This window comes from Antarcticibacterium flavum, from assembly GCF_006159205.1.
GTDB classification, from domain to species: Bacteria; Bacteroidota; Bacteroidia; order Flavobacteriales; family Flavobacteriaceae; genus Gillisia; species Gillisia flava.
In genome coordinates this window covers 4,093,629-4,151,299 of sequence record NZ_CP040812.1, presented here as the reverse complement: position 1 = coordinate 4,151,299, position 57,671 = coordinate 4,093,629, and the positions used below count along the sequence as shown (strand labels likewise).

Below are 57,671 nucleotides of genomic sequence, written 5' to 3'. Positions count from 1 at the left end.
TCAAACGATGGAGGCTTCTCAATGAACTCATTGGGGATTCTACGGGTAAAAAATTCAACGATTTTGCGCAGGACCTAAGTTTGAGTCAGTTACTCCACCTTGCGAACATCCGCCTGCGGGACCTTAGTGACAGGTACCGCCTGGACAAGCCGGAAGAAGATGAAGATGACGGGCTGGTAGCTATAGATGAACATATGGGAGGGCAACGAAGGTCTGTGAAAACTTTATCTGGCGGGGAAACCTTTCTCCTAAGCCTCTCCATGGCCCTGGCCTTAAGCGACCTTGCTTCACGAAATGTGGAGATCAACAGTCTTTTTATTGACGAAGGCTTTGGAACCCTGGATCCTGAAACCCTGGATCAAACCCTCGATACCCTGGAAAAATTGCAGGCAGAATCCTCGAAGACCATAGGAATTATAAGCCACGTGGATTCCCTTAAAGAGAGAATAGCAACCCAAATCCAGCTCACCAGGAATGGGCAGGGGTATAGTAGTTTGGAGATTAGGTAGTATTGAGTAGTTAGTATTGAGAATTGAGAAAAAAAGAGTCTGGAGTCTAGAGGCTAGAGGCTGGACTCGGTGCAATCGTGGTTAATATCATACTATCAAATGGCCCGGGTTTAACCACAGAGTTATACCGTTAAAAAGCAAGTTTCACGGAGTTTTTTTAATTGTAACATACTGTAAGAAAGAAAGCTGTTCATCAAACTTTCTTTAGTGAATTAACTCCGCGTCCTCCGTGAAAAACTCCGTGAAACTCTGTGGTTAAATAACCCATATCCTCGAAAAAATGATAAATATTCTCGCAACACAATAACCCCACCAACAACAAACACCAAACACCGAACAACAAACACGAAAAGCTTGTCTAACAGCGAAGCGGTCTATAATCTAGTATCTAGCAGCGCAGCGGTCTCCCTTCAAGTTGTTAACTGTTTATTAAGCCCTTTGGCAGGTTTTTTAAGTAGTGGTAACTTAGATACTTAGCTTATTAACCATCAAAAATATATTATGAAAAAGACTATGACTAAGAATTTAAAGACATTTCTTCTATGCTTCTTCTGTACGGGACTATTCTTTGCGCAGAAGCCTACAGTGGAAAGAGACCAGGGAGCCATCACCATTGAAACCATTGCAGAGGATTTGGAGCATCCCTGGGCACTGGCCTTTTTACCGGATGACCGACTGCTAATTACAGAACGTGCCGGTACCCTTCGTGTAATGGACACTGCAAATAATGTATCAGCTCCAATCCAGGGAGCACCTGAGGTTTTTGCCAAAGGACAGGGAGGGATGCTGGATGTGGCACTGGATCCGGATTTTGAGCAGAATAATTACATCTATCTAACTTTTGCCGAAATGGGTGCCGACAGTACTGCCACCACCGCATTAGGCAGGGGTGTATTTCAAAATGACCGTCTAGAGAATTTTGAAGTGATCTTTCGCATGGAACCTGCCATTCAAGGAGATAAACATTTTGGAGGACGAATTGTTTTCACAGATGACGGACATATACTTTTAACCCTGGCTGAAAGGTTTCAATTCGATCCTGCACAGGACAACACCAACCATATGGGAACAATAGTGAGGATCAACAAGGATGGTACGGTCCCAAATGATAATCCCTTTGTGAATGATTCCAATGCCAGGGATGAGATCTGGTCCTTTGGTCACCGAAACATTGAAAGTGCTGCTATTGATCCAAATACCGGAAACTTGTGGGTTGCTGAAATGGGGCCTATGGGCGGTGATGAATTTAACCTGGTGCAGGAAGGAAAAAATTATGGCTGGCCGGTAGTAAGCTGGGGCAGGAACTATGACGGCTCCCAAATACCAGATCACGATACAAGGCCGGAGTTTGAAGATGCCGTGATTGTTTGGACTCCAACAATCTCACCTTCCGGAATGATATTCTATGATGGAGAAATGTATCCTGAGTGGCAGGATCACGCCATAATTGGCGGACTTACCAGCAGCGGGATCGTGGTAGTAAAAATTACAGGGGAACAGGCAGAGGAAATTGAAAGAGTACCGGTGGCAGAGCGCGTTAGAGATGTTGCCCAGGCACGGGATGGCTCAATTTTCCTGGTAACAGATCATGAAAAAGGCAAAGTGCTTCGATTAAATAAAATGGAATAAGTTATTTCAAAAATAAAAACTGAAGGGGTATGTGTAAGAACATATCCCTTTTTATTTTAACAGGCTTAATCTCCTCACCTGTAGAAATATTACCCAAAATAATGGGGAGCAGCTAAAGGATTGTTGAGCTGTACTAATTTATTACACAAATAAATCCAGAACGAATAAATCAATTTTCAGCTATATAAAAAATAAAATTTCGTAAATTATATTTGACAACTCATTTAAAACGAACTGGTTAAAGCTTAACAGAACATCAGTTAATTAAAAAATATAGGAATAAAGGAAATTAAAAAAGAATTTCCTTCTTGTTTATTCCCGTAATTGGCACGTATCATCACTATTTTCCCATGCCTTGGAACGATGATTGCTTTTTAGCAGACGATTTAAAGGGCGTAATTAATTCTACCACATGCTCGCAAATTAATTTATATGGTAAAACATTTACACCAAATATTTTTTATTGGTATTTTTTTCACAGGAATATTTGAAGGCAATAGTCAGCAAATCAGGCAATATGACAGCACCTACACCCCTGCCCCGGTCTTACGGGAACGGCCCGTTTTGAGTATTATGAAGATAAGGAAGGACGTAAAATAAAGCACGGTGATTTCTCCTTTATTCGAGAAGAACGATCTCCAGATTCACAGAATTCGGCCACTTATTCCTCCTGGAAAGGCAGTTATGATGAAAATAAAAAAGTGGGTGAATGGATCTATGAAAACAGAAAGCATCTTGTTTCCATTAACAATATTTCTGATGTTTCCCTGGATTATTCTATTTACACCATAGATGAGTATCTGGAAATGAATTATCTCGAGGGTTTCCCTGAAGGTGAGATCCTTTTAGAAAGTACACTTTACGCCAATAAAAAACCCGAAAAACGGCTGAAATATTTTCATACAGAAATGAGGAATGGCCTTATGCATGGAGAGTTTGAATACTTCCATGCAAATGAAACAGAAGATATTTTAAGTGTTTTTGGAAGGCTGGAAGATGGTTTAATGATAGGAGAATGGGGCTTCAATTACCACCAGAAAGATCTTAGGGAAACCCGACAATATGACCAGGGAGTGCTTTTAAGCCTAACCAGGAGCAATGGTGAAGGGCCCAAAAAGCTGGATTTTCCTTTAAGCCAGGGATTACAGGCTGCACTTGCTAAAAAAGAATCAAAGGTAGAACTTGCAGGTAAACCCCTTAGTTTACATTTTAGTGATGGTTATCCCCGAACTTCCAAATATATTAAAGAACAACAAATGGGGGAAGATGCTCTCATGGGAATTCTAGAGGAGATCTTTCGGTTCGATCAGGATATTGATCTCTCACAACGGCTGCCCCTGGGCACTAACCGGGGATTTTATCCATTGTCTTCAGAGGAGCGCAGGTTACTGGCAGACTGGAGTAAAATTGAGGCAAAATACCGCACTAACCTTCAGGAATTGAATAATCTTAGGATTGAAAGTCTTAATCTCGCCCAGGACGGGGAAACAAAAATTATATTAGGTTGGATCGAGGAACAGGAAGAGATCAATGAATATATACGTCCCTGGAACAATATTTTGGGCAAGGAACAGGTAGAATACTACAATAGGGAAGGTTTACTTAAGGATTATGCCTGGAATTTGCTTGCCCGTGATACGGTTAAAACAGAACAGGAAACAAAGATATTTACATACAAACCGGAAGAAAAACCGGAAAATTTCCTTCATTATATAGTAGAGAATTTCAGGGACAGGAACCTGGTGGGAGATTCCCTGGTAGAAAGACTTGCTGGAAAACTGGAGACCCTGGAAACATCCAGGGAGATCTCCGGACTTAATGAAAATATCTCCCGGCAAAAGATAAAAATGGACAGTATTTATCAATTCCCATCCAATTACGGCCTGGTAGATTATCTCTTACGAAAAACAAGGAGGGACTTTGGAGAGAGTATCTATAAGCAGGAGCTGGAAAGATTTGTGAGGGAAGAGGATTTGAATGAGAAGATCTCCATTGGCCAGGATCTTATTGTGAACCTGGAAATCATGAAAGAAATACATACCACGGCCATTAATATTGCTACCCGCAGGGAAGAGATTGATGAGCTTTACACAGAATATACCTTTGATCCTTTCACCTTTAGTGACCAGGTGCCGGTAAGAAAAAAGAAAAGGCTTTACAATTATGTGACAGAGGAGATAATTGAAAAGATCCTTGCCCGGGCGGGCGAAAAATCTTCTCAACCAACAGAGATCCTGAAAGAGCTTCAACTGGTGCAGCAAATGCAGGAAAGACTGGTGTTTTTAGAAGATAAAAATACCCGGCGACTTGAACGTCGCCTTCAAAGGAGTGATTCTTTAGAGGAAAGTGTGGAATTACTCAATAGCCTGTAGCATGAAAAAAACTCTATTTGTATTTATCTTACTTCTTTTAGTTTCAGAAGATATAAAAGCACAATTTTCTCAGGTTACAGAAGAACCTACAACCTCTGTTGAAAAAGATTATACCCATACAAGGGGATTATGGCTGGGAACCTATACCAAATACCGTCTTAATGAAAAGATGTTCTATTACGGGGAATATCATTACAGGCGTACGAACAATTTTATTGAGGATATGGCCCAGGTTTATTTAAGATTTGGACTTACTTACCTGGTGAACAACAGGCTGGAACTTACTGCGGGAGTTGTTACACCCTTTTACTGGGCGCCGCAGCAGGATCTTCCAGACCAGGACAATGTGGTGCCGCAATATCGCCTTTGGCAGCAGGTTTTATTGGTACAACCTTTTGACCGCCTAAAGCTCTATCACACATTTAGGTTCGAGCAGCGTTGGAGAAGGGATTATGTTGTAGATTCTCCATTTGAGCTTACCTATAGGTTTCGTTATAAAATCTCGGGATATTATCCCCTGAATAATTATAAGCTGGTAAACAAAACTCTATTCGCCTCCTTCTATGAGGAAATCTTTATACAGGCAGGAGAAACCATAACTTATAATTACATGGAGGATAACCGGGTGTTCCTAGGACTGGGATATATTTTAAATGAAAATATCCAGATACAGGCAGGATATATGTGGACCTTTAGGTATAATAAAGGGCCAACCAGCTTTGAACACCGGCATATCCCCAGATTAAGTATTTATCACAATTTGGATTTTCATAGAAAAAGGATAGAAAGGCGTAAGGAAAGAGTGTTGATCCTCGATGAGGAATTCTAATTTGTGCCCTCCTGGAATTTATCTTTCCGGTTTCAGGACAGCTTTTGCAGATTATAGAAAATAACATTATTTTAGCCAATTAGCATCTAAAACCAACAAAACGATCAAATCACCATCAAACAATGCAAATCTTTCAAAAGATGTTGCTGCCGTAAATCAAATTCCAATTATTTCAAAATTACTTGATGTTGTGTGCCACACCACAGGATTGGGGTTTGCGGCCATTGCCCGGGTGACCGAGGATCGATGGATCACCTGCTCTGTTAAGGATTCCCTGGATTTTGGACTGGCACCCGGGGATGAACTGCCCATCAAAACCACAATTTGCGATGAGGTTAGAGCGGCAAACCTTCCGGTATATATAGACCATGTTGAGAAGGACGATAAGTATTGCAACCATCCCGTGCCAGTATTATACAAGTTTCAGAGTTATGTCTCTGTACCCATTTACCGTAAGGACAAAAGTTTTTTCGGAACTCTTTGTGCCCTGGATCCTAAGCCTGCCAGTGTTTCCACTAAGGAGGTGAAGGATATGTTTAGTTTGTTTGCAGATCTTATTTCATTTCACCTGGATGCAATAGATGAAAAAGCAAAGGTTACTGAAGAATTAAAAGAAGAACTCGAGAACACCCAGCTACGGGAGCAGTTTATCGCCATTCTTGGCCACGATCTTAAGAATCCTATCGCCACCACCCGGATGAGTGCAGATATTATGCTGAAGTTTTCCAAGGAAGAAATGGTAAAACGTAATGCTGCAATGATAAAATCCACCTCTTTTAGGATGGAGGCATTGATCGATAATATTCTTGATTTTGCAAGAGGTAAGTTAGGGGAAGGAATTATCCTTCAAAAGAAAGAAGATAACGCACTGCTGGAAAAATCCTTAAAGCAGGTAGTCAATGAAGTAAAGGCCGTTTCTCCTGAAAGGGAAATCCAGGTAGAATATAAGTTGGAGAAGTCTGTAAATTGTGATCACAACAGGATCTCTCAATTGTTCTCGAACCTGCTTTCAAATGCCGATCTTCATGGAGATGAAAAGACTCCAGTTACGGTAAACGTCGAATCCTTAAATGGGGAATTTAAATTAGAGGTGCGAAATAATGGCTCCCAGATTCCTACTGAAGCTATAGAGGATCTCTTTAAACCATTTTACAGAGATGTGGCTAAAACAGGAAAAAAAGGCCTTGGGCTGGGACTATATATCTCCCTGGAGATCGCTCACGCACATAAGGGGAACATTGAAGTCCACTCCGCAGAAGATGAAACTATTTTCACCTTTGCAATGCCGCTGGTTTAAAATAAAGCCCGGAGGCAAGAGTCAAGAAACAAGAGTCAAGAAATAAGAAACAAGAAACAAGAAACAAGAGTCAAGAAACAAGAGACAGGAATAGAGAGAAGAGACGGCAGAGCAAAAATTTCCAGGCACCAAATTTCCAAATTCCAAACACCAAATTCCAAATTCCAAGAAAAATCACCCCTAAACGGTAAACCGACAACCCACAACCGACAACCCACAACCGACAACCCAAACCGACAACCCACAACCTACAACCTTTTTAACCGATACCTTCCGGGTAGGGGCAAGCCCAACCCCTACAGCATAACACCTCCTGACTATCCACTCTCCACTTTCCTCTCTCCACTTTTTTCAACCGACAACCCACAACCGACAACCCACAACCGACAACCCACAACCGACAACCCACAACCGACAACCCACAACCGACAACCCACAACCGACAACCCACAACCTACAACCTACAACTTTTTTAACCGATACCTTCCGGGTAGGGGCAAGCCCAACCCCTACAGCATAACACCTCCTGACTATCCACTTCTATGTTGTAAACCAAGTTCCAGAAGCTAAAAATTTCATAAATTTAAGTCATAAATCCGAAGAGGAATTGAGCTCTGCTGGAGAGCAACTCAACAGCAATAGGGTTTATGACGATGAAAAAAGTAGAGCCCCTTCTTGTTAAGGGGTTTTACAATTATTCAATGTCGGGTATGGCTAAGAAAACTCACGGTCTTCATAGCTTACCTGGGGTGCCCGGATGTTGTAATTCTATAAAACAGCCTTCTATGAGCAGTCGATTTATCGCTGCAGTGTCTTGTTCAGCATTAAAGAATAATGAGCCGTAGTCTCTCCGATAACAGTCGCAAAATCGCTGCAGTGGAAAGTGAACGGTCTCATTGGATTGAAATTTTATAGAGATTATACAACTTCTAATTTATATAGTTCTTTGTTCTTTAGAACAAATCGTATTCTTCTTAATAGCTTTTTTGCAATTCTAATGATTGCTTTATTTGGCATTAGACCTTTGTGACATAATTCGGCATATCTGCAAGCTAATGCAGGATCCTTTTGAACCGCTATCCAGGAAGCCTCTATTAAAAGTGGTCTTAAAATAACCTGAGCTCGTGAGGTAATTTCGCCAACACTTTCTTTTTCTCCAGAGGATTTTGTGGAAGGAACAAAGCCTATAAAACTGCAAAGTTGATCAAAAGTTTTAAACCGATTCATATTCTCTAATTCAGTTAAAAAGGCCATAGCTATTACCAGTCCGATTCCTGGTACACTCCGAAGCAGTTTCACATCTTGTTCATATCTGCTGGTTCTGGAGAGTTCAGTTATTTGTTTTGTAATGCATTTTTTTTTCTCAGCTAGTCGCTCATAATCCTCCAGCAATCCATTTAAAGTTAGCCGTAGAGACAAACTCAAGTCAATTTCTTTTAACCAATTTATCAATCTTTTCGGCCACCTCCCTTCTGGGATATCTTCTGGTACTTTGAGGCCATTTAAATTGATAAACGATCTTATTCTGTTTTTTGTTCTGGATAATTCCTTTACAACAGTATTTCTATACCTGCAGAGACTTCTGTCATCTAAACACTCCTAGGAGGGAACATAGATGGGAGTAAGATCTCTATTCTGCAAGGATTTTGCAATTTTTCTACTGTCCCTTACATCTGTCTTCTGAACCTTCTCTTTAATGGTCGTAGGGATATCAGCTGCATTGACCACAATAGAATTAATCCCTAATTTAAGAAGTTGATAATGAGGCCAAAATCCAGCAAATCCAGCTTCATAGGCACTAAAATAGTTTCCTCCGGGAAATTTCTTGTCCAAATAATGCCGGAGAGTCTCTGGACTTGCAGGTGCATTAAAGGTTTTGGAAAATAGCCCCATCATTGTCGTAATATTCCAGCTCTTTTTATGAGTGTCAATGCCCACAAAAATATCTTTGCCCGTATAGTCTAATTTTGTAACTTGCTTTTGCATAAGTTTCAGTTTTAGAGTTAGTTATCACTTTTAAATTACTCTACTTTTCTGAAACTTGTGCTTTTTTATACAAACATAGGACCTCTCCACTTTCCTCTCTCCACCTTTTTCAACCGACAACCGACAACCGCAACTGCCAACTTCCGGGTAGGGGCAAGCCCAACCCCTACAACATAACAACTCCTGACTATCCACCCTCCACTTTCCTCTCTCCACCTTTTTCAACCGACAACCGACAACCGACAACCCACAACCGACAACCCACAACCGACAACCGACAACCGACAACCGACAACCCACAACCTACAACCTACAACCTACAACCTTTTTAACCGATACCTTCCGGGTAGGGGCAAGCCCAACCCCTACAACATAACAACTCCTGACTATCCATTCTCCACTTTCCTCTCTCCACCTTTTACAACCGACAACTGACAACCGACAACTGAATTAACTCCTAACTCCTAACATAGCCCCTTTTCCTTAACGCTTCCTCCTAACTTATTTCTAAAGTCACGTTAAATACTTTTTACAGGCAGCTTCATTTTGTAATTTGAAGGGGCAAATTTCAGAACCCCTCTTAAATGCCTGAAATTAAGATGTTTGAAGAAGATGATTTAGAATAATAACCAAAAAAGGAATATTATGTTAGCAATGAATTTTAGAGGGCCCTTTCGGGTCCGGGCAGATTATGACCAACCGTATCCAGAGATCGAACATCCTGAAGACGCCATAGTACGGGTCCTGCGCACATGTATATGCGGCAGTGATCTTCATCTTTATCATGGAATTGTACCAGATACCCGGGTAGGTTCAGTATTTGGTCATGAATTTATAGGTGAGATCGTAGAGGTAGGCTCTTCAGTAGAAAAAGTAAAGGTTGGTGATAAAGTGATGGTCCCTTTTAATATAGCCTGTGGAAAATGTGCTTTCTGCAAACAGGAGCTTTATGGTAACTGTCATGAGGCAAATCCGCAGTCTACAGCAGCAGGGGGAATATTTGGTTATTCACATACTGCCGGTGGCTATAACGGGGGCCAGGCTGAATATGTGAGGGTACCGTATGCCGATGTTGGCCCAACAGTAATCCCAGAGTGGATGGATCCAGATGATGCGGTATTGCTCACAGATGTCGTACCTACAGGATACCAGGCAGCAGAAATGGGTGGTATACAGGAAGGAGATACCGTAGTGGTATTTGGTGCGGGACCAATAGGGATCATGGCAGCAAAGTGTTCCTGGCTTTTTGGTGCCGGGAGAGTGATCGTAATAGATCAATATGATTACCGCCTGGAGTTCGTAAGGGATTATGCACAATGTGAAGTCTATAATTTCACAGAACTTGAAGACCCTGTAGTTTTCATTAAAAAGACCACAGATTCCCTGGGAGCCGATGTTTGTATAGATGCCGTGGGAGGCGAGGCTGCAGGTGACACAATGAATACCCTTCTTGGAAGAAAATTACTGCTGCAGGGAGGTTCTACCACTGCCCTCCACTGGGCAATCAATTCGGTAAAGAAAGGCGGTATTGTTTCAATCGTGGGTGTATACGGTCCTATAGATGCTCTTGTACCCATTGGGAATGTAGTCAATAAAGGAATTACTATACGAGCCAACCAGGCATCGGTAAAGAAACACTTGCCTAAATTGATAGAGCATGTCAAAAACGGGATCATAGATCCAAAGCAAATTATTAGCCACAGGATCCCCCTGGAGGAAGTGGCAGAAGGTTATCATTTAATGTCTACAAAACTGGATAATTGTATAAAACCGGTTTTAATACCACCTTCAGCATAAAAATGAGCAGTGAAAAAAGATTATTAATTAAAAATAGAAATCATGACAGATGAAACCAACCCGGCAGAATTTCAGAATAAGAGGGGCGGCGAACATAGCCATATAAAGGGATGGGGAATCGACAGGGATCCTAAGAATGACCCCACCTACCCCATGAAATCCAGGACAGATGAGGAAATAAGAGGATATACCTGGGAAAGACCAGAGCAACAACCGGTTAATATCGAGGTATTAAAATCTGTAGAAAGGCCAAATATTACTGCAGTCTTTGGAACTTCTGTTCCTCCCTCGGGACTAAGCGGTGCCATAAGAAGATATGCTTTTAAATACAGTGAGTCCAGCTATGGCCGTTGGTTACCACTGGTACTTGCTGATAGGATCAATGTATTTGAAGGATATTTCGATGATATTTCCAAAGGAACCTTTCCAAACATATTTGCTGAAAGGGGCTGGAAGGCAGAATTGAGGTATAACCGAAAAAGTTTTGTGTTAAAGAGTGTTCTTGCAGCCACGCTTACAACGGCAGGAATAATTTTGATGATCAATAGAAGCAGGAGATAAAGCTAACATTTTAAAATATGTTATTATAATTGGGCGGTTGTATAAGCTGCCCATTTTTTTTGCATGAAGTCAATAGTATCCAGGGAAGGACTTGTGGAGAAATATTTGGTAACTGCCTATATTATCAGAGTTGGGCTGTCAGGAAATAATAGAATATTACAGCCATAATACCAAAGATAAGCACAGCCATGAGTACAGTGCGATTTATTTTAAAAGGTGGCATTTCAGTAATTTTAATCTGGCTCTAAAGTATTACAGGTAAGTAAAATTCGCAAAGATCTTAACATAATTTTTAATGTAAATTTGACATTTAATCTACCACATACTCACTTAACCTGTTCTATGGCATCTTTACTTTTTCAGTTCTGTTTTTGTCCTGGAAACTTCCTGCTTTAAAAATTCAAGGGCTTCTGTCATTTCATCAATTTTACGTGATGAGATCATTTGATGTGACGGCACGAGTTTATTAGTTATTTTTCCCAGGATCAAACATGTCAATATAAGTTTAGAATTTGGAATAGTCAGCTCTTCATCCTCAAATGGGTTGTCATTTGTGAACACGATATTATCCCTGGTTTGTGTCATGAATCTTTTCACAAGTACCTTCTCCTTAGTAATTACAACCAAAGTATCCCTGGCTTTAAGTTTTTTGAGAGCTATATCCTGGCAAATAACAATATCACCAGATTCCAGAGTTGGAGCCATACTGTCCCCTTCGATCTCAAACAGCTTATATCCAATACCGCTGTAGTACCCCGGTATTCTATAGAAATCATATTCATCTTCAATCAGGTCATTGGAATATGACTTTATAAATCCCGCATGTGCCTTAACAGGTATAAAAGGTATTCTGCCATCCATCTGCTCAAGGGGTTCTTTCAGAAAAAAGTAAGAAAGAGGTTTCTGGTAAAGGCTTGCCAATTTTAACAAATGTTCGACCTGTAATCCAGCCCCAGAATTTTCAATTTCCTTGTATTCCGCACGGGAAATGTTTAGATCTTCAATTACTTCATTTATGGTATAGGCATATCTTTTCCTTAAACCTCCTATTCTATTACTTATTTGATTTAAAAGTTCCATTCATTTATCATTTTCAATATCATCATTTCTTAAAGGTGACCTTTTAAAATGGATTTCCAAGAATTATTACATATAATTATATTTTAAATAGAGAGAATGGTAACATCTGTTAAATTCTAGTTAATTATCTATTCATGTTATAATTTCCTCCTTTCTCTTCTTAATTTCATCATTAATAGAGGAATTCTGTAGGGGTACGGTTCCTCTACCTAATTTTTTCTGCCACTGTGCAGATAAAAACAACCTAACCAATAGGCAAATTGGATTGAGGGGTCAGTTTGTCTTTAACGCCCGGGGAGCTTTTCCCGGGCTTTTTTATTGATAAGGTCTTAAATCTTTGATAATAACCATCCCGGTCTGCTGTAAAAATTATAATTTGAATGAAATCAAAAATACTGGACGATGAAGAAGATCTTAATGGTACTTACCTCACATAAAGAAATTCCAAAAATCGATTCGACCACCGGGGTATGGCTGGGGGAATTTACAGAACCATATTATGAATTCCTGGATATGGATTACCTGGTAACCCTGGCAAGCCCTAAGGGAGGAGAGCCACCGGTAGACCCTCGCAGCAGGCTGGTAGAGGAGCTTTCCGCTTCCAACCGTCGTTTTGAAAAGGATGAACTGGCGCAGGCAGCATTTAGTCATACGGTTAAATTAAGCGAAGTAAAAGCTGAGGATTTTGATGGCATTTTTTATCCCGGAGGTCACGGCCCCATGTGGGATCTTGCCCAGGATGAAATTAACGCGAATCTTCTCCTGGAATTTCATAAGCAGGATAAAGCTATAGGAGCAGTATGTCATGGCCCGGCTGCTTTCCTGCTGGCTGCTGAAAAAGACCCGCACTTCCTTCCCGGTTATGAACTCACCGCCTTTTCCAATACTGAAGAAAAGCTGGTGGGCTTATATACCGATATCCCTTTCAAACTCGAAGACCGCTTAAAGGAACTGGGAGCAAAATATAAGAAAGCTAAGATCCCCTTTATGTCGAAGATCATAGTTTCAGGAAAAATAGTGACAGGCCAAAATCCGGCCTCGGCAGGAAAGGCAGCCAAGGATTTCATTAAAGTGCTGCGGGGAGTAGATACCTTTGGGATCTATTAGCACCTTATTTGCAGTATTTTAGCATGAAACCTCTATCCCTATTAAAAATTTCAATCCATAGGCGTTAAAGTCCCATTGTATTATTCCTGAGATTGAAAGAAAATTACCTCTCAATCTCTTTGAAAATTCTAAATAAGCTGCTTAATTTGCACTTCCTTTAAAAGGATAGGATTTTCAAGAGATATTCTCTTCAATTATCTGAAATCGGGATGTGGCGCAGTCTGGTAGCGTATACGTCTGGGGGGCGTAGGGTCGCAGGTTCAAATCCTGTCATCCCGACAATTAGGGTGTCAATAAACACCAAAATATAGCTAATTTTATGATTTTCAAGAGTTTACATTTTTCTTGAAATCATAAAATTGGCTTTAATTTCAAACCAAAGGTTACCTATACGGTTACCTGTTTTGATACCAATTTTTTTCATAAATTGGATCTTATTAACAACGTGATCTAGCATTGATTTGACTTTCGCAACAAATCAAATTAAAATTCTAAAGCTAGGCACAATGAAGACTTCCAGAACTTTTAGTATCCATTTTTGGATCAATTCAGCAAAAATTAAAAAGAACAAAGCACCTATTTATGCCAGAATTACGGTTAATAAGGAGCGCATAGAAATCAGTTTAAAAAGAGATATAGAAGTTACCTATTGGGATACCCGAGCTAAACGCTCCAATTCCCGTACTCCGCAGGCAAAAGCATTAAACAAATATCTGGACCAGGTGTACTCAGATCTCCTGGATTGCCATACTCAATTACACATAGAGAATAAGATTATCACCCCAAAAGCTATCAAAGCCCGCTTTTTAGGAGAGGACCAACAACAGAAATCACTGCTTGATATTATTGATTATCACAAAACTACAATGCCCGATACCTTAAAGTGGGGCACTTTAAAAAATTATGATACTACTGAGAAATATTTAAAACGTTTTTTGGGAGACAGGTATAAAACCACTGATATCTATCTTCAAGAGATTACATATGGGTTTCTAATTGATTTTGATCAATACTTACGAAAGACTTCTTCTATAAACCGGTCACAGCCCCTTAAAAATAATGGGATTATGAAACATCTAGAGAGGCTGAAAAAATTGCTTAAACTTGCTGTGAACCTTGAATGGCTGGAGAAAGATCCATCTACTCGTTTTTCCTTGAAGTTTCAAAAATATGATAGAGAATTTTTATCCTCTTCAGAACTTCACGAGCTTGAAGTTGCTGATTTCTCAAATGACCGCCACAGAAAAACCCGGGATTTGTTTATTTTTTCCTGTTATACTGGATTGTCGTATTCTGATGTCAAAGCCCTGAAAGAAAAGAATATTGTTCGAGGTATCGACGGGAAATATTGGATACATACTCATAGAATTAAAAATGACCAGCCAGTAAAAATTCCTTTATTAGAGAAAGCTATGGTTATTTTGGAAAGATACCAGACAGAGGAATTTAACTACGAAAATAATTTACTTCCGGTATTTTCCAATCAGAAGATCAATATCTATCTAAAAGAAGTAGCGTCTCTTTTGGGTATTAATAAAAAACTTTCATTCCATTCTGCCAGGCACACTTTCGCAACTACGGTTACCCTATCTAATGGTGTTCCTATTGAAACAGTCTCTAAACTTCTTGGACACTCCAAATTATCTACAACGCAAACATATGCCCGTGTGATGGAACAGAAAATAAGTGCAGATATGGATAAGTTGCAAAATTCACTGAATTTGGATTCAATTAAAATCAAAAGAAAACAATTATAAACTTCGCTTAGGTTCAAATCCAGGAACAATTTGGAATTTCCATAGGCTAACAAGAGCTTGAAGTACAAAAGCATTACGAGAGGCATTGCGGACAGCCCAATCATGCGCAGCAAACCAGCCTGAAGTTTCAAAATGACACTGCTATAGCGTTGTTTTATTTATCGTGATAAACTCTTTTGTTTTATTTCCTTTTTCCTCAGCCAGTCGCTTTAATCTGGTTATATCTTTCTCCCAAATCCACCAGTCAAAGCTACTCCAATACCTAGACCGATCAGCACTGCTCCGCTAATATCCGAAACTTTATTAGCAAAAATTAGACTAATTGCTATTCCACATAATAAAACAGCAATTCCAATTATCCTTATTTTATTCATTCTTTTTCGTTTTGTTGTTACCAATTGGCTTTCTTGAGAACTAATACGAAAGTTCAATATCGGAATCACTTGCTTTGCTAACAATTTCTATTATCCGTTCATTACACTTTTCCTCCATCCCCAATGCAGTTATTCCGCTTAATGCAGAATAAAACATTTTCTCCATTGCTTTATAATAGTTTTCCTCCCAATAGTCAAAGTCTTCAATGACTTCCAGGCAACAGGAGACATAGTGTAATTCCAATTCCACAATAAGCTCCGTAATCTTCATTTTTTGGACAGATCGAATTACTTTTCGAGCTTCAGTTTCCCGTAATTCCAAATTTCGTCCACTTGGATAAATATACTTTTCAATTTCCTTTTTATACTTCGCTGCAAGTTTTTCTATTTCTCCAGTAGCAAAAAAGTCTAAGTAAGTTTTAACAGCTGGAATTTTATTGTACATCTCCGAAATTATTTTAACGAGTTCGGGCTTGTCCATTCCATTTAATTCTTTTTGTACCTCTTTTAATGGCATTATCAGCTATTTGATTTTTTTTAGCTTGTTGGTAACGTCCCGTATAAAAACTGTGCGAGCGGCCGGGCGTGATTGTCCGCAGGACAATCCGCTGAGCAAGGGAGCACGGTCTTTCGATTCGAGAACAAATTAAGCATTGTTTTTATATGCTGTTGCAGCAAGTTTTATTCCGAGTCCTCCTTGGAAATTTTCAGAACAGTATATGCTTGACTTACTGCCGTGGCCTCTCCAGGTCCACTTTCTTTATATTTTACCACGACACTGTTATTTTCTTTATACACGCCATTTATATTGATCTTACTACAGCAATATGCGTAGTATTTCCCAATTATGAGGATCAGATCATTATGACTGAAATCAAAATCCAGGTTTTTTAGGTTGTCAACACGATAAGGATTAACCTGCTCAATTACAGGTAAGAAATTATTGAGATCAGATTCATTTTTAAAGACAAGAGTTTGTTCTGGAATAGTTTCTTCACTATCATAGCTTAGATGATTTTCTAAAATCAACTCGTAATTAATAGGATCGCCCAAATCCGCTTTTGAACAGCTTATTGAAAGGGATAGAAAGATGCTTAAAAGAAAAACCATTTTTGGTTTCATTTTATTCGTATTAAAAGGTTAGAAATATGAATTGGTTTCAATTTGCTACAACGTCTTGTATAAAAACAGTGCGATGATTGCCAGCGATGATTTTCCGCAGGAAAATCAGACGCAGCAAGTAAACACAGGCTTTCGATTCGTCACTAAAATAGCATTGTTTTTATGCATTGTGCCTGGTGCACAAGTTATCGAAAATAGGTAATTTCATGCTATGCAAGGCAAAAAAGACTATCAGGAAAAACTCTTCATTGACCTTTCGTCAGGCAAACAAATGTATGCACCTGGCCGCCATTGCCTATAACCTCAAAAAATATCTGAAATTCACCACAAAACGGGTAAAATCGGGAGCAGGACAGCTTGCTTAGGTTTCTCCTTTTAAAAAGCTCCCCCAGGAGCTTAGAAACTTAACTGCGCGACAACTTTATTTGAGCTATTGAGATTCTAAATTGAAGCCTAAAGTTCCTGAAAAAGGCTTATTTCAAAGTGGATTTTGAAGAATTAGAGGGTTGTTCAACAGTTACTAGTGTTGGCAACAGTTTTAATCTGTCACGGCTATATTTACCGTAATATAATCCGTTTCTCCGGATTTGAATTTCAATTCGTACTCTCCTATTGTCGAGGGAGTAAATTCATAAATAGCCGTTATTATCGGAATATTGTCGGTGCAGATACAACCTTCATACTTTGCCTGAACCTCTATTATTTTTGACTGTTCACTGCCACTTTCAATAAACTTTTCAAATTTTCCGCACCCGTTATAGACCGCGAATTTAACTTCAATTTCTATCGATTCATTTATTCTTACTGAGGATGGTGAGTTTACCTCTGTCACATTTTCCGATCTGTATCCAATACATTCCTCAGAATCATCATCCGAACAAGAAACTAAAATTGCAAGAAGAAAAAATAAATATATTTTAGTTTTCATTTTATTATAGATTTTAATTGTTGCCAATGTTCCGTATAAAAACTGTGCAAGCTGGCGCGCGTAATTGTCCGCAGTACAATCCGCTACGTAAGGGAGCACGGAATTTCGAGTCGAGACAAGTTTGAGCATTGCTTTTCATAGGATATGTTGTTGTAGCCACCTTTTTTATTTATAAACTATCAAATTCTATGAATTCAAATTCTGGGGAGTATTCAATAAGGTGTCTCAGAATTGCAGCGTGATCAATACCGAAAATAACTAATATTCTGTCATTATTGTTTGTATTCATTTCCTGAATTTTTCTAAAAAGCCTTAAATTTCTATTATACCACCAGACGGAAGTGACATCTGCACCTCTTTGGTCACCTAATTTAAAATCTCCAGTTAAGTAAGAACCGAGTACATATTGATGATGTTCCAGGGAATTCAACTTTTTAAAATATTCGAGCAGATTCATTTTCGCCGGTAATTTATTTACAACTTTAAAGTATTCTATTGACATTTGATGAAAAGGATCACTGCTTTGAAAATCATAATCCTCCGTCAGTTTAGCTACATAGGTAGAATCCATATTCGCCAGGTCTGCTATCATTGGTCCTGTATCTATAGAATATAAAGTATCTAAATCGAGTTCTGTTGCCAATCGCATTCCTAATTGATATCGTTCGCTTTTCTCCTTTTTAAAATCACCCTTTTTATACTTTCTCAGTTTTTCGGTTGCTTTAAAACTATCCCACGCTTCTATGGCTATTTTGTTGGGTTGAAATCTTTTTATGTAATCTATAAGCTCTGTAATTTCTCGCTGTTTCTTCTCGCTCAATACATCAAGTTGGTCTTCTTCTCCTGTTTTTATGGCATCTAAGTTGGGATAATCAAAATGAATTGTGCCTAATACCAAAACTCCTGATTTTGGCTCTGAAAAATATTCTGAAGGAGATGGAAATTGTGCCTTTTGGGAGTATGTAAGGATTGGGATTAAAAATATTAAGAACTGAAAGAGTCTAAATTTCATATACATAAGTTTTTAATTTTTTTTCGTGTCAGTCTATATTGGCTACAAAGTCCCGTATAAAACAGTGCGAGCTGGCAAGCTTGATTGTCTGCAGGATAATCAAGCGCTCCAAGCGAGCAAGAGGGCTTCGATGTGTGACTAATTTAAGCATTGCTTTTCAGAGCATATGTTGTTGTCATTAGTAGCGCCCCCCAATGAGAACTCGTTGTAAGTTTCTTTTACTTTACATTTAATCCGGACTGACTTATTTTTTTAATCTCTCAACAATTATGGAAGAGAAATAGTTAACTCCAAATTTAATAGCTTCTTCATCTACAGCAAAATTAGGCGTGTGTGGCATAGCAACAATACCTTTGTCAGGATTTGAACCCCCCAAGAAATAATAGACACCTGGAATAAATTTCTGAAAACGGGCAAAATCATCACTAAATTGTAATGGGGGAACTCCATAAAGCGGAATAATACTTTGTTTCCCGTATATATCATAAATACTTTTCATTGTGGCATCTGTCAGTTCTGGGTCATTCATTGGTGTTTCCATAACAGGCATTCCATTCTCAAAATTAAATTTTACAGAAATTAATTCTTCTGAATATCTGGAAGTTTCAATCTTATTTTTAATTAATGCCGAATACTCATTTAATTTTTCTTTATTACTAGCATCAACTAATACTCTTAGTATTACCCTTCCCTTAGATTCCTCTATAGCAAAGTTACTCATCAATGCGACGTAATCTTTATAAATTGTATTGGGACTGGTTACTCCAAACTCTGGGCTAAATAGATTTTCATTATTCCAAAATTTAGCGTTTGGTCCATATGTTTGAGCACTCCTCATTATTTCCTTTGTATAATCTATTAAAGAATCCTGGTCGTTAGAAGCTTTATATTCTATTTCCATAATTGTAAAATGAGCATATACATTTGCCGATTTAGTTGCTATTGTACCAACTGGATATGGAGACATATGTAGGCCATAAATTTCATCAGGGTTAATTAATTCAAACAATCCATCGGCTACCATCCCTCTCGCTCCCTTATTCATTTCCTCTGCAGGTTGAAAAACAAAATATACAGTTCCTTCTAAATTTTCCTTCAGGCTGGACAGAACATTTGCTATTCCCAGTCCTATTGTTGTATGCACATCGTGTCCACAAATATGTCTTACACCTTCAATTTTTGATTTAAAATCAACAACGTCGGGAAGGTCTGTAGACATGGCATCCATATCGGCTCTCCAAGCAACTCGCTTGCCTTCTTTGGTACCTTTTAAAATACCAACTACTCCATATCCACCAATATTTGATTTGACTTCCAATCCAAGGGACAATAAGTAATCTTCTATTTTTTTGGAAGTCATTTCCTCATTTTCTGATACTTCCGGATATTCGTGAAGATCTCTTCGGATTTCGACAAGAGAATCAAAAATTACATCCGTTCTGGCTTGAATTGATTGATGAATTGAAGATTGAGCTGTAGCAACCTGCCCAAACGCACATAAACCATATATAAGAAATTGAAAAATAAGGGCTGTTCTAAATCTTTTAGTAATTGAAATCATTTTTTCTATTTTCTGATTATAAGGCAATTTAGTTGTAAACCTTACACCAAACCTGTCACATATGTGACATAATCATTTTCTTTTTGCAAGTTTACTTCGTATTCTACTAAGTGATTGTCTTTCAATTCCTAAATAGGATGCTAAATGGCTTAAGCTGATTCTATTGATAATATCTTCGTTTTTGTCTAAAAAGTTCAAGTATCTTTCTTCCGCACTTGCAAATAAGAGGCTTTCAACTCTGTCTGTTTCTCTTGTGAGCACTCTTTCAGCTGCTAATCTTCCGTACATTTCGTTCGCCTTATGCTTATTGTAGGCTTCTTGAAGTTTTTTATAAGGCATTTTAACGACCACAGATGGCTCCAGAAACTGTAGGGAGTATTTAGAAGGTTTTTGTCTTAAAAAAGAAGGGTAGTCGGTTGCATATTCTTTTTCTCTAGAAAAACCTGTAATTATTTCATTTCCTTTTTCATTAACGTAAAACTTCCGTAGTAGTCCCTGGCATATATATGCAATTTCTTCTTGCACTTCGCCATTTAGATATAGGAATTCCTTTTTTTTATAGGATTGTATAGTTAAAAAAGAACGCGTAAATTTTTTGGCTTCAGGACTCAAGGTGGGAAATTGTTCCATAAACAAGTCAAAACAGGTATTTACTTCTATTTCCATTAAGTTCTTTTTTGAGCTAATAATGATAACGTCCCATGAAAAAAAGTGCGATCTGGCGAGTGTAATTATCCTGAGGCCAATCATTCGTGCCAGCTTGCCAGAAGTTTAAATTCAAAACCGGTTTTAGCATTGTTTTTATAGAAAGTGCCTGCTGCACAAGTTACCGAAAAAAGTTAATTTCCTGCTTTGCGAGGTAAAAAAGACTATTTACAGCCCAACCGATCCCGATGCCCGAATAAGTGTCAAACCCGGTAAGGCAAGGAAACTGAATTATCTGTGCAACATCGCCGTTGATACCAGGACAAATGTGATAACAGATGTACAAGCCTACCACGCAGATAAAAAAGACACTAAATATCTTCAGGACACCGCCAGGAGATTAAACAGACGTCTTCGCCGGGAAGGCCTCATCTGGGAAAATATACTGGCAGATGCCGGTTACAGCAGTGGTGAAAATTATGCTTATTTCGAAAACAAAGGTCTCACCACTTACATTCCTCCACATGGAACTTACAAAGGTGGACCGGAGGGTTTCCAATATTTCAAAGAAGGGAATTACTGGCTATGTCCCCAGGGGAAAAAGGTAATTCACCGTAATCAGAAAATGGAAAACGGAAACCTAAAGGATAATTATTTTACTACAAGAGCCGATTGTAAAGGCTGTCCCATAAAAACGGCCTGCATTGGCAAAAGCCACGAAAAACGAATCAATATCACAGCTTATCGCGAGGAATATAACAGAAATATTGAGCGAGTAAATAGCAGGCGTGGCCGTTATATGAAAGGGAAACGCCAAAGCACGGTGGAGCCTGTCTTCGGAACTCTCAAGGAATTTATGGGCCTCCGGAAAATAAACACCATCGGAATTCGACAGGCAAACAAATGTATGCACTTCGCCGCTATTGCCTATAACCTCAAAAAATATTTGAAATTCACCACAAAGCGGGTAAAATCCGGAGCAGGACAGCTTGCTTCGGTTTCTCCTTTTAAAAATCTCCTTCAGGAGCTTATAAACTTACCTGTAAGACAACTTCATTTGAGCTATTGAGATTCTGAATTGGAACCTAAATTTCCTGAAAAAGGCTTATTTCAAATTGGATTTTGAAGAATTAGAGGGTTGTGCAACGGTTACCGTTGTTGGCATTAGTATTTTTTTCAGACTGTTCCAGACAGAGTCAGTACAACAATGACTATAGCCGCAAGGAATAAAAGTCCGATTGTTCCATTAATATAAGCATCATCAATAAGAAAGTCTTTGAAGGTTTTATCCGATTTCCAAAGTCGGGAAACTGCCCAACGTAATCCGGCGCCTGGATAGCGAAAAAGTATAATTATTAAAACTTCAAGAACAACTTCCATTATGAATTTTCAGTTTGGTTTATATTAATGCCAACGTGTTGGTATATGAAAAGTAGCGGGTTAAAAAGCACAAATTTTCGGTTAATTACTGGTGTTTATTAATATGCACATACTTTTGATTTAGCACTGAATCCGCTATTTTTTATATACCGTGTTCTATGCAGTTTTACTTCACTTTAACTCCTTTACTTTTATAGATCCTATTTTCATACATAACAGATGGCTGCTTATTTTTATTTAAATTAAAAGTTAAATTGGAAAAACTATTGAGAAAATAGAACCTATTAGTTTCAATCGAATAAATTTTAATTTTATTTCCATTAGGTCTTTGACTATATAACTCATTATTTTCTTGTGAAATTATTCTTATAGAACCATCATCAAATTCATAAGTCCCAACAATTTTTTGCAGTAATTCAGATTCGATATTCGGAGTGCTATTATGTATTTCTTTGTAAGGCTTATTGATTGCAATGGCTGCCATTTTGGTTGAAACATAATCTGGATTGCTATAGGTGCGATTAGATAAAACAACGACAAAAACATCATCTTTTGGCAAATAAATACTATTGCTCCTGAAGCCAAAAGTACCTCCGTTGTGTTCTAAGGATGAAGTACTATTGATTTCTTCTATAACCCAGCCGTAACCATAATTTGTATTGTTTCCGTTTATTAATTGATGGTTTGTAAAAGCCTTTCTTTTACTTTCTTCACTAATCAGTTTGTTATTTCTTATTGCTCTATTCCAAAGAAAAAGATCATTGACCGTTGATAGAATTCCACCTGCACCATTGAAATGAGAATAGCTTATCATCTCTCCATTAACAGTCTCACTTTCATTAAAATCCCCATCTGTTCTATCTTTTATATTATCATAACCTGATGCTCGGTTTAGGATAATTCTTGATCTGTTTTCATAATAGGTATTTCTCATTTCTAAAGGCTTAAAAATGTATGTTTCAATAAATTCTGCATATGTTTTATTAGAAATTTTTTCAATTACTGCACTAAGCAAAAAATAACCAGTGTTACTGTAGTGATATTTCTCACCGGGAGCATAAAGCATAGGTGATTTTTTGAACAAATCAATAAATTCTTCTTTGGTGTACTCCTTTTTTCTATTATCATACCATTCATCTAAAGCTGTAAAACTGCCAATACCTGATGTATGTGAAAGTAAATGGTGTATGGTTATTTTATGTCCCTCGGTTGGGTAGTCTTTTATATATTTAGTAATCTCATCGTCTAATTTTAATTTTCCTTGATCAACAAGCATCAATATGGAAACGGCAGTAAATTGTTTTGTTATTGACCCAATTTCCAATACACTGTTGACTGTCATATCTACACTTAACTCTAAATTGGCTTTTCCGAAAGCTTTTTGGTATATGACTTTTCCATTAACTCCAACTAAAGCTGTAGCACCAGGACCTGAAGTTGGATATTCCTTACTCAGTAAAAGGTCAAATTCTTTTTCAAAATCCTGAGAATATCCTGAAATTGAGATTATAAATAATATTATTAAAGTTAAATTCTTATTTTTCATTTTGATTGTTTAATAAATTATTGGTAAGACGAACAAAAGTTTAATTTAGTTACGGTCGAAATTGCATAGAACGTTGCGTGTAAATGCTGTGGCCCCTTTTCAGGCTAATGATTTAGGGCCATGGCATTTACATAGTGTGCCTGTTGCACAAGTTACTGAAATTAGGTAATTTCATGGAATGCAAGACAAAAAAGATTATCAGGAAAAACTCTTCACTTCTTTTAGGTTGAGTGATCGAATTCCAAAAGAAAATTTTTATCGTCGATTAAAGGAAGCCCTTAACCTGGATTTTCTCTATCCTCTTACTCAAAAATTCTACGGCGGGAGCGGACAAAAAAGTATCGACCCCGTGGTGTATTTCAAGATCTGCCTGGTGGGATATCTTGAGAATATCACTACAGATCGTGGCGTGATGGACCACTGCGCCATGCGACTGGACATCCTTTATTTTTTGGGTTAAGATGTCGATGAGGAACTTCCCTGGCACAGCACCATAAGCCGTACCCGTAAACTTTTTCCTGATGATATTTTTGAAGAGGTCTTCACCCGGGTATTAAAATTATGTATCGAAGCAGGACTTGTAAGCGGCCACACCCAGGCAATAGATTCAGCTCCCGTAAAAGCCAATGCTTCTATGGATAGCCTGGAGCTTAAAGTCCCGGCAGAAGATCTCGAGGAGCATCTCTCAAAGCTGCGTGTGCAAAGCAGCAGCGACCGAAAGGCCAAAGGGAACAAAGCTCCTAAAGAACAACAAAGTATAACTGCCAGTAAATCTGAACTACAGGAGATCAGGAGCCGAAACAAGAAATGGAGCAAGGACCAGGATATGAAACCCGGCGCAAAAAATAAAGGCAGTAAATACACCAGCAACAAAACCCATTACAGCCCTACAGATCCCGATGCGCGGATTAGTGTCAAACCCGGTAAGGCCAGGAAACTGAATTATCTGTGCAACATCGCCGTTGATACCAGGACAAATGTGATAACAGATGTACAAGCCTACCACACAGATAAAAAAGACACTAAATACCTTCAGGACACCGCCAGGAGATTAAACAGACGTCTTCGCCGGGAAGGCCTCATCTGGGAAAATGTACTGGCAGATGCCGGTTACAGCAGTGGTGAAAATTATGCATATTTCGAAAACAAAGGTCTTACTACTTATATTCCCCCACATGGAACTTACAAAGGTGGACCGGAGGGTTTCCAATATTTCAAAGAAGGGAATTACTGGCTATGTCCCCAGGGGAAAAAGGTAATTCACCGTAATCAGAAAATGGAAAACGGAAACCTAAAGGATAATTATTTTACTACAAGAGCCGATTGTAAAGGCTGTCCCATAAAAACGGCCTGCATTGGTAAAAGCCACGAAAAACGAATCAATATCACAGCTTATCGCGAGGAATATAACAGAAATATTGAGCGAGTAAATAGCAGGCGTGGTCGTTATATGAAAGGGAAACGCCAAAGCACGGTGGAGCCTGTCTTCGGAACTCTCAAGGAATTTATGGGCCTCCGGAAAATAAACACCATCGGAATTCGCCAGGCAAATAAATGTATGCACCTGGCCGCCATTGCATATAACCTCAAAAAATATCTGAAATTCACCACAAAACGGGTAAAATCGGGAGCAGGACAGCTTGCTTCGCCTTCTCCTTTTAAAAACCTCCTCCAGGAGCTTATAAACTTACCTGTAAGACAACTTCATTTGAGTTATTAAGATTCTGAATTGAAGCCTAAAGTTCCTGAAAAAGGCTTATTTCAAATTGATTTTGCAGAATTAGAGGGTTGTGCAACGGTTACCATTGTTACCAAATGTGCCGCCCACCCGAGTGAGTCGTTCTGCTTTTTAGTCCGCTGCGTTTTGTTTCTAAAGAATTTATTGTATTACCTCTCAAAAAGGGAAGTATTGCGCCCGCTTTTTTGTCCGCTTCGAGTTAGAAAATCCGCTGCATTTTATTTCCAAACTCTGATTTTCTTACTTCTCAAAAATGATGTTTTTAGTTGCTTTTATTTATCCGTTTGAGTGAATGATCCGTCGCAATTTTTCTTTTAAAATTCAATTTATCTTTCCTTCCAAAAATGACATTTTAGAGGTCAGTTATTTATCCGAGTTAGTTTTTATTTTTCTCGCGTTCTGTTTGTCAGCGGCATTTTTGGTAACGGTTAGTATATGAAAAGTAGGCGATTTCGAAGCACTAAACTTTCGGTTAAGCACAAAGATTGATACGAGCCAAAAGCCTTGATTTTACTGCTATTTCGCCTATTTTGTATATACATTGTTAGCGGTTCGGGCTTTTTTTCTTCGGTCAGCAACATTTCTCGTCTTGTTGAATTGGTGGACATTTCTCGCTCCCATAACTGCAATAAACACAGCAGTCTCCTTGTTGTGGTTTCAATACAGTTTTGCAGTTTTCGCACTCGTAAAAGTATTGGCAAGCATCTGTCGGCATTGTTTCTTCTTTTTTGTGTCCGCAGTTGGGGCAAGTGATTGTTGATTGCAATTTTATTTCCATTTTATTTTTCCTTTTTGTCTGTTACTGAATATCCTGTTCCGTTAATTGCTGTTTCGATTTCGACTATATTCGTTTTTGAGTTGTCAAACTCTACAATTGCGTTTCCACTCTCGTATGAAGCAGTTGATTTGATTATTCCTGAAAGTTTGTTCACTTCGTGGTTTACGTGTTCTTCGCATCCTGCACAAGTCATTCCGCTGATAGTAAACTCAACGGTCTGTAAATTTGATTTGTCAACTACTATTACTTGTTTTTCTGTCTTAGGGTAGAAAATATGTGCATAGTAAGGAAAGGCAAGCATTACAATTGCGAATGCTGTAACAATTCCTAAAAACTTTTTACTCTGAATGAATTTTGGCTTTTCATCAGTTTCACAATCACAGTCTATTTCCTTTTTCGGTTTTAGTTTTTGATACCAAGCAAAACCAAGAACCAAAATTGTCAAACCAATTAAATACGGTCGGAAAGGTTCAAGCCACGAAAAAGAGGCAGCAAGTCCGCTTGTTCCTGCAATTAGTGCCAAAACTGGTGTAATACAGCATAGAGAAGCAGCGAATGCCGTTAAAATTCCTGCTCCGATTAGTTTATTGTCCTTTTTCATATTGTCTCCAAAATTTTGTTTTCGTCAAGTATTATGAAAAACGGTTCAAGCAAGTTTTTGTATTCGTTTGTCAGCGAATAGAAAATGGTCTGTGCTTGCCTTTCTGTTTCAATGAGTTTTCGGTCTTTGAGTTTTCGCAGGTGTTGAGAAACTGCCGAAATGGTCATTCCAAGAACATCACTCAGGTCGCAAACGCAAAGTTGTTTCTCTTCATAAAGCAGGAACAGGATTTTCAGTCTGACGTTGTTACCCGCCAATTCAAGTCCGTTCGATAAGTAGTCAAACGAGCCGTTGAGTTCTGCAACTCGGTCTTTACAACGGTTGATTTGTTTAATGTCCGCTTGTTGTCTTATGCAAGAATTGTTTTCCATAAACACAAAGATAGTCAACTTGTTTATTTAAGCAAATGCTAAAATACAATATTTTAAAAATAACCCGATTTGTTTCTCGGGTCGTTTTATTGCCTGACCGCTAACGTCTCGTATAAAAACTGTGCGAGCTGACGTGCGTGATTGTCTGCAGGACAATCCGCAAAACAAGCGAGCAAGGAGTTTCGATTCAAGAACAAATTAAGCATTGTTTTTATATGTTGTGCCTGTTGCACAAGTTACTGAAATTAGGTAATTTCATGGTATGCAAGGCAAAAAAGACTATCAGGAAAAACTCTTCACTTCGTTTAGGTTGAGTGACCGAATTCCCAAAGAAAATTTTTATCGCAGATTAAAGGAAGCCCTTAACCTGGATTTCCTCTATCCTCTTACTCAAAAATTCTACGGCGGGAGCGGACAAAAAAGTATCGACCCGGTGGTGTATTTCAAGATCTGCCTGGTGGGATATCTTGAGAATATCACTACAGATCGTGGCGTGATGGACCACTGCGCCATGCGACTGGACATCCTTTATTTTTTGGGATATGATGTCGATGAGGAACTTCCCTGGCACAGCACCATAAGCCGTACCCGTAAACTTTTTCCTGATGATATTTTTGAAGAGGTTTTCACCCGGGTATTAAAATTATGTATTGAAGCAGGACTGGTAAGCGGCCATACCCAGGCAATAGATTCAGCTCCCGTAAAAGCCAATGCTTCTATGGACAGCCTGGAGCTTAAAGTCCCGGCAGAAGATCTCGAGGAGCATCTCTCTAAGCTGCGTGTGCAAAGCAGCAGTGACCGAAAGGCCAAAGGGAACAAAGCTCCTAAAGAACAACAAAGTTTAACGGCCAGTAAATCTGAACTACAGGAGATCAAGAGCCGAAACAAGAAATGGAGCAAGGACCAGGATATGAAACCCGGTGCAAAAAACAAAGGCAGCAGGTATACCAGTAACAAAACCCATTACAGCCCAACCGATCCCGATGCGCGGATTAGTGTCAAACCCGGTAAGGCAAGGAAACTGAATTACCTATGCAACATCGCTGTTGATACCAGGACAAATGTGATAACAGATGTACAAGCCTACCACGCAGATAAAAAAGACACTAAATACCTTCAGGACACCGCCGGGAGATTAAACAGACGTCTTCGCCGGGAAGGCCTCATCTGGGAAAATGTACTGGCAGATGCCGGTTACAGCAGTGGTGAAAATTATGCTTATTTCGAAAACAAAGGTCTCACCACTTACATTCCTCCACATGGAACTTACAAAGGTGGACCGGAGGGTTTCCAATATTTCAAAGAAGGGAATTACTGGCTATGTCCCCAGGGGAAAAAGGTAACTCACCGTAATCAGAAAATGGAAAACGGAAACCTAAAAGACAACTATTTCACTACCCGGGCAGATTGTAAAGGTTGCCCTATAAAAACAGCCTGCATTGGCAAAAGCCACGAAAAACGAATCAATATCACCGCATATCGCGAGGAGTATGACAGGAATATTGAACGGGTAAAAAGCAGGCGCGGCCGTTACATGAAAGGCAAACGCCAAAGCACGGTGGAGCCTGTTTTTGGAACCCTCAAAGAATTTATGGGCCTCCGGAAAATAAACACCATCGGAATTCGACAGGCAAACAAATGTATGCACCTGGCTGCTATTGCATATAACCTCAAAAAATACTTGAAATTCACCACAAAACGGGTAAAATCCGGAGCAGGCCAGCTTCCTTCGGTTCCTCCTTTTAAAAATCTCCTCCAGGAGCTAAGAAACTTACCTACAAGGCAACTTCATTTGAGCTATTGAGATTCTGAATTGAAACCTAAAGTTCCTGAAAATGGCTTATTTCAAATTGGATTTTGAAGAATTAGAGGGTTGTGCAACGGTTACTGTTGTTACATACTTTGCCGACACGACCGAGTAAACACGTTTTTTGAGCCGCTTTCTTTTCCACGAGCGAGTAAAGTCCACTGGGTTTTAATGATCACGTCATAATCAGCAGGAGTAAGCAAGTCCGATTTTCTCCGTTCTGTTTTCAGTCCGCTTCGCATTTTCCGGTTCCCTCGTATGAGTAAGTAAATCTGGAAATTATCTGTACTGGTTATCAGTCCAAAAGTTTACCAGTTAAAAATAAATTTTAAGGCTAACAAACTGATAAGTATGACTGCTAAAGCCAGCCCCGTAATTCTTTTATTTTCTCTATTAAAAAATGTTCCCATATCGCAGTCCTTTTAACTTAATTTTCCGTTTCGGAGGCATTGTATGTAACGTCTCGTATAAAAACTGTGCGAGCTGGCTAGAGTGATTGTCCGCAGGACAATCCGCTTAGCAAGCGAGCACGGAGCTTCGATTCAAGACCAAATTAAGCATTGTTTTTATATGTTGTGCCTGTTGCACAAGTTACTGAAATTAGGTAATTTCATGGAATGCAAGGCAAAAAAGACTATCAGGAAAAACTCTTCACTTCGTTTAGGTTGAGTGACCGAATTCCCAAAGAAAATTTTTATCGCAGATTAAAGGAAGCCCTTAACCTGGATTTCCTCTATCCGCTTACTCAAAAATTCTACGGCGGGAGCGGACAAAAAAGTATCGACCCGGTGGTGTATTTCAAGATCTGCCTGGTGGGATATCTTGAGAATATCACTACAGATCGTGGCGTGATGGACCACTGCGCCATGCGACTGGACATCCTTTATTTTTTGGGATATGATGTCGATGAGGAACTTCCCTGGCACAGCACCATAAGCCGTACCCGTAAACTTTTTCCTGATGATATTTTTGAAGAGGTTTTCACCCGGGTATTAAAATTATGTATTGAAGCAGGACTGGTAAGCGGCCATACCCAGGCAATAGATTCAGCTCCCGTAAAAGCCAATGCTTCTATGGACAGCCTGGAGCTTAAAGTCCCGGCAGAAGATCTCGAGGAGCATCTCTCTAAGCTGCGTGTGCAAAGCAGCAGTGACCGAAAGGCCAAAGGGAACAAAGCTCCTAAAGAACAACAAAGTATAACGGCCAGTAAATCTGAACTACAGGAAATCAAGAGCCGAAACAAAAGATGGAGCGAAGACCAGGATATGAAACCCGGCGCAAAAAACAAAGGCAGTAAATACACCAGTAACAAAACCCATTACAGCCCTACAGATCCCGATGCGCGGATTAGTGTCAAACCCGGTAAGGCCAGGAAACTGAATTATCTGTGCAACATCGCCGTTGATACCAGGACAAATGTGATAACAGATGTACAAGCCTACCACGCAGATAAAAAAGACACTAAATACCTTCAGGACACCGCCGGGAGATTAAACAGACGTCTTCGCCGGGAAGGCCTCATCTGGGAAAATGTACTGGCAGATGCCGGTTACAGCAGCGGTGAAAATTATGCATATTTCGAAAACAAAGGTCTCACCACTTACATTCCTCCACACGGAACCTACAAGGGCGGGCCTGAAGGATTCCAATATTTCAAAGAAGGGAATTACTGGCTATGTCCCCATGGGAAAAAGGTAACTCACCGTAATCAGAAAATGGAAAACGGAAACCTAAAGGATAATTATTTTACTACAAGAGCAGATTGTAAAGGCTGTCCCATAAAAACCGCCTGCATCGGGAAAAGCCACGAAAAAAGGATCAACATTACCGCATATCGCGAGGAGTATGACAGGAATATTGAACGAATAAAAAGCAGGCGCGGCCGTTATATGAAAGGCAAACGCCAAAGCACGGTGGAGCCTGTCTTCGGAACTCTCAAGGAATTTATGGGCCTACGGAAAATAAACACCATCGGAATTCGCCAGGCAAACAAATGTATGCACCTGGCCGCCATTGCATATAACCTCAAAAAATATCTGAAATTCACAACAAAACGGGTAAAATCGGGAGCAGGACAGCTTGCTTCGCTTTCGCCTTTTAAAAACCTCCTCCAGGAGCTTATAAACTTACCTGTAAGACAACTTCATTTGAGTTATTAAGATTCTGAATTGAAGCCTAAAGTTCCTGAAAAAGGCTTATTTCAAATTGATTTTGCAGAATTAGAGGCTTGTGCAACGGTTACTGTTGTTGTGGTTAGTTTTTTATTACAGAATTCTTATAGAACCAACCGTTTACCGGATTTTTATCAGCTCCAATTTCACCTTTAGCTATGATCATATCATTTTTATCCAATTCCACAAATTCCCTTTGAGTTTTTAAGTCCGATAATTCGTTTAGGAATTTTTGAAGTTTTGAAATGTAAAACTTGTATTTCTCTGAAGCTTTTGACACGGGAAATTCACTAAATGAATTTTGAAATAATTGAAAATTCCCAGAACATACTCCAGTATAATTTGAGTTTGAAAAAATAAGCCAATTTTCTCCTTGCTTGAATTCCGAACCACACATTCCTGAACTGGTTTGAATTACAATTACATCTAATGAGTCAACTCCTTTTATTTTTCTTTTTAAAAGAAATTCAATAGTCAAAGTTTTGTCGTCAAGTGTAGTTACCTCATTAACTATTCCTTCAAAAATCTGGTCAGTTTGATTAATTCTTTCCAGGACAGATGTATCAAACCAATCTTTACAAGAACAGGAGTATCCGAAAACCGAAACAAGTGAAAGAATAATAGTTAACATTATTTTCATACCTCCTTTTTTTTAAATTAACCACAACGTCTCGTATAAAAACTGTGCGAGCTGGCGTGCGTGATTGTCCGCAGGACAATCCGCTGAGCAAGCGAGCAAAGAATTTCGAATCAAGACAGGTTTAAGCATTGTTTTTATATGTTGTTGTAACACGTTTTTTTTATTGGATTGTGATAACTAAAGATGTAACTCTTGTGCCAATCTCATTTAACATAGTGTTTATATCCTTAATGATTTCAGTCATCTCTTCATAATGAACCGACTCAGGTAAATCAGAATTCAACTTACGTAATTCAGTCAGTTCTTCTTTCGGTTTAGAACCAATAAAGCTTCTTGTATTAGAAGTTACCGCAGCTTTCGTATAATATTCTAAATCAGAAACCTCTATTGCGTTTTGATTGTTATTTTCATTTACAATTTCCATTTGGAATCCTACAATAAAGGCTATTTCGTTGTCGTCACTTGATAGTGCGCTTGATTCGAAAATTATATACTCAGTGTCTTCATTAATTTTAAGTATATAGGAGTCCGAATTTTCATTTTCTTTTTTTGATTGACAACCAAAAATTAATGATAAAATAAAAATTAGATTTAAGATATTTTTTTTCATAATTCTGCCTAAAGTTTAATTTTGTGGTTAATTCATAAGGAGAATGTGTTACAACGTCTCGTATAAAAACTGTGCGAGCTGGCGTGCGGGATTGTCCGCAGGACAATCCGCTAAGCAAGCAAACACAGACTTTCGATTAAAGAACAAATTAAGCATTGTTTTTATATATTGTTACCCTCTTTTGCGACAGACCTGAGTAAGCACATTTAAATTGAACGTTTTTTATCAAAGTCCGAGTCAGATTATTTTTGGTTAATACCCTTGGCAAACAAAAAAGTCCGATATCCATTGATTTACCGTTTACCATATCAGTAAATCCTCCTTTTACTTACTAAACATTCTTAACATAAAAATATATCCATTCGCGGTGGAATTGATTTTAAAAAAAATCTCACATTTCTCTTGTTCCTTGCGGAAGAAATATTTAAAGTCAGAATTTATGAAATTAAATCCGTTGTGATTTTTTAAAGATTCCACAATATCCAAAAATTCATTTACCTCAACTGGAAATTCAACATCTACATAATGAAGCTGGTTTTCCAACAAAGAAAAAGTCTTTTTAACAATTTTTTCTTCTCCAAAAACCTCAGTTCTTTCCTTAATTTCGAACACTTCGTAATTTAAATCATCGATATAATGATCTTTAGCCTTTTTAAGTTCTTCTATTAAAAATTTCTTATCCTGACCTATATATACTTCTTCAACTATTTGAAAAGGTGATAAATCAAGTTTACAACAATCAATAAAATTGGTCTCAGCTGATAGATTTGAGATAAAAACAGATAAAAAACTGAAAAAGAGACTTATCATTAGCTTGAGTATAAAAATTGGGTTATCATTTTTTTGGAGCAATTGAGGGTAACGGTCTCGTGTATGAGCAGTAGCGGATTTTAAGCCACTAAACTGTCAGATAGCACCGACCTTTGATTTATAGATTTACGTTTCAAAATAGCACTAAACCCGCTATTGCTCATACACAATGTTGTGTGTAGCCTTTTTTAGAATCTTACTAATAATCCTCCCCCCAGCCATATCTATTATTATAATTTCCTTGGATGGAAAAATTTATAGAAAGGATATAAGAAACACCAACCAGCCATTGGGTCTCTCCTTGATACGATTTATTATTTTCTAAATCATTGACCCAACCAAAGTCGGCTCTGTATTCATATTCGCCTTCTATAAAAAGTCTTGGAAAAAGTAAAAGCTCTCTATCCAAACGGATTCTTGGACGCAATTGATGGTCCATACTCACATCTACATTAAATCTATATGGTGTGAAATATTTAACACCAACTAATCCTACTGTATTAAACGTATCATAAGAATCTGGTGTTGAAGTTTCGGTGTTTACTCCTGCATACACCCGTACCCAATCATTGAGGTATCGATTGTAGTTCACTTCTATCTCGGCATTTTGGCTATAATCAAATTCGGCTCGTAAACTAAATTCATTTCTGATATTGCTTGACGTTAAAAAGAGTTCATTAAAGTTTGAACCAGCACGAGCCAATCCCCACGAATAATAGAGGTCAGTTTCATGTATAAGTTTTTCAACCGGAAATTCCGCCATCCGTTCATCTCTTGGTGTATCATAACTAAATACACGATTCATACCACCCATTAAATGGTACAATATGTGACAGTGAAAGAACCAATCGCCGTACTCTTCGTTATAGAATTCGATGACCACTTTTTGCATTGGTGGTACATTGACGGTGTGTTTTAATGGCGAACGCTCCCCGTTTTCATTGATTACCCTAAAGAAATGCCCGTGCAAATGCATTGGGTGATGCATCATTGTTATATTATTTAGTGTGATTCTTGTAACCTCGCCACCTTTAATTTTAATCTTATCTGTTTCAGACAATGGTACGCCATTCATACTCCAAACATAGCGCTGCATATTTCCAGTTAGATTGAGCAGAATGTCATTAACCGGTATGTCTTTCTTATAAGTGGTTTCTTCCTTTGCTTTTAAAAAATCATAGTTGAAATAGGTTTTACGAGTACTGTAATCAAAAGTGGTACTGTCTTTTTGCATCATAGACATATTATGCTTCATTGGCATTGAGTCCTTTTTCATTTCAATCGTATCGTCCGTCTTCATCTTCATTTTATCATTCATCTTGCCGTCTTTCATATCCATCTTATTCATTCCATATTTCTGCATCAAAAACTCTGGTGTTTTTTTCTTTTTGTTGCCCACCATTGCTGGTGCTCCCATCTTCATATCCATTGTTGCCATTTGCTTCATCATCGCCACCTTGTCTGGTCTGTCTATTACCATTGCTGGGAAAAGTTTTCCGCTTCCCAAGCGGATTGAGGTATTGCCAGAACCATCCTGTGCCGTGGCAGTAATTTCTAAAGTCCCTTCCGGAATAGTAACAATAACATCATAGGTTTCCGCAACTGCATAAAGAAATCGGCTTTTATGTACCGGTTCTACATCTATACCGTCACTTGAAACTATCATTGGATTACCACCACCAAAATCCATCCAATAATAAGTGGATGCCGATGCATTTATAAAACGAAGCCTTACTTTCTCACCAGGTTTAAACTCTGGGTATTCTGCGAGTTTTTTTCCGTTAGTTAAAAAAGCAGGGTAGTAAATATCTGTAATATCGGCACCTCCCATTCTATCACGCCAAAACTTAAATTGCGATCCCAATGCACCTTCTTTAATGACTCTGCTTAATGGCACTGATGTGCCCTTTTTAACCTGATACCATTCGTTATTTCGTTTAAGGTTGCGTAATACATTCATTGGTTTTTCATTGGTCCAATCAGAAAGCACCACAACCAAATCTTTGTCATAATCCAATGTCTTTTCTTTAGGTTGAATGATAATGGAACCATAAACTCCCTTTTGCTCCTGCAATAAAGTGTGTGAATGGTACCAATAGGTGCCCGATTGGTTGATAGGAATTCTATACTGAAACGTCTCACCCGGCTCAATTGGTGGTGTTGTTAAATAAGGAACACCATCATAGAAATTTGGAAGTATTAAACCGTGCCAATGTACAGACGTTTCTACATCCATTTTATTGGTTACATTGATTATGGCAAGGTCACCTTCATTAAATTCTAATGTAGGACCAGGAATACTGCCATTTATGGTCATACCTTTGGTTGTTACCCCTCCAAGGGTCATCTCCTTTTGTTCTAGAGTAAGGTTATACTCTTTAACGGGACGCCCTTCTTCTTTTCTATCATCTCCATTTGTACCAACTTGGGCAAAAGAAGCAGAAGAGAAAGATAGAATAGCAAATATTATTACATATTTCATATTTATTTATTTTTTGTGGTTACACACAACGGTTTGCAGCTATACGCAGGCAGGGAATTTACCCACTGAACTGGCTACGAATAACTTAACTTCAAATTTGCTACTTTCCTGTCCTACGAAGCACTAAAACCCCTGCTTGCGTATAGGTGATGTTGGCAGTAGTTTTTTTAATAGTCATCTTCGGTATCATTCTTTTTGATTGGCGCTGGATATTGATAATCCGGTCTTATTTCCGTGTGTTGTATTTCACCACCTGTTGTTCCGGTCTCTTTGCCGAAATAGATAACTACAAGGGCAAAAATCAAAATTCCAATATTTAAGAAGTTTGAAAATGATTTTTGTTTAATGCTTGCCCAAAGTCCGAGTAATGAAAGTCCACCTAAAATGTAAGTTAGAATTGAGAAAAGTTCTGCCGACTTTTCGTGTCTTTCAATGAAGTTTTCTGTCACACCGCTAATGTTCTCAACAATTTCTTCTGCTCCTTCTCCGCTTGTCATAGCTGCAATTGAAGTCAAAGAACCAATTATAAAAATCAGAAATGCCGTTCGCTTTACTGCATCTGATTTGTATATCAAACCTGTAATCATAATGATTACTGCTACAATTGGGAAAATGATGGGTAAATGATTTACCACTAAATGAAAATGTGCTTCGTTCATATTTTTTATTTTTTTAAGATTATACATTAACGCCAAAAATGTATCCAACTAAAGCGGATAAACCCATTGCAATTGTTCCCCAAATTACAATTCTTATCACTGCTTTGCCTATGCTTGAACCACCTGTCTTTGCCGAAACTGCACCAAGTATAATTAGAGATAAAATTGTAAACCCGTAAAGAAAATACTCCATTGTTTCGACAGGGGCAAAGAGTGTAACCAATAGGGGCAGAAGACCACCAATCGTAAAAGCTGCACCCGAAGCAAAAGCGGCTTGAATTGGGTTTGCTTGACTAATTTCGTTAATTCCTAATTCATCCCGAATGTGTGTCCCCAAAGCATCTGATTCTGTTAACTCTTTTGCTACTTGTAAAGCAGTTTCCTTTTTCAGTCCACGTTTTTCATAAATCTCTCCAAGTATTTTCAATTCCGCTTCGGGCATTTTTTTCAGTTCGTCTTTTTCTCTTTCAATATCTGCTTTTTCAATGTCTGTTTGAGAGCTAACAGAAACATATTCGCCTGCTGCCATAGAAAGTGCTCCTGCCACAAGTCCTGCAACAGTCGCTAAAAGAATAGGGTCTCTTGTCGTGCTTGCAGTTGCAACTCCGATTGCAAGACTTGATATTGATATAATTCCGTCATTTGCTCCAAGCACTGCTGCTCTTAACCAATTACTACGGTGTATATAATGACTGTCTAAATAATTGTCAATTGTTATCATTTTGTTGTTGTTAGTCTGTCTTTTGAAATTACTGCCAACGTACGTATAAATGTAATTTTACATTTTACAATGTAAAATAATTAAGTTTATTTTTTAATAAATGTAGTATTACATTTATATACTTTATGTCTTTAAAAGGATTTTTCAAAGGGAAAAACGTTTAGCCACACCTCCAAAGATGTAACTCGTTTTTTGTGTTTCTGTTAACCAGGAAAGTCTGGATTTGACATCTATTTGCTCCAACTTCAATGTTTTAAAAATATTCATGAATCCTTTTTCTCTGGAGTATTAGTGAAATATAAGACTTTCACTTCCCTAAAGATAATAGTTTTAATATCTTTTATTTAGAAATTTTTCTAAAAAAGTTAAATATCTTAATCGGCAACTCTAGTTAAAAAAAAGAAAATCCATAACGGCTCCGCCTCTCTAAGTCCCAAACAGTACTGGAAAAGAGTTGCAATCTACCTCTTCATTTCCATCGGTATCATTTTCAAGCTCATTGGGGAGGATTTTGCTAAAATATTATAAATTATATTAATGAGAGGTCGTTAATTTCATTTTCTGTTAAATTTTCAAATTTTTTTAGATAAAAAAAGGGGAAAAAATTTTAACTTAACTCTTCCAAACCTTAAAAATCAAATAATGGCTAATTTCTCTCTATTTTCTAAGCATTATTTGAAACCCCTTCTTCTATTATTTACTTTTCTCATTCCAGATACTACAATTAGTCAAACTTTCAATCTCAAGGGAAATTTTCAGGGGAAAAACACTGAATATTTAATATTGTCCTACTACAATGAATCGGATAATCCAGTTGTAGACACTCTTAAAATTCAAGATGGAAAATTTGAATCTAATGGTACTATTGGAGGGGTTCAGAGAGTTTTCATAAAAGGTAAGACTATATCCAGGGACATGGAAGATCCTAATTTGGGATATTTCTTTTTGGAACCAGGGGATATAATGATATCACTTGTTGAAGATAATTTTAAAAAAATTGAAGTTAAGGGCTCACCAACCCAGAGTGAATTTGAGGAATTAGATAAGGGCCAGGCAGTCCTCCGAAAAGAAATTGAAGATATTTCCAAAAAAATAACTGCTTTACAAAAGTCGAATACGAGATCCTCAAACCAAGAACAAAGGAAGTTACAGGATCAATGGATTAATATTCTGGATAAGTTAAGGGCTAAAGAAATGAATTACTCGTACAATAATCCAGATTCGTATTTAAGCTCTTATCTAATTAACTTTTATAAGCGGGATATATCAAATGACTCTCTTAGCAACTTGTATTCTGCTTTAACTCCTAAAGTCAAAAACACGGTATATGCCGAGGCTGTGAGAAAACAATTAGGATCAACCGTACCAGGTTCAGGTAGTAAGGCTATCAATTTCACCACCAAAGACATCAATGGAAAAGAAATAAGTCTGGAGGATTTTGAAGGAAACTATCTCCTTTTGGATTTCTGGGCGGGATGGTGTAAACCCTGCCTTAAGAATCATCCGGCCTTGAAAAATATTTATAATCAGTATAGCAATAAAGGGCTTAAGATCTTAGGGGTATCATTTGATAGAAATGAAGAAAAATGGCGGGAAAGTATAAAAGAGGAAAATCTGGATATATGGCAACATGTTTATATTGGTTTGGATAAAGTAAGAATGGATGGCTCAATCAGCAGTTTATATGGAGTGCAGCCAATTCCAGCTTACATCCTTATAGATAAAAAAGGGGTGATAGTAGACAGATATATGGCCGCCGATAGTAAAAGAAAAAGTATATCCGATTTAGAAAATAAACTAAAGGAGTTGTTGGACTAGATAAGATTAAAAAAAGACTCACTTTAAAAATATAACCCTCTGTGGCCAAACTCCACTTTCATCTTGTTTCGTTCAATACCACTCTTTCTAATTCCCGTTTTAGGTTTTAATTCCTTGTCCCGTAGTAAATTTAAAGCATTATTTTTCTAAAACTAAATTATAAACTTTAGCTATGCTATAGTCAGTTGCCGGTTCAATTACCGCAATTACATCAGGAATCAGAATTTTTATTCTCACAATAAATTGATATTTCTCATCAGGGCTTTCACAATGATAGGATATTACCTTTCCATCATTAAATAAATCTCCAGTTTCTGATTGAATAACTAAAAGTTGATTATCTACGTTTTCCGTGCCCTGATAGCTTTTAATTAAAATATAACCCTGATTATTTGTAAGAGTCTTAAATATTTTCTCTCGAATTTCAGAAGGAATGTGAATGGTATGGGTACTGTTGTAATTTTCTTGACCCCAGGAAATTGAGCTGAAGAAAAAAAGTAATACTACCAGGTTTCGCATAAATAAATATCATAAAAATCTTCTTAATTATAATAGGTACTCCTATCCCCTCAGCACATTCCCCTTCGCTCCGTTGCACTCCACTGCGGGAAAAGAGCTTCGTCGAGGAGGTCTTGGACATAAGTGAAAAAGTGCGGCTATCCGTTTCATTCCATTTGCGGTTTCTATTGACTTAGGAGCAAATTCCATTTCACTCCTGCCTCTCTTTTTCACTCAAGTCCGCTTTTGATTGAATTTCATTTCACGTTTTAATTCCACTTCCTGCTCCTTCCCTACTCTTCCATTTCCCATTTGAAGTACTCCCGGGCATCACCATTACCTTTTTTTATAATGCGAAATACCAAAATTTAGAAGTTAGTACGGACTGCATAAAGCCGGTCCCTGCGCTCCCTTTTTATAAGTCCTCCCTAATTCCAAATTTTGAGGTTGTATGAGCATCAAAAAAAGGTAACAGTGAAGGCTCTACGGGAAGTAAATCAAAAACCGAATCAATGAAATCGTACAGAATCCTCAAAAAGGAAGCCGAATTAAAGTTAAAAATCAAAAAAAAGGAAAACGTTCAGGATACAAAAAGTAAATCAGCTAAAAATTTTTATTAACCATTAAATATTTCAGTTATGAAAACAATTAGAAACAAAGTGCAGTTAATTGGCAATGTGGGTGAGAACCCGAAAAGCCACACGTTTGAGAGCGGAAAAAAAGTTACCCGCCTCTCACTTGCTACCAACGATTTCTACCTCTCCAACGGGGAAAAAGTTCAGCAAACCCAGTGGCACAATCTGGTGGCGTGGGGTAAACAGGCAGATCTTATCGAAAAGTATGTGACAAAGGGAAGTGAAATCGCCGTAGAGGGAAAATTAACCTCCCGCGATTATGAGAACGAGCAGGGAGAAAAACAGTACATCACAGAGGTGCTGATTAATGAGATCCTGCTTCTTAACGGTAAATAAGAGATTCCAGAGAACTAAATAATGAGAGGGCGTGCTCTGCTAAGCTGCGCCCTCTTCTATTAATCTATAAAACATACCACTATGAATACCAAAGTTAATGAAATATCCATAAAGTATAACGGAAATTTTAAAATGAAAGATTCTCCTAAAATTACCTGTTCCAATGATGCGGTAAACCTATTATTTAATAACTGGGATAGCGGTAGCATTGGCCTACATGAAACCTTTAAGATCTTATTGCTGAACAATTCCAATAAGGTAAAAGGGATCTATACGCTTTCTTCCGGAGGGATCACCGGGACTTTAGTAGATGTGAGGATCTTATTTGCTGTACTGCTGAAAAGTTTAAGCACCGCAGTGATCCTCGCCCATTATGTGAAGAAAATAGTTATGTAAAGTAAATAGCTGAACCTCCTAATTTTTGGGATTCATTTCCTAAAATACTTTACATAACATTTTAAAATTTTTTCAACCACATTATCAAATTTTCATTTTTTGCCCACGTGGCTGTTTCATCAGGATTAATATTTACGTATGCTTTTTCCAAGGCTTTTCGTTTTTGTTTGGAATCTGCCCTGGCATATAATTCTGTAGTTTGAACGGATACGTGACCAAGTATGTCACGGATATACACCAGATTCACTCCGGCCTGCAGTAGATGCATTGCTTTAGAGTGCCGCAGGGAATGACAGCTAATTTTTTCCGGGAGCTGCATTATATTTTCTTTCCTTGCCATTTTAAAATATTTCTGGACAATGTAATGGATCCCTGCACGGGTGAGTTTTTCCTTTCTGCTATTAAAGAACAGCGGGTTCATATTAGCAGAAGCCGCATCTAATCGGTTCTCCTTTAAATAGTTTCTCAGGTGTCCGGTTTGAGCATCCAACATCGGTACCACACGGGCTCTATTTCCCTTTCCAATAATCTTGATTACAGGCGGAGTGTCCAGCCTTAGCATCGAAGGGGTCAGGTCAATGATTTCCTGTACCCGCGCGCCCGTATCGTACATTAATGACAATAGCGCCAGATCTCTCCGGCCTCTGTTGGTAGAATAGTCCGGTTGCTGCAATAGTAATTTCATTGCTTCAATGGTCAGATAAATAATAGATTTATTCTGAGATTTTTTAAACCTAATGGATAGAATTTTCTGGCAATTGTACAAATGCCCCAGGTCTTCATGTTGTAGGAACCTGTAGAATGAATGGATGGCCGCCAGGCGAGCATTACGGGTAGTGTTTCCACAGTTCCTTGTATTTTGCAGCCAGTCAAGGTAATCCAGGATCACTTTTTTGGTCACCTTATCTAATGTTAGTTTCTCAACTTTTAATTGTTTTTCTTTCTGAAGGTATTCAATTAATAAAACAAAGGTATCCCGATACGCTATAATCGTATTATTGCTTACTCCTTTTTCAAGGGGCAAGTACCTGGATATAAAATCAGAGATATACTTAGAAAAATCAGTTGGCTTCATAGTTTTTATATTTAGGGAATACATTCAAACAGGTTATATCGAGGTCCTCGATCAAGTCCGGATACATATTGGCCGTAAGCCTTACATAATGGTTGGTAGCTCCTATTGACCCGTGACCCAGATAATTGGAAAGGATTGGTAGAGAGGCATAAAGGTCTACACCCGCTTCAGCCATACTGGCCATAGAGGTAACCGCAAATGTATGACGGAGATCGTGGACACGTGGGCCATGGTTTTCTCCCGTATGGTATATAGTCGCATCGCTTAAGCACCTTTTGAACCAATTTCTTACACTACTACCACATTTAGTTCCCTTGGTATTAACAAAGAAATATTCCGAGCGATCCCTAATGGGGAGTTGTTCCCTGTAATATTTGTATTCTTTACAAACAGCGACTAGCGAAGTTGAAATAGGAATAATACGCTCCTTCCCGTTCTTAGAATCTTTCACCCGTAAATAATTTTCTTCTAGGTTTACCTCTTCATCTTTAAGGGCCAGGGCTTCTCCAATACGCAACCCGGTAGCATATAACAGCCTAAGTAATGCCGGAATACATATCAAAGAAGAGTGCATATTCCTCTGAGCAAGCCTTAATTTATCAGCGGCTACAAATAGTGCAGTGATTTCTTTTGAGGAATAAATATATGGGACAAAGGTGCTTTTTGGGTTCCGTGGAAGTTTAGGTATATAGGAAAGAATACCAAGATCACACAGATAAGAAGAAAATTGTGCAAGATGCCTTATTCTATCGTACCGATTTTGTGGAGATTCATTACTTCGTTTTTCACCCCATTTCTGAGCAAAGCTTTTTGTTATTCCTGATGTCTTTTCTTCAAATTCATAGGCCAACTGGTCAATCTGTATTAAGATGAGATTTCCTGTTCTATACTTGAAGCCGAGCTTTCTTTTCATCTGGATAAATTGTTCTATCGCCGGGCCATATACGCTATCATAATTAGTCATAAAAAACCCCTCCTTTCTGTAAGTAAAAATCAGGGGATACAGAAGGTACTTCCAGCATACACTGTTGCATGGACTTCAGATCAATCCTTAAATAATATCTTGTCGACTCCGTGCTTTTATGTCCCAGGACTTCCGATATAACGGGAAGCACTGTACTTTCTTCCAGCATCCTAAATCCAAGGCTATGGCGCAGGGAATGTGGGCCGAACCGCCTACCTTCAGTATTGATCCCTGCTTTTTTATAAGCCCTTTGGACAATATGAGTAACCACATTACTTGAAGCAAAATTACTGTATGGCGATCTTTCTGATAAAAAAACACAAGCCTCTTCGGATTTTGCTCGCCCGTATTTCAAATAATCTATGATAGCATTTCCAACATCGGGCAATAAGGGAAGTATTAATTCTTTCCCTGTTTTTACTTGTTCTATTTCAATAGTGCTGGTGTCCCAATGCAGGTTCGCAAACTTCAATCTGGAAATATCCGAAGCCCGGAGCCCCAGTCTTGCAGCCAGAAGAATAATGGCATAATTCCGTTTCCCTATTGGACTCGATCGGTCTATTGATACAATCAATTTTTCTATTTCTTCTTTTGAATATGTGGAAGGTAATTTAGGTTGATCAATGATCCTGTACCTTGGGATCCGTCTGGAATAATCGATTGCTAAAAGCTTCTGTTCAAATAAGTACTTCAGAAAACACCGGAGTGTTGACAGAACAGGAACTATCAAGGTTTTTCCACAATTAATGGTGTTAATATAATGGAGAAGGACGGCTAAATCAATATCTCTTACAATATGGATTTTATTTTCATTACAATATTCCAGAAAAAGAAAAAGGCAACGTTTATAGCAGTGTAAGCGGATTGTGGATAGTCTTTCTTCTACGTGTTTATAATCTAAAAAACTGACTATTGCCTCACCTAAAGCCCCCTTAAAGATAAAGGGAGCTTTTTTTAGTGGTAGGTTTGGTACTTTGATCTGGCCAGTATTCTGGAATTCGGTGAGTTTCCTGGTTCCATTAGCTAGAAATTGTTCCTGCTTAAAGAGCTTACGACCCTTACGGCCGTCAAACTCAAAATTAAGGAATTGCTCCTCTACTTTCTGGTCATATTGATGGATTCCATTGGAAACCATAAATTCCTTAAGTCGTTGCCACCCCTTCGATAGGCTCCAACTGTATTGCCGGAATAAGCATGTGTGTTTTGGAGATAATTCCCTACTTGGGCTATCAATTCATTAAAAGCTCTAATTGGTTCATTCATAAGACTATTATTTAGATGTGAATAATTCCTCTAAATAAAATATTGTCTGCTGAAGTTTAACGAGAAAAGAATAATATTATGTAAAGAAAAACACTTATAATCTGCTGGTTATAAGTAGTATAAAACAACAACTTTACATAACTATTCACTTAACATAATGTGCATTATGTAAAGCTTTACATAACGCCCACAATCACCCCAGCGGAAATAACCGACCCAGTGAAGCCGATAAACAGCTCACCCGCAAGATCACCAAAGGAGGAGAATATATGGATATCAAAGTCCTGGATCACCTGATCCTTACCCCTGATGGAGATTATTTCAGTTTTGCCGATGAAGGTTTACTCTAAAGAATCCAAAACGGGTGGCAATTGTCACCCGTTCCTTTTTTATGGAATTCATTACCACTTTCGCTTTCTTCTGAATTTTTGGTAAAAATGAGCTTCCAACTCTCTTAAAGTTTTTCCTTCCAAAAGCGATAAAGATTCGGTTGAATACCTTTCCTAAGCTAGAATTTTTGTCCCGCCCTGCGGGACGAAAAGGAATAGCAAGAGGGTAACACGCAGAGCGATGTTATGCATTCCTTTTCTGTTTTAATTTATTGATTTTTAATGTATTACAAAGTTTATAAAATCAGCATAGAAGAAGAAAAAGGAATTTTTCACTGAAAAAGCTCCACAGCCTTAGTAAAACCGTAAAAAATTCACGCAAAAATGGATGAAAAATTTAAAAAAGAGAGATTTAAAACATTAAGCATTAAAGCTTCTGTAGACAGAAAATTCAGGCGCTATTGCAAAGCAATTTCAAAATCCCATTCAATGACACTTTTTTTAATGGTGGATTTTTTTGAAAAACACGGGATCTCACCGGAAGAATCTTTAGGTCCTCATGCGCAGACCCTGGAAAATTTTATCAAAAAAAGGTTCAGCGCTGTAATAGCTATTATAAAGGATATCGAGAAGAATCAAACCAAACCTACAATAGGAATTCTCCAGGCGCTCCTGGAACAGGAAGAACCTAAAAAGAAACCTTTGCTGGTGGAGAAGAAACGACCTTCAGGAGATAGGCCTAATTACAGGGAATTCAACAGATGAAATAAACAACACGATTATGTATATAACTATCACTCCGCAAAACCTCTCAGCCGGATTTTCTAAGAGTTCGGCCGAGTTTGTCTCTTACCTGGAAAAGGAAAATCAGGGACTGGACAAGGAGGATCTGGAGTATTTTTTTAATCAGCATGGCGATCAGATTTCAGCTAAAGAAGTGATTTGGGAAATCGATTCCAACACTGCTAAACTTAAAAATACTGAACCTAAATTCTATTCCATTACCGTGAGCCCTTCCAAATTTGAACTGGCCAGGTTACAAAATAGCAGAGAAGATCTTAAGAAATACACCCGGGAACTAATGAAGGATTATGCTGCATCTTTTAATCGGGAAATTAATGACAGGCCAGTTACTGTTAGCGACATAAAATATTTCGCGAAGATTGAGCACCAAAGAACTTTTAAGGGGACAGATAAACAGGTGAAGGAAAATCAGCCTTTTGCCACACAGATCCTTCAGCTAAAAACGGAAATAAGACAAGTAGAACGTGGTGAAGTGGGAGGTAATATTCGAAGCCTTCAGAAGGAAATCAATAAACTGCAACAGGCTGCACCACATAAGCAAAACGGGCAGCGAATTGTACAAGGAATGCCTAAAGAAGGGAATCAGAGCCATATTCATATTATCGTAAGCCGCAAGGATGTCACCAATACCCACAGCCTTTCCCCCGGCAGTAAATACAAAGCTTCAGAAGTTATGATGAACGGTAAATTGGTTAAACGAGGTTTTGACAGAGATGCATTTTTTCAGAAAGCAGAAAAGACTTTTGACAGCAACTTCGCCTATAAACGCAATTTTGTGGAAACCTACCAGTCAAGGAAATTATTCCTTAGGGACCATAAATTATATTTCACCTCCATCCTTGGCTTACCGGCAAGTGAAAAAGCCATTGCCTTGAAGATGCTTCGGGAAGCGGGAGTGCCAATGCTTCACATTCCTATCAATAAGTTCCAGCTGGCGCGCAAATCTATTAACCTCCTTACAAGTGGCATCAAGGCGGCTATTCGCTCCGGGTCCATCGGGATTTAATCTACTAGTGATGACAACACTTTTAATAATTACTTATTTCATCTGCGGCGGTATCTTCTACGGCATTCACAGGAGCACCCGCTACGGCTATGTAATCAACAGCATTCTTATCGTTACTTCTATATTTTTTCTGAAGGATCCAAATCCTTACCCATTCCCACATCTGAAGGTTATTCTGCTCCTGGGCTGTCCCCTTATTCTCATAAACACCATCCTGTTTGTATTTTTTCAGAAAGAGGGGAAAAGTTCTATAATCCCATCTGAATATGAGGTGAATTTTAAGCTGAAAAGCGGGAAGTTTAAGATCAATAATATCCGAAGAGGGGCATCTGTAATCGGTGCTGCGGGAAGCGGAAAAACTGAAAGTGTGGTATATGGCTTTCTGCAGCATTTCAGGAATAACTCCTTCTGTGGGGTGATCCACGATTATAAGGATTTTGAAATAACTGAAATGGCCTATCCCCTATTTCAGGAAAGCGATATCAAATTCTACATTATTTCTTTCGATAGGATCTTTCACCGGGTGAATCCCATTGCTCCCCGGTACCTGGTGAATGAAGAAAGCGTCAATGAAGTTTCACGGGTGCTGCTGGAAAACCTCCTCGAGCAAAAGGAAAGCGGGGCTACAGGTACCAGTAAATTCTTCAATGATGCTGCGGAAGGGCTCATTGGCGGACTCATATGGAAACTCAAAACCGAATACCCTCAATTCTGCACCCTTCCCCACCTTATCGCAGTATACCAGATCCTCGATACTGAAAGCCTGGTGGAATTCCTGAAATCTGATAACACCTCCTGGGCCATGGCCGATGCTTTTATTAGCGGAATAGATTCCGACAGGCAGACGGCCGGGGTGAAGAGTACCCTGGCCAATGCGCTTAAGAAGATCTGTACCCAAAGGATCTTTATGGCTCTTTCTGCAGATGAAGTTCCACTAAATATTAATTCACCTGAAAATCCTGCCGTGATCTCCGTCGTCAATAACCCCAAATATGAAACTGCCTACTCCCCCGCTATTGCAACCGTGATCCATACAGTGGTAAAGCAAATGAGCGTGCGCAATTCCCGACCCTCTTTTCTTCTTATGGAAGAGGCACCAACAATTAGGTTACTCAATATGCACCGCATCCCGGCCACTCTAAGGAGCTATAACATCGCAACAGTGTATGTGCTGCAAGATAAGATCCAGAATGATATGATGTACGGGGAAAAAGCCAGCAGGGCGATCCTGAGCAATCTTTCCTATCAATTCTTCGGGAAGGTAAACGATCCCGATACTGCCAGGTACTACGAGCGTTTTTTTGAAATCGTGAAGAAAGAAACCACCAGCGTGAACCGCGGTTACAGCCTGGATTTCGATACCAGGATCACCACCGGCGAGAAAGAAATTTCCAAAATAAGGGCCGATGCTTTTTTCAGGCTGAAGGAGGGAGAGTTCATCACCTATGCCGATGGAAAAGACCAGAAGGTTCATTTTTCCCTGCAGAAGATAAGAAAAGAACTTCCGGAAAGCAGGTCTTTTACGTCAAAGGAACTTGAAGAGAATTTTGACAGGATTTATGAAGAAGCAAAATCCATCTTCGACAAGCCTCATGAACCTAAGGAATGAATTGAATCAATATGGGATCCTATAGAACCGAATCTTAATTTAATTTAGGCTATGGAATTTTTCCAAATAATAATTTATATTTGTTGGAAATATTCCAGATATGAGTTTTAATCCATTAAATGGTAATATCGACTTTCCCCTAAATGAGGCACCCGATGATCCTCATATGGGCATCAATTTTGATTATGAGTTTGCCGGTAAAAGGACCGGGGAGATGGTATCTCTTTTAATCCATAGCTGGGTCATTGATCATCAGGGGAAGGTTTACAGCCGGAAGGCCACTTATTTTCTTCCCCGCATAGATGCCGTTGAAGCTATTACCAAACACATAAAAACCCATCTTGTAAACATGGGAGTGGATGACATGTTCTGCAGAAGGTTGATGAGGGATTTTGAGGTGGATAATGAAAAAGCTATTCCATATGGCACTATGGAGTTTTCGCGAATGGTGAATTAACTTCTCCATTTTTCCTTTAAAAATTTAACCTTACGGCTTTCCGTAATTAAATTGGAAATAAATTATTAGATTTGAATAATTCTGTAAATTCCTTTTCTACGAAGGAATTCTTATGATCCTAAATGGATGATACTCACGTTTTACCCCCACTCTTAAGGACCTGCCCTACCGGGTTCTTTTTCAAAGAAAGGATTTATGATTCAGGTATAGTTTGGACATTACTCCAATTCTATGAAAAACTTATTCTGTGTATTTTACTTCTCTTCTTTTCCAATCGAGAGCATGGACCTGTCATAAGATGCCCTGGCCAGCCATTGAACCTGGTAGTGATCCTTTAATTCGGGAGCCTTGGCAGCGGCTGCTGCCAATTTGGAAGCTGTTTTATAATCATCACTATTATCGCTGTGATAATATATAAAGGCTGCATAAAATTTATCTAGGGGTTCAACCATGTTCTTTTGTTTATGAAGTTCTATTACCTGGTCCATTCTTACTTGATCTCTTTGATCAAGCTCACTAAGGATCGGAAAGTAAGATCTTAATTGTTTCCTATCGGTTTGATCTGTGAAATAAGAGTATTCCAGTTTATCACTCACTGTACCGTTGTCCCGAACTGCATTCTCATATGGACGGAAGAGTGAGACAACAACCCCAAGGATTCCAATGCCTATTATAATTACTGGAACTTTAATGTACCCAAGCCGGATCCTTTTAAAATAATTCCTGATACCCGCCAGGATCAAAAAGATAAGGGAAAGTAAAATGATCACGATCAATATAAATTCAAATGACTGGATCTTGTAAGAAAGAATTGCAGTAATTACTGCAGAGGTAATGACTATAATTGTTCTTTTCATTCCTGAATGTTTTATCCTTTAATATATAGGCGAGTTTAAATTTAAGATGTTGCAAGGCTATGAAATCATAACAGGTGTAAAGGCCATAGGACTTACTAAGCTATTTTTTCTGCTCTTGCTGCCATTACAGTAATAAGTTCACTCCTCAAAACGAAAACTTTAAACTCACTAAAACCTGCGAAGGCCTTAGGCGATAAGTGCTTTGAACGTATGCAAATTCATTATTGGAAACCCGCACGAACTCATCTGTATTCAAAATATTATTCCAGCTCGCCTCCAGGTCAATTCCGGAATCCTTAAACGTATATTGATAATTAAGATTCATAAAATAACTGTTCCGGTTTAAGTCTGAAATATTATTAAAGTAATATTCTGAATTAAGGCTGAAATACTGGTTCTCTGCCACATAAAAGAACAAATCCAGGGTGTGTTGTTGGGTTTCGATCGCATCAATATCCCGCTCTTCAATCCGGGTTTGCAATAAGCTGAAATTTGCAGCGTAGGAAGCACTTAACCAGTCTGTCACTTCAGATTCCAATCCTAGATCAAAGCTGAGATTTTCATTGTGGACTTCAGCTAAATTTTGATTTAAAAGTTGCTCCCTTTCAAAAAGGGAAAAAGTGGTCCCCAGAGTAAGTGTGGTATTGAGTTTACTGAAGTATTTACTCGCTTTTGCACTCCAGTTATGGGAATATGAATAATTCTCCTGCTCAATTGCCTCTAAAACCGTAGCGGCGTTTTCCCCTATAAGGTTGCTGTACAATAAATTCCTCCTGGTCCTGTTGTGGGAATAAGAGGTATTTGCAAAAAAAGAGGTGAGCGGATTCCTGTAAGTAAGCCGCCAGCTGTAATTCTGCCTGAGATCCTCCGGGAGCGGGGAATTGTATCGCTGCAGGCTACGGTAATTGTTTAGAATGAAACCGTAGTACATCCTGTTGATCTCCCCAAATTCATTGCTCAAGGCGGCAGATACACTGGTCTCCCAAAAAGCCGAAAATTTATTCCTTATATAAATATCGGGTTCAAAGGTCAATCTATTCAATTGCTGATCCTCGTTCAAAGTTGGATCTTTAATATTAAAAGACCTATAGTTAACCGGGGTATTTAGCCTGAGGTTCCAGTTGTCCTTTTCATATACAAACCTGCTGGTGAAATAAATGCGGGAGGAAAGAAAATCGAGATCATTTCTGAAATTTCCATTCAAGATCTCGGTTTCGGCACCATCAAAAACGGTGAGCCTGCTTTCTAGATGCTCCTTTTGTATGGAGAAACCAACTTCAGGAGAAAGGGTTACCCCGCTTACCTTTTTGGTCATTCCTGCAGAATTATCGGTAAAAAAGGCGGTAGAGCTTACCTCCTGCCCTACTTCAGTAAAAGGCTCCCCGTTATTGAGCAAAGCTTCAAACTGGCCGGGCTGCACATTCAGATTTTGGTTCGCTTCTGTATAGCCGGTATTGGATCTAAAGGTGATTAATTGTTTCCCAATAGGTTTTAGCATCCGCAGTTTGTTGCGCACTACTGCAAATGGATTGGAAAGCCGCTGCAGGACCTCGTTGTTTCCGGTATCTATAAATCCTCTTTGGGAATCCCAATAGCCATTAAATTCAAGTTCGTTTTTAAGATAATTATCATTTGTATTTCGCTCCAGGATGAATTTAGACTGCAGCGTATTATAGAAAAGATCGTTGTTGGTTCGCTCCACAAGGTCAATTGTATCTGTAGGAGTGAAAAAGCGGGTTTGAGTGTTTCCTATTTGCCGTTGCGCATCATTGAGGTAGGAAATATTGGTCTTTAGATCAACATCCTGTTTTAATCTTATAAGGTAATTGGCAGATCCCAAATGAACATTATTATCCAGCCAGCGTTGTTGTGAAAATGGAGGTGCTGCCAACCCACGAATGGAGAGCCAGTCCCTTTTGTTAATGTTATAATCCCCCCGGCCAAAATCTGAAAAGGAAAAATCCCTTATTTCCCGCGAAACATCATGGCCGGTGTTATTCGACTGATATGTAACAATTGCCTGGTTCTTCCTTGTAAAGATCATAGGAGTCGCCTTTATCTTCCATAACAATGGCGACAGGCCCGTTCCCAGTTCTGCGGTCCCGCTGGTGGTAACGTCATTTTTTAGTTTGATATTTATCGAAGCTCTTTCAGAAAATTCCAGGCTATCCAGCAATTTCACCGGCTGGTGGTTTTCCAGGATCTGCACTTTGGAAACATCATCTGCCGCGATATTGTTATTGGCAAGACTGTACCTCCCTTCCAGCAGGTCCAATCCCTCTATATAATATTTCTGAATTGGTTTTCCCTGATATTCAATTTGTCCGCCGGGGAGGATCTCTATCCCCGGCATTTTTTTAAGAACATCTGCAATGACCCTATCCTTTTGATCTTTGAAGGCTGAAACTGAAAAACTAAGCGTATCCCCCCGCTGTTCAATGATCCTGGCTTCTACCAAAACCTCCTTTAATGCTTCGGAAGAAGGGGAAAGTTGTATTTCCAGCTCCTGATCTTTATTCTGAATTTCCTGTTTTAAAGTGGCATAACCGATGTAAGAGATCTTCAGAAAAAGGAGATCAATTTCCGTCTTGAGCTTTATGCTGAAGTTCCCGTTTCCGTCTGAAATTCCGTAGGCTAAAATAGCGCTGGTAGAATCTTTGCTTATCATAATGGTAGCGCCACTAAGACCCTGGCTATTTTCGTCCAGCACCTTTCCTGAAAGAACAGACTGCGCCTTAGCACTTGAGGCAAGAAGGAAAAATATAAAGAGGAGGATAAAATGGCCTTTTTTCAAATCATTCTAATTCTATAGGGTTGTTTTCCTTCTCCAGCATCTTCGTGAAAGCTTCTACATATTTTTTATGATTCTCTGGTGAAATTTTTACGTTAGGATTTTTAGCATATCCCATAGGATCCCTACGATAGCGATACCATAGTGCTTCCAGCTGTTCCCTGTCGGTTTTCACAAATTGGTTTAAGTTGAGATTATATTTAAGTTTTGGAGAAAGTTTTTCAAGGCCAAAAAGTTCAAAAACCCAATGCCCCCCGGTATCGGCAATCTCCAGTATCAAACCCGGTAAACCGTTGAACTTATAAGGACCTTCAGCAATTGGCACTTCAGGAGTAAACCACGCAACATACTTCCTACCTGCAAAAGCAGTGGTGGCCTTTTGTACTTCATAATCCTTGATCTTTTTAGTTTCCGGCAGGATCTCCCATTCAAATTGATCCATAGCTTCAGGATAATATAACCTGTCATCCATTTTAGGGATTTTCAAGGTATAGTACATATTACCTGTAGTTCTTTCCTTGAGAAGCTCGTAGTGGAACTGAGTTAGGGCAGCCCTTGAGGTATGACCGCGATTTCCTCTCACCACAACCGGGTTCTCCAGGGTTTTCGCCCTGCTGGAAAATTTGGACAGGTTCTCACCAGTGTAAAGGATCATGTACTCAGATTTTGGTTCCTCCAGGTCGGTGGAATCAAGTTTATAAGTGAGTTTATATGTAACTTTATACTCAAATTTATCATTCAACTTTTGCGCTAAGCCATTGGAGGCAATCACACTCATTAAGAAAAACAGGAAGAATTCTTTCATTATCTTAAAATTTGAATTCAAGGGGGTTATTTTTCCTCTTTAGTTCCTCCTTATGCTCTCTCTCCATTTTTTCTTTTTGTCCGGGCCTAAAAGCAATGGAGACCCCACCTGTTCCAGGGCTGTCTCTGGATCTCTATTAAATTTCTCAAGTACCCTAAGAAAATTTTTCCGGGAGGTTTGGATGTAATCTCTGGGATCAAATTCCAGTAATGCCCTTTCTTTTAAGATTTCAAAGTTTTCAAGAATGAAAGAATAATGGCCCCTGGTATCCTGTATCTCAAGGATCAAACCTGGCAATCCGTTAAATTTATAGGGGCCATCGCTAATGGGAATTTCCGGGGTGAACCAGGCGATATAATCCCTTCCGGCAAATCTGGTTGTCGCTTTTTGAACCTTATAGCCTGTGATCTCTTTAGTTTCCGGCAGGATTTCCCATTCAAATTGTTTAAGATCTTCAACATACTGGTAATTATCCAGAACGATCTTTTGCGTAAAAGAAAGCTTTCCTTCAGGTATACCTTTATAGATATAATAGCCCAAACTTCTTTTAGATGATCCCTGATTATTCCCGGTAAAAGCGTTAGGATCCTTTTGCTGTTTTTTTAGTACCTCGTCCCCTTCCAATCGATCCCTGCTGGAAAACCTGGATATCCTGTCACCTATATACAAAACCATAGTTTCACGCTCTATAGACCCGGGGTTTGTAGAATCAATTTGCGAGGTAAGTTCATAAGTAGCTTTATATTTAAACGCATTTGTGACAGAATTTTGAGAAAAGGCAGTCTGGAAAATTATCAATAAGATCAATGAAAGTCTGTTTTTATACATCAAGGTGTCTAATTTTGTTCTAAAGGGTTATTCTCCTGTGCTACTTTCTCCCTTGCTTTCCTTTAAATGCTTCGTATTTTTTGCAGTACTAATAAGCTATAACACTAAAAGGCCTAAGGACAAATTTTTATAATTTCAGCTAATTTCTTTTATCAGTTGTTATAAAACCTGACTTATTCTTTAGGGTGGAAAGTTTCATTAATAAACTCCAATTGTCTTTTATAAATTAAACATACAACTAAATGATTAGTTAAACTAATTAATTGGTGAATTTCAATCTTTTATTCCAATTCTATAGGATTATTCCGCTTTTGCAGTGTTTCCTTATGTTCCTTCATCATCTTCTCCTTTTGGCCGGGTTTGAATTTCATGGTAATACCTACCTTTCCCAGTGCGGCAAATGGATCACGATCATATTCAGCAAGGGCGTATAGCAATTTCTCCCTGCTGGTAGCAATATATTCTTCAGGATCAAATTCAAATGGTACAGGTTCTTTCAAGATTTTAAAATCGGTTAAGCGGAAGAAATAATGATCCTGATCGTCGCTCACCTCCACTATCAATCCCGGCAACCCGTTGAATTTATATGGGCCATCTGAAATAGGGATTTCGGGAGTGAACCATGCGATATAATTTCTCCCGGCAAAATTTGTAGTGGCTTTTTGAACCTGATAGCCGGCAAACTCTTTGGTTTCCGGAAGTATTTCCCATTCAAATTGATCCATGTCCTGGATGTACATAAGGTTATCCTTGACTATTTTTTGGGTAAAGGCAAGCTTTCCATCGCCTACTCCCTTGTAGATATAATAATCAAATTCAGTTTGAGGTGCCCCCTTGAATTTTCCACTGAATTCTTTAGGATTTTTTTTTCGTGCCTGTAATAAGGAATCCCCGGCCAATCGCTCCCGGCTGGAAAATCTGGAAACCTTGTCTCCCAGGTATAGGTCCATAACTTCAGTTTGAACAGACTCCGCATTTGTGGAATCAATTTGCCAGGTAATTTGATAAGTTGCTTTGTATTTGAACTCATCTGTGAGCGATTTCTGAGAAAACCCGGTGTGGGAAATAAGTATAATAAAAATTGATGTGAGAACGTAGTTTTTCATACCAGGACCTAATTTAATTCAATTGGATTATTCTCCCGTGCAACTTTCTCCTTTGCTTCTTTTAAAAGCTTTTCCTTCTGTCCTTCCTTAAAATTTATGGTTACAGTCTTTTCTGCAGTATTGCTTCGCTCCAGGGCAGCAAAAGGGTTAAGGGCATATTCCTTTTTAAGCGCCAGCAATTTCTTTTTATCTGTTTTTATAAAATCTGAAGCCTTCAGCTCAACCGATAACGGATCCTTATATTTTTCAAACCCTGTAAGTGTAAAAACATAATGCTGTTGCGTATCGGCTACCTCGAGGATGAGTCCCGGTAAGCCGTTGAACTTGTATGGCCCGTCCGGAATAGGGATCTCTGAAGTAAACCAGGCGACATAATCCCTGCCAGCATAAGTAGTGGTAGCTTTTTGAGCAGAGAAACCCTGTAATTCCTTAGTCTCCGGTAAGATCTCCCAGGAGAACAGGTCCAGTTCTTCTTCATATCTCAAATGATCTCTAATTATTTTATAGGTATAGGAAATTCTATCTTCCGGAAAGCCTTTATAGATCACATAATTAAAGTTGGTTTTGGTCATTGCCGCTCTTTCAGAAATATCAATTGTTCCCATACCGTTCAGCTTAATATTGGCAGCAAGGGAATCCCGTAAGATCCTTCCCTTACTGGCGAACAGGGAAAGATTGTTTCCCCTGTATAATAGGAATTCTTCCTTTTTTACATCCTCCGGGTTTGTGCTGTCCGGTTTATAGGTGAGTTCATAGCTAGCCCTGTAAATAAGAGGTTCGGCAATCTGCGTTTGACTGCAAAGAGTGGAAACGATAAAAAAAAAGATAACAGAAAATGCTGTTTGCATTGATGAAGGATTTAGAATGATTGATGATTAAAACCGTTTGCCGGCCACTATTTAACGCAAGATGAGTAAAGAATTCTTTCTAAACAAATTTTAAACTATAAAAATAGTAATAAAACTATGAAAACAGTTTTTATGTCGGGCCTCACCTCACATTAGAAGCCGACGAGGTGAGGGATCAACTAAAAATACCTGGGGTTCTAAATTTTATGAAAAGACCCTACAGAGATTAACAATACTACATCCAGATATACAAGGAATATTCTATTTAAAAAAATGTGAGAATAACTCCAGATATCTATTGAATTCCGCCGCTTTCTCCTCTGCTGGTTCCCCCCTGTTATTTTCTGCCAGTAGCTGCACCAGCGATCTATACTGCTCTATTTCCTGAAGGATAACATCCACATAGTCATATTGCCTTTCCGGATCCCAGGAACTATAATAGATGAGATTTTCCTGATATTTAGCGGCGACTTTCTCCCATAGTGCCATGGCCTTTTGCTCCTCCCCAATTTTAAAGTACCCCGATATAAATGCATCGTGTAAGAAATAATAACCGTAGAATTCAAATGGCATATTGTGAAGTGCCAGCTCAATAACCTCCTCTGCCCTGGAGTTTTTTCCTTCTTTGATCAATTCCTCCACCAGTCTACCCAGGGCAGCCCTGTAGGTTATGCTGTTTCTGCGCGTAAAGGGGTCGTGGTAGATCTCGGGGTTTCCCATATTACCCCAGTCCCAGGCGGTAACGATATCATACATTTTTTCTGTATCTATCCTGCCCATTTCCAGCGGACTTTCAGGATCAACCGCCGTTTTTATTGGCACGAGTTTATAAGCGATCCCGTCCAGTTGCATGTAGTCCTTCATCCATAGATAATCCTCATCCCCAAAGCTCCCACCTGAAAAATAAATTGGCCGTTCCCAGTCATTATTAGCGAGAATATCCAGCATCAATAACTCATTCTTATAAACCGCGTTTTCCTGAAGTTCAATATAGATCTCCTCCACGATCTCACTTGAATCCCCTTGATTTACAATCCCTTTTTTAAGCACGTTTTCCTTATTTACAGGCACCCGAAGGGATTTGGTAGGAAAAGTCTTTACCTGCTGTCCGCTTTGAAGTGTAGCTTTTGTCGAGGGGTTATCACTGGCCACCCAGTTCATCCAAGATCCTATATTAATCGTATCCTTTGTGACCTCCTGGTGGATAATGTAGTCATTGGTTCCTGCCTTATAATGATCATACTCCAGCTGGGATGGCACAGCCTCACTCTCCCAGGCCTTCCGCTTCATCTGGTCTATATACCAATCTGTCCCCAGCAGCATCGTATTAACGATCCTCACATCCCTCCTGTAGCCTTCTATTTGCTGCGCATACCACAGCAGGAACGTGTCATTATCGCCAATAGTGAATAGAATGGCATGTTCATCCAGCGAATCCAGATACATTTTGGCCATTGCAAGAGCAGAATACCGGTTGGATCTATCGTGATCATCCCAGTTTTGAACCGCCAGGAGCACAGGTACCGCTAAAACCGATACTATAATTACTAACGGGGCAGCGAATTTAGGTTGAATAATCTTTTTAAGAATATTAAAAAAAGAATAGGTCCCAATTCCCATCCACATGGAAAAGACATAAAATGATCCTACCAGGGCGTAATCCCGTTCCCTAACCTGGAATGGGGCTTCGTTGAGATACACTTTAAGGGCAATTCCTGTAAAGAGAAAGAATACCGTAAGCACCCAAAACCTCTTTTTGTCTCTAAGAAAGTGAAAAACAATTCCTGCCAGGCCAAGCAAAAGTGGTAGGAAAAAATAAGTGTTTCGAGCTTTATTATTCGCGATATCAGACGGTAAATATTCCTGGGATCCCAGGCGGGCTTCATCTATAAAATTAATTCCGCTCAGCCAGTTGCCATTAAGATCGTTATATTTTCCCTGGATATCATTTTGCCGCCCAGCAAAATTCCATAGGAAATAGCGCCAATACATATAGCTCATTTGATATTCCAGCATAAACTTAATATTTGAAATGAAAGAAGGCTTTTCCACATCAAAGTATGCCCCAAACCTACTAAGGAAGTTGTGATACTCTTCACTTCCTATGCGACCGGAAGCGATTCCCTTTCTTAGATTGGCTACTGCCTGGAGCAATTGCTCTTCTCCCTGGTATTCCTGTTTTATACTGAAAGCAGGCGCTTCTGTAAACCATATATAGTTGGCCGCATGTTGCCTGCTCCCCATCCTGGGAAGAAAGGTTTTATGAGCATCGTCAAAATTGTGCCGGGCATTCCTGTAGTCATTGATGATCACATATTTACCCGAAGCCTCATCCCGCTCGTAATTTGGTGGCTCATCCTTATATG

At 38.8% G+C, this 57,671-nt stretch carries 53 protein-coding genes, 1 tRNA gene and 2 pseudogenes (2 of these 56 cut by a window edge); 24 read left to right on the top strand and 32 right to left on the bottom strand.

Annotated elements, in window-relative coordinates:
• The 6 genes from FHG64_RS18160 to FHG64_RS18140 form a co-directional block, all read left to right on the top strand.
• Positions 1-509: the 3' end of an AAA family ATPase gene (locus FHG64_RS18160; protein WP_139067707.1), read on the top strand. Its footprint begins 2,515 nt before the window's first position; the window shows 509 of its 3,024 coding nt (coding positions 2,516-3,024); its start codon lies beyond the left edge, outside the window; its stop codon occupies positions 507-509.
• A gap of 501 nt (positions 510-1,010) precedes the next feature.
• Positions 1,011-2,138, top strand: a complete 1,128-nt coding sequence (locus FHG64_RS18155; protein WP_218937532.1) for a PQQ-dependent sugar dehydrogenase — start codon at positions 1,011-1,013, stop codon at positions 2,136-2,138.
• A 432-nt stretch (positions 2,139-2,570) separates the two neighbouring features.
• Complete coding sequence (locus FHG64_RS19275; protein WP_168191389.1) at positions 2,571-2,738, top strand: hypothetical protein; 168 nt, start codon at positions 2,571-2,573, stop codon at positions 2,736-2,738.
• 101 nt (positions 2,739-2,839) lie between these two features.
• Positions 2,840-4,510, top strand: a complete 1,671-nt coding sequence (locus FHG64_RS18150) for a hypothetical protein (protein ID WP_139067706.1) — start codon at positions 2,840-2,842, stop codon at positions 4,508-4,510.
• A 1-nt stretch (position 4,511) separates the two neighbouring features.
• Positions 4,512-5,339: a DUF2490 domain-containing protein gene (locus tag FHG64_RS18145; protein ID WP_139067705.1), complete on the top strand. Its 828-nt coding sequence runs from the start codon at positions 4,512-4,514 to the stop codon at positions 5,337-5,339.
• A 103-nt stretch (positions 5,340-5,442) separates the two neighbouring features.
• Complete coding sequence (locus FHG64_RS18140; protein WP_394344227.1) at positions 5,443-6,636, top strand: GAF domain-containing sensor histidine kinase; 1,194 nt, start codon at positions 5,443-5,445, stop codon at positions 6,634-6,636.
• Between the two features lie 918 nt (positions 6,637-7,554).
• Here the strand turns inward: FHG64_RS18140 and FHG64_RS18130 are convergent.
• Together FHG64_RS18130 and FHG64_RS18125 are read right to left on the bottom strand one after the other, a co-directional pair.
• Positions 7,555-8,088 (bottom strand): transposase, encoded by a 534-nt coding sequence (locus FHG64_RS18130; RefSeq protein WP_139067703.1) that lies wholly within the window; start codon positions 8,086-8,088, stop codon positions 7,555-7,557.
• Positions 8,089-8,235: 147 nt separating this feature from the next.
• On the bottom strand, positions 8,236-8,622 hold the full coding sequence (locus FHG64_RS18125; RefSeq protein ID WP_139067702.1) for a hypothetical protein: 387 nt from the start codon (positions 8,620-8,622) through the stop codon (positions 8,236-8,238).
• 645 nt (positions 8,623-9,267) lie between these two features.
• On the opposite strand from FHG64_RS18125, the gene FHG64_RS18115 reads away from it, so the two are divergent.
• Together FHG64_RS18115 and FHG64_RS18110 are read left to right on the top strand one after the other, a co-directional pair.
• Complete coding sequence (locus FHG64_RS18115; protein WP_139067701.1) at positions 9,268-10,419, top strand: zinc-dependent alcohol dehydrogenase; 1,152 nt, start codon at positions 9,268-9,270, stop codon at positions 10,417-10,419.
• 42 nt (positions 10,420-10,461) lie between these two features.
• A complete protein-coding gene (locus FHG64_RS18110; protein WP_139067700.1) occupies positions 10,462-10,980 on the top strand; it encodes a hypothetical protein in 519 nt (172 codons plus the stop codon).
• A 351-nt stretch (positions 10,981-11,331) separates the two neighbouring features.
• Here the strand turns inward: FHG64_RS18110 and FHG64_RS18105 are convergent, their stop codons facing one another.
• Positions 11,332-12,060: an XRE family transcriptional regulator gene (locus tag FHG64_RS18105; RefSeq protein WP_139067699.1), complete on the bottom strand. Its 729-nt coding sequence runs from the start codon at positions 12,058-12,060 to the stop codon at positions 11,332-11,334.
• 402 nt (positions 12,061-12,462) lie between these two features.
• Between FHG64_RS18105 and FHG64_RS18100 the strand changes: the two genes are divergently transcribed.
• The 3 genes from FHG64_RS18100 (at position 12,463) to FHG64_RS18090 (ending at position 14,924) form a co-directional block, all read left to right on the top strand.
• A complete protein-coding gene (locus FHG64_RS18100; RefSeq protein ID WP_218937531.1) occupies positions 12,463-13,167 on the top strand; it encodes a type 1 glutamine amidotransferase domain-containing protein in 705 nt (234 codons plus the stop codon).
• Positions 13,168-13,372: 205 nt separating this feature from the next.
• Positions 13,373-13,446, top strand: a tRNA-Pro gene (locus FHG64_RS18095).
• A 227-nt stretch (positions 13,447-13,673) separates the two neighbouring features.
• A complete protein-coding gene (locus FHG64_RS18090; protein ID WP_139067698.1) occupies positions 13,674-14,924 on the top strand; it encodes a site-specific integrase in 1,251 nt (416 codons plus the stop codon).
• Between the two features lie 218 nt (positions 14,925-15,142).
• Here FHG64_RS18090 and FHG64_RS19270 read toward each other — a convergent pair whose 3' ends face one another.
• The 7 genes from FHG64_RS19270 to FHG64_RS18055 all read right to left on the bottom strand — a co-directional run bounded on the left by FHG64_RS19270 (position 15,143) and on the right by FHG64_RS18055 (position 20,587).
• Positions 15,143-15,298 carry a hypothetical protein gene (locus FHG64_RS19270; RefSeq protein WP_168191388.1) on the bottom strand — a complete coding sequence of 52 codons (156 nt, stop codon included), beginning with the start codon at positions 15,296-15,298 and terminating at the stop codon, positions 15,143-15,145.
• 40 nt (positions 15,299-15,338) lie between these two features.
• A complete protein-coding gene (locus FHG64_RS18085) occupies positions 15,339-15,815 on the bottom strand; it encodes a DUF6155 family protein (protein ID WP_139067697.1) in 477 nt (158 codons plus the stop codon).
• A 164-nt stretch (positions 15,816-15,979) separates the two neighbouring features.
• Positions 15,980-16,420 (bottom strand): protease complex subunit PrcB family protein, encoded by a 441-nt coding sequence (locus FHG64_RS18080; protein ID WP_139067696.1) that lies wholly within the window; start codon positions 16,418-16,420, stop codon positions 15,980-15,982.
• Positions 16,421-16,958: 538 nt separating this feature from the next.
• Complete coding sequence (locus tag FHG64_RS18070; protein ID WP_139067695.1) at positions 16,959-17,348, bottom strand: hypothetical protein; 390 nt, start codon at positions 17,346-17,348, stop codon at positions 16,959-16,961.
• Positions 17,349-17,517: 169 nt separating this feature from the next.
• Positions 17,518-18,360, bottom strand: a complete 843-nt coding sequence (locus FHG64_RS18065; RefSeq protein WP_139067694.1) for a DUF5694 domain-containing protein — start codon at positions 18,358-18,360, stop codon at positions 17,518-17,520.
• A 244-nt stretch (positions 18,361-18,604) separates the two neighbouring features.
• Positions 18,605-19,921 carry a M20 metallopeptidase family protein gene (locus FHG64_RS18060; RefSeq protein ID WP_139067693.1) on the bottom strand — a complete coding sequence of 439 codons (1,317 nt, stop codon included), beginning with the start codon at positions 19,919-19,921 and terminating at the stop codon, positions 18,605-18,607.
• 72 nt (positions 19,922-19,993) lie between these two features.
• On the bottom strand, positions 19,994-20,587 hold the full coding sequence (locus FHG64_RS18055) for a Crp/Fnr family transcriptional regulator (RefSeq protein ID WP_139067692.1): 594 nt from the start codon (positions 20,585-20,587) through the stop codon (positions 19,994-19,996).
• A 148-nt stretch (positions 20,588-20,735) separates the two neighbouring features.
• Between FHG64_RS18055 and FHG64_RS18050 the strand changes: the two genes are divergently transcribed.
• Positions 20,736-21,635, top strand: coding sequence for a transposase (locus FHG64_RS18050; RefSeq protein WP_317133603.1), 900 nt, complete (start codon positions 20,736-20,738; stop codon positions 21,633-21,635).
• Between the two features lie 477 nt (positions 21,636-22,112).
• Here the strand turns inward: FHG64_RS18050 and FHG64_RS18045 are convergent, their stop codons facing one another.
• On the bottom strand, positions 22,113-23,492 hold the full coding sequence (locus FHG64_RS18045) for a serine hydrolase domain-containing protein (protein WP_139067691.1): 1,380 nt from the start codon (positions 23,490-23,492) through the stop codon (positions 22,113-22,115).
• A gap of 178 nt (positions 23,493-23,670) precedes the next feature.
• Between FHG64_RS18045 and FHG64_RS19455 the strand changes: the two genes are divergently transcribed.
• Together FHG64_RS19455 and FHG64_RS19685 are read left to right on the top strand one after the other, a co-directional pair.
• Positions 23,671-23,952, top strand: a complete 282-nt coding sequence (locus tag FHG64_RS19455) for a transposase (protein ID WP_218937530.1) — start codon at positions 23,671-23,673, stop codon at positions 23,950-23,952.
• 174 nt (positions 23,953-24,126) lie between these two features.
• On the top strand, positions 24,127-25,212 hold the full coding sequence (locus tag FHG64_RS19685; RefSeq protein WP_246054184.1) for a transposase: 1,086 nt from the start codon (positions 24,127-24,129) through the stop codon (positions 25,210-25,212).
• A 589-nt stretch (positions 25,213-25,801) separates the two neighbouring features.
• Here FHG64_RS19685 and FHG64_RS19680 read toward each other — a convergent pair.
• Genes FHG64_RS19680 through FHG64_RS18025 form a run of 3 tightly spaced genes read right to left on the bottom strand, consistent with a single transcriptional unit; the run spans position 25,802 to position 26,980 of the window.
• Positions 25,802-26,008, bottom strand: a complete 207-nt coding sequence (locus tag FHG64_RS19680) for a GDCCVxC domain-containing (seleno)protein (protein ID WP_008992943.1) — start codon at positions 26,006-26,008, stop codon at positions 25,802-25,804.
• A 1-nt stretch (position 26,009) separates the two neighbouring features.
• Complete coding sequence (merTP, locus tag FHG64_RS18030) at positions 26,010-26,609, bottom strand: mercuric transport protein MerTP (RefSeq protein WP_139067690.1); 600 nt, start codon at positions 26,607-26,609, stop codon at positions 26,010-26,012.
• A complete protein-coding gene (locus FHG64_RS18025; protein WP_008992945.1) occupies positions 26,606-26,980 on the bottom strand; it encodes an ArsR/SmtB family transcription factor in 375 nt (124 codons plus the stop codon). The genes merTP and FHG64_RS18025 overlap by 4 nt, the downstream gene beginning before the upstream one ends.
• Positions 26,981-27,242: 262 nt before the next feature.
• Here FHG64_RS18025 and FHG64_RS18020 point away from each other — a divergent pair, with 262 nt between their 5' ends.
• Positions 27,243-28,784 (top strand): IS1182 family transposase, encoded by a 1,542-nt coding sequence (locus FHG64_RS18020; RefSeq protein WP_218937529.1) that lies wholly within the window; start codon positions 27,243-27,245, stop codon positions 28,782-28,784.
• 620 nt (positions 28,785-29,404) lie between these two features.
• Positions 29,405-30,946 carry an IS1182 family transposase gene (locus FHG64_RS18015; RefSeq protein WP_218937521.1) on the top strand — a complete coding sequence of 514 codons (1,542 nt, stop codon included), beginning with the start codon at positions 29,405-29,407 and terminating at the stop codon, positions 30,944-30,946.
• Between the two features lie 94 nt (positions 30,947-31,040).
• On the opposite strand, the gene FHG64_RS18010 is transcribed toward FHG64_RS18015, so the two are convergent.
• The 6 genes and pseudogenes from FHG64_RS18010 to FHG64_RS17985 form a co-directional block, all read right to left on the bottom strand.
• Positions 31,041-31,598 carry a hypothetical protein gene (locus FHG64_RS18010; protein WP_139067689.1) on the bottom strand — a complete coding sequence of 186 codons (558 nt, stop codon included), beginning with the start codon at positions 31,596-31,598 and terminating at the stop codon, positions 31,041-31,043.
• 160 nt (positions 31,599-31,758) lie between these two features.
• On the bottom strand, positions 31,759-32,208 hold the full coding sequence (locus tag FHG64_RS18005) for a hypothetical protein (RefSeq protein ID WP_139067688.1): 450 nt from the start codon (positions 32,206-32,208) through the stop codon (positions 31,759-31,761).
• Between the two features lie 324 nt (positions 32,209-32,532).
• The gene (locus tag FHG64_RS18000; protein ID WP_139067687.1) at positions 32,533-33,018 is read right to left on the bottom strand and encodes a hypothetical protein; all 486 of its coding nucleotides are present in this window, start codon (positions 33,016-33,018) and stop codon (positions 32,533-32,535) included.
• A 188-nt stretch (positions 33,019-33,206) separates the two neighbouring features.
• A pseudogene (locus FHG64_RS17995) lies at positions 33,207-35,500 on the bottom strand (multicopper oxidase domain-containing protein).
• Between the two features lie 167 nt (positions 35,501-35,667).
• Positions 35,668-36,159 (bottom strand): hypothetical protein, encoded by a 492-nt coding sequence (locus tag FHG64_RS17990; protein WP_139067686.1) that lies wholly within the window; start codon positions 36,157-36,159, stop codon positions 35,668-35,670.
• Between the two features lie 19 nt (positions 36,160-36,178).
• Positions 36,179-36,880 (bottom strand): VIT1/CCC1 transporter family protein, encoded by a 702-nt coding sequence (locus FHG64_RS17985; protein ID WP_139067685.1) that lies wholly within the window; start codon positions 36,878-36,880, stop codon positions 36,179-36,181.
• Between the two features lie 642 nt (positions 36,881-37,522).
• On the opposite strand from FHG64_RS17985, the gene FHG64_RS17980 reads away from it, so the two are divergent.
• Positions 37,523-38,698, top strand: a complete 1,176-nt coding sequence (locus FHG64_RS17980; protein ID WP_139067684.1) for a TlpA disulfide reductase family protein — start codon at positions 37,523-37,525, stop codon at positions 38,696-38,698.
• A gap of 138 nt (positions 38,699-38,836) precedes the next feature.
• Here the strand turns inward: FHG64_RS17980 and FHG64_RS17975 are convergent, their stop codons facing one another.
• On the bottom strand, positions 38,837-39,217 hold the full coding sequence (locus tag FHG64_RS17975) for a hypothetical protein (RefSeq protein WP_139067683.1): 381 nt from the start codon (positions 39,215-39,217) through the stop codon (positions 38,837-38,839).
• A gap of 617 nt (positions 39,218-39,834) precedes the next feature.
• Here FHG64_RS17975 and FHG64_RS17970 point away from each other — a divergent pair.
• Together FHG64_RS17970 and FHG64_RS17965 are read left to right on the top strand one after the other, a co-directional pair.
• A complete protein-coding gene (locus tag FHG64_RS17970) occupies positions 39,835-40,167 on the top strand; it encodes a single-stranded DNA-binding protein (RefSeq protein ID WP_139067682.1) in 333 nt (110 codons plus the stop codon).
• An 81-nt stretch (positions 40,168-40,248) separates the two neighbouring features.
• On the top strand, positions 40,249-40,563 hold the full coding sequence (locus FHG64_RS17965; RefSeq protein ID WP_139067681.1) for a JAB domain-containing protein: 315 nt from the start codon (positions 40,249-40,251) through the stop codon (positions 40,561-40,563).
• A gap of 61 nt (positions 40,564-40,624) precedes the next feature.
• On the opposite strand, the gene FHG64_RS17960 is transcribed toward FHG64_RS17965, so the two are convergent.
• The 4 genes from FHG64_RS17960 to FHG64_RS19265 are packed head-to-tail and all read right to left on the bottom strand — an operon-like array spanning position 40,625 to position 43,865.
• Complete coding sequence (locus tag FHG64_RS17960) at positions 40,625-41,638, bottom strand: site-specific integrase (RefSeq protein WP_139067680.1); 1,014 nt, start codon at positions 41,636-41,638, stop codon at positions 40,625-40,627.
• Complete coding sequence (locus tag FHG64_RS17955) at positions 41,625-42,602, bottom strand: tyrosine-type recombinase/integrase (RefSeq protein WP_139067679.1); 978 nt, start codon at positions 42,600-42,602, stop codon at positions 41,625-41,627. Before FHG64_RS17955 ends, FHG64_RS17960 begins: the two co-directional genes overlap by 14 nt.
• Positions 42,595-43,737, bottom strand: a complete 1,143-nt coding sequence (locus FHG64_RS17950) for a tyrosine-type recombinase/integrase (RefSeq protein ID WP_139067678.1) — start codon at positions 43,735-43,737, stop codon at positions 42,595-42,597. Before FHG64_RS17950 ends, FHG64_RS17955 begins: the two co-directional genes overlap by 8 nt.
• Positions 43,698-43,865: a hypothetical protein gene (locus tag FHG64_RS19265; protein ID WP_168191387.1), complete on the bottom strand. Its 168-nt coding sequence runs from the start codon at positions 43,863-43,865 to the stop codon at positions 43,698-43,700. Before FHG64_RS19265 ends, FHG64_RS17950 begins: the two co-directional genes overlap by 40 nt.
• Positions 43,866-44,047: 182 nt before the next feature.
• Between FHG64_RS19265 and FHG64_RS17945 the strand changes: the two are divergent.
• The 5 genes and pseudogenes from FHG64_RS17945 to FHG64_RS17925 all read left to right on the top strand — a co-directional run.
• A pseudogene (locus tag FHG64_RS17945) lies at positions 44,048-44,215 on the top strand (JAB domain-containing protein); the annotation flags it as partial.
• Between the two features lie 363 nt (positions 44,216-44,578).
• Positions 44,579-44,959, top strand: coding sequence for a BfmA/BtgA family mobilization protein (locus FHG64_RS17940; protein ID WP_139067677.1), 381 nt, complete (start codon positions 44,579-44,581; stop codon positions 44,957-44,959).
• A gap of 16 nt (positions 44,960-44,975) precedes the next feature.
• Positions 44,976-46,004 (top strand): MobB family relaxase, encoded by a 1,029-nt coding sequence (gene mobB, locus FHG64_RS17935; protein WP_139067676.1) that lies wholly within the window; start codon positions 44,976-44,978, stop codon positions 46,002-46,004.
• A gap of 10 nt (positions 46,005-46,014) precedes the next feature.
• Positions 46,015-47,613, top strand: a complete 1,599-nt coding sequence (locus tag FHG64_RS17930; RefSeq protein ID WP_139067675.1) for a type IV secretory system conjugative DNA transfer family protein — start codon at positions 46,015-46,017, stop codon at positions 47,611-47,613.
• Positions 47,614-47,713: 100 nt separating this feature from the next.
• The gene (locus tag FHG64_RS17925; RefSeq protein WP_139067674.1) at positions 47,714-48,070 is read left to right on the top strand and encodes a hypothetical protein; all 357 of its coding nucleotides are present in this window, start codon (positions 47,714-47,716) and stop codon (positions 48,068-48,070) included.
• Between the two features lie 254 nt (positions 48,071-48,324).
• On the opposite strand, the gene FHG64_RS17920 is transcribed toward FHG64_RS17925, so the two are convergent.
• The 7 genes from FHG64_RS17920 to FHG64_RS17890 form a co-directional block, all read right to left on the bottom strand.
• Positions 48,325-48,927 (bottom strand): hypothetical protein, encoded by a 603-nt coding sequence (locus FHG64_RS17920; RefSeq protein WP_139067673.1) that lies wholly within the window; start codon positions 48,925-48,927, stop codon positions 48,325-48,327.
• A 145-nt stretch (positions 48,928-49,072) separates the two neighbouring features.
• Positions 49,073-51,721, bottom strand: a complete 2,649-nt coding sequence (locus FHG64_RS17915) for a carboxypeptidase-like regulatory domain-containing protein (RefSeq protein ID WP_139067672.1) — start codon at positions 51,719-51,721, stop codon at positions 49,073-49,075.
• A gap of 1 nt (position 51,722) precedes the next feature.
• Positions 51,723-52,523: a GLPGLI family protein gene (locus FHG64_RS17910; RefSeq protein ID WP_139067671.1), complete on the bottom strand. Its 801-nt coding sequence runs from the start codon at positions 52,521-52,523 to the stop codon at positions 51,723-51,725.
• A 39-nt stretch (positions 52,524-52,562) separates the two neighbouring features.
• Positions 52,563-53,351, bottom strand: coding sequence for a GLPGLI family protein (locus FHG64_RS17905; RefSeq protein ID WP_139067670.1), 789 nt, complete (start codon positions 53,349-53,351; stop codon positions 52,563-52,565).
• A 281-nt stretch (positions 53,352-53,632) separates the two neighbouring features.
• Positions 53,633-54,457, bottom strand: a complete 825-nt coding sequence (locus tag FHG64_RS17900; RefSeq protein ID WP_139067669.1) for a GLPGLI family protein — start codon at positions 54,455-54,457, stop codon at positions 53,633-53,635.
• An 8-nt stretch (positions 54,458-54,465) separates the two neighbouring features.
• Positions 54,466-55,305: a GLPGLI family protein gene (locus FHG64_RS17895; protein ID WP_139067668.1), complete on the bottom strand. Its 840-nt coding sequence runs from the start codon at positions 55,303-55,305 to the stop codon at positions 54,466-54,468.
• Positions 55,306-55,566: 261 nt separating this feature from the next.
• Positions 55,567-57,671, bottom strand: the 3' portion of a protein-coding gene (locus FHG64_RS17890; protein WP_174760411.1) for a glycosyltransferase family 117 protein. It continues 1,084 nt past the right edge of the window; 2,105 of the gene's 3,189 nt are visible here — the last part of the coding sequence; its start codon lies beyond the right edge, outside the window — the gene reads right to left on this strand; it ends in the stop codon at positions 55,567-55,569.

Excerpts from the sequence above, each read along its gene's own strand:
- FHG64_RS18155 (WP_218937532.1), top strand. The coding sequence starts at position 1,011 with ATGAAAAAGACTATGACTAAGAATTTAAAGACATTTCTTCTATGCTTC.
- FHG64_RS19275 (WP_168191389.1), top strand. The coding sequence starts at position 2,571 with ATGGTAAAACATTTACACCAAATATTTTTTATTGGTATTTTTTTCACA.
- FHG64_RS18145 (WP_139067705.1), top strand. The coding sequence starts at position 4,512 with ATGAAAAAAACTCTATTTGTATTTATCTTACTTCTTTTAGTTTCAGAA.
- FHG64_RS18125 (WP_139067702.1), bottom strand. The coding sequence starts at position 8,622 with ATGCAAAAGCAAGTTACAAAATTAGACTATACGGGCAAAGATATTTTT.
- FHG64_RS18115 (WP_139067701.1), top strand. The coding sequence starts at position 9,268 with ATGTTAGCAATGAATTTTAGAGGGCCCTTTCGGGTCCGGGCAGATTAT.
- FHG64_RS18110 (WP_139067700.1), top strand. The coding sequence starts at position 10,462 with ATGACAGATGAAACCAACCCGGCAGAATTTCAGAATAAGAGGGGCGGC.
- FHG64_RS18105 (WP_139067699.1), bottom strand. The coding sequence starts at position 12,060 with ATGGAACTTTTAAATCAAATAAGTAATAGAATAGGAGGTTTAAGGAAA.
- FHG64_RS18100 (WP_218937531.1), top strand. The coding sequence starts at position 12,463 with ATGAAGAAGATCTTAATGGTACTTACCTCACATAAAGAAATTCCAAAA.
- FHG64_RS18090 (WP_139067698.1), top strand. The coding sequence starts at position 13,674 with ATGAAGACTTCCAGAACTTTTAGTATCCATTTTTGGATCAATTCAGCA.
- FHG64_RS19270 (WP_168191388.1), bottom strand. The coding sequence starts at position 15,298 with ATGAATAAAATAAGGATAATTGGAATTGCTGTTTTATTATGTGGAATA.
- FHG64_RS18085 (WP_139067697.1), bottom strand. The coding sequence starts at position 15,815 with ATGCCATTAAAAGAGGTACAAAAAGAATTAAATGGAATGGACAAGCCC.
- FHG64_RS18080 (WP_139067696.1), bottom strand. The coding sequence starts at position 16,420 with ATGAAACCAAAAATGGTTTTTCTTTTAAGCATCTTTCTATCCCTTTCA.
- FHG64_RS18070 (WP_139067695.1), bottom strand. The coding sequence starts at position 17,348 with ATGAAAACTAAAATATATTTATTTTTTCTTCTTGCAATTTTAGTTTCT.
- FHG64_RS18065 (WP_139067694.1), bottom strand. The coding sequence starts at position 18,360 with ATGAAATTTAGACTCTTTCAGTTCTTAATATTTTTAATCCCAATCCTT.
- FHG64_RS18060 (WP_139067693.1), bottom strand. The coding sequence starts at position 19,921 with ATGATTTCAATTACTAAAAGATTTAGAACAGCCCTTATTTTTCAATTT.
- FHG64_RS18055 (WP_139067692.1), bottom strand. The coding sequence starts at position 20,587 with ATGGAAATAGAAGTAAATACCTGTTTTGACTTGTTTATGGAACAATTT.
- FHG64_RS18045 (WP_139067691.1), bottom strand. The coding sequence starts at position 23,492 with ATGAAAAATAAGAATTTAACTTTAATAATATTATTTATAATCTCAATT.
- FHG64_RS19455 (WP_218937530.1), top strand. The coding sequence starts at position 23,671 with ATGCAAGACAAAAAAGATTATCAGGAAAAACTCTTCACTTCTTTTAGG.
- FHG64_RS19685 (WP_246054184.1), top strand. The coding sequence starts at position 24,127 with ATGGATAGCCTGGAGCTTAAAGTCCCGGCAGAAGATCTCGAGGAGCAT.
- FHG64_RS19680 (WP_008992943.1), bottom strand. The coding sequence starts at position 26,008 with ATGGAAATAAAATTGCAATCAACAATCACTTGCCCCAACTGCGGACAC.
- merTP (WP_139067690.1), bottom strand. The coding sequence starts at position 26,609 with ATGAAAAAGGACAATAAACTAATCGGAGCAGGAATTTTAACGGCATTC.
- FHG64_RS18025 (WP_008992945.1), bottom strand. The coding sequence starts at position 26,980 with ATGGAAAACAATTCTTGCATAAGACAACAAGCGGACATTAAACAAATC.
- FHG64_RS18020 (WP_218937529.1), top strand. The coding sequence starts at position 27,243 with ATGCAAGGCAAAAAAGACTATCAGGAAAAACTCTTCACTTCGTTTAGG.
- FHG64_RS18015 (WP_218937521.1), top strand. The coding sequence starts at position 29,405 with ATGCAAGGCAAAAAAGACTATCAGGAAAAACTCTTCACTTCGTTTAGG.
- FHG64_RS18010 (WP_139067689.1), bottom strand. The coding sequence starts at position 31,598 with ATGAAAATAATGTTAACTATTATTCTTTCACTTGTTTCGGTTTTCGGA.
- FHG64_RS18005 (WP_139067688.1), bottom strand. The coding sequence starts at position 32,208 with ATGAAAAAAAATATCTTAAATCTAATTTTTATTTTATCATTAATTTTT.
- FHG64_RS18000 (WP_139067687.1), bottom strand. The coding sequence starts at position 33,018 with ATGATAAGTCTCTTTTTCAGTTTTTTATCTGTTTTTATCTCAAATCTA.
- FHG64_RS17990 (WP_139067686.1), bottom strand. The coding sequence starts at position 36,159 with ATGAACGAAGCACATTTTCATTTAGTGGTAAATCATTTACCCATCATT.
- FHG64_RS17985 (WP_139067685.1), bottom strand. The coding sequence starts at position 36,880 with ATGATAACAATTGACAATTATTTAGACAGTCATTATATACACCGTAGT.
- FHG64_RS17980 (WP_139067684.1), top strand. The coding sequence starts at position 37,523 with ATGGCTAATTTCTCTCTATTTTCTAAGCATTATTTGAAACCCCTTCTT.
- FHG64_RS17975 (WP_139067683.1), bottom strand. The coding sequence starts at position 39,217 with ATGCGAAACCTGGTAGTATTACTTTTTTTCTTCAGCTCAATTTCCTGG.
- FHG64_RS17970 (WP_139067682.1), top strand. The coding sequence starts at position 39,835 with ATGAAAACAATTAGAAACAAAGTGCAGTTAATTGGCAATGTGGGTGAG.
- FHG64_RS17965 (WP_139067681.1), top strand. The coding sequence starts at position 40,249 with ATGAATACCAAAGTTAATGAAATATCCATAAAGTATAACGGAAATTTT.
- FHG64_RS17960 (WP_139067680.1), bottom strand. The coding sequence starts at position 41,638 with ATGAAGCCAACTGATTTTTCTAAGTATATCTCTGATTTTATATCCAGG.
- FHG64_RS17955 (WP_139067679.1), bottom strand. The coding sequence starts at position 42,602 with ATGACTAATTATGATAGCGTATATGGCCCGGCGATAGAACAATTTATC.
- FHG64_RS17950 (WP_139067678.1), bottom strand. The coding sequence starts at position 43,737 with ATGGTTTCCAATGGAATCCATCAATATGACCAGAAAGTAGAGGAGCAA.
- FHG64_RS19265 (WP_168191387.1), bottom strand. The coding sequence starts at position 43,865 with ATGAATGAACCAATTAGAGCTTTTAATGAATTGATAGCCCAAGTAGGG.
- FHG64_RS17940 (WP_139067677.1), top strand. The coding sequence starts at position 44,579 with ATGGATGAAAAATTTAAAAAAGAGAGATTTAAAACATTAAGCATTAAA.
- mobB (WP_139067676.1), top strand. The coding sequence starts at position 44,976 with ATGTATATAACTATCACTCCGCAAAACCTCTCAGCCGGATTTTCTAAG.
- FHG64_RS17930 (WP_139067675.1), top strand. The coding sequence starts at position 46,015 with ATGACAACACTTTTAATAATTACTTATTTCATCTGCGGCGGTATCTTC.
- FHG64_RS17925 (WP_139067674.1), top strand. The coding sequence starts at position 47,714 with ATGAGTTTTAATCCATTAAATGGTAATATCGACTTTCCCCTAAATGAG.
- FHG64_RS17920 (WP_139067673.1), bottom strand. The coding sequence starts at position 48,927 with ATGAAAAGAACAATTATAGTCATTACCTCTGCAGTAATTACTGCAATT.
- FHG64_RS17910 (WP_139067671.1), bottom strand. The coding sequence starts at position 52,523 with ATGAAAGAATTCTTCCTGTTTTTCTTAATGAGTGTGATTGCCTCCAAT.
- FHG64_RS17905 (WP_139067670.1), bottom strand. The coding sequence starts at position 53,351 with ATGTATAAAAACAGACTTTCATTGATCTTATTGATAATTTTCCAGACT.
- FHG64_RS17900 (WP_139067669.1), bottom strand. The coding sequence starts at position 54,457 with ATGAAAAACTACGTTCTCACATCAATTTTTATTATACTTATTTCCCAC.
- FHG64_RS17895 (WP_139067668.1), bottom strand. The coding sequence starts at position 55,305 with ATGCAAACAGCATTTTCTGTTATCTTTTTTTTTATCGTTTCCACTCTT.